Source organism: Streptomyces sp. NPDC015139 (assembly GCF_043079785.1).
Classification (GTDB): Bacteria; Actinomycetota; Actinomycetes; order Streptomycetales; family Streptomycetaceae; genus Streptomyces; species Streptomyces albidocamelliae.
Genome location: NZ_JBIBUW010000002.1, coordinates 458169 through 514678, shown reverse-complemented (window position 1 = coordinate 514678; position 56510 = coordinate 458169). Strand labels below are relative to the sequence as shown.

General features: G+C 72.3%; 50 protein-coding genes, 1 tRNA gene and 4 pseudogenes (1 of these 55 only partly in view). 33 read left to right on the top strand and 22 right to left on the bottom strand.

What is annotated here, in order from left to right; genetic code table 11:
• The 11 genes from ACF08B_RS06890 to ACF08B_RS06840 all read left to right on the top strand — a co-directional run.
• On the top strand, window positions 1-314 hold the 3' portion of the coding sequence (locus ACF08B_RS06890) for a DUF3151 domain-containing protein (RefSeq protein WP_392316413.1). It extends 100 nt beyond the left edge of the window; the window shows 314 of its 414 coding nt (coding positions 101-414); its start codon lies beyond the left edge, outside the window; it ends in the stop codon at window positions 312-314.
• A gap of 152 nt (window positions 315-466) precedes the next feature.
• A complete protein-coding gene (locus ACF08B_RS06885) occupies window positions 467-1315 on the top strand; it encodes a tryptophan 2,3-dioxygenase family protein (RefSeq protein WP_392316412.1) in 849 nt (282 codons plus the stop codon).
• Window positions 1308-2492 carry a kynureninase gene (kynU, locus tag ACF08B_RS06880; protein ID WP_392316411.1) on the top strand — a complete coding sequence of 395 codons (1185 nt, stop codon included), beginning with the start codon at window positions 1308-1310 and terminating at the stop codon, window positions 2490-2492. Before ACF08B_RS06885 ends, kynU begins: the two co-directional genes overlap by 8 nt.
• Before the next feature lie 188 nt (window positions 2493-2680).
• On the top strand, window positions 2681-3580 hold the full coding sequence (locus ACF08B_RS06875) for an alpha/beta hydrolase (protein WP_392316410.1): 900 nt from the start codon (window positions 2681-2683) through the stop codon (window positions 3578-3580).
• Window positions 3581-3897: 317 nt separating this feature from the next.
• Entirely contained in the window at window positions 3898-4833 is a 936-nt protein-coding gene (locus ACF08B_RS06870; protein WP_392316693.1) for an alpha/beta hydrolase, read from the top strand.
• On the top strand, window positions 4826-6046 hold the full coding sequence (locus ACF08B_RS06865) for an acyltransferase (protein ID WP_392316409.1): 1221 nt from the start codon (window positions 4826-4828) through the stop codon (window positions 6044-6046). The genes ACF08B_RS06870 and ACF08B_RS06865 overlap by 8 nt, the downstream gene beginning before the upstream one ends.
• A 10-nt stretch (window positions 6047-6056) precedes the next feature.
• Window positions 6057-7424, top strand: a complete 1368-nt coding sequence (locus ACF08B_RS06860; RefSeq protein ID WP_392316408.1) for a sensor histidine kinase — start codon at window positions 6057-6059, stop codon at window positions 7422-7424.
• Window positions 7421-8095 carry a response regulator transcription factor gene (locus ACF08B_RS06855; protein WP_093476051.1) on the top strand — a complete coding sequence of 225 codons (675 nt, stop codon included), beginning with the start codon at window positions 7421-7423 and terminating at the stop codon, window positions 8093-8095. Before ACF08B_RS06860 ends, ACF08B_RS06855 begins: the two co-directional genes overlap by 4 nt.
• 135 nt (window positions 8096-8230) lie before the next feature.
• Entirely contained in the window at window positions 8231-9580 is a 1350-nt protein-coding gene (locus ACF08B_RS06850) for a sensor histidine kinase (protein WP_392316407.1), read from the top strand.
• The gene (locus ACF08B_RS06845; RefSeq protein WP_392316406.1) at window positions 9577-10245 is read left to right on the top strand and encodes a response regulator; all 669 of its coding nucleotides are present in this window, start codon (window positions 9577-9579) and stop codon (window positions 10243-10245) included. The genes ACF08B_RS06850 and ACF08B_RS06845 overlap by 4 nt, the downstream gene beginning before the upstream one ends.
• A gap of 92 nt (window positions 10246-10337) precedes the next feature.
• Entirely contained in the window at window positions 10338-11558 is a 1221-nt protein-coding gene (locus ACF08B_RS06840; RefSeq protein ID WP_392316405.1) for a cytochrome P450, read from the top strand.
• Window positions 11559-11574: 16 nt separating this feature from the next.
• Here the strand turns inward: ACF08B_RS06840 and ACF08B_RS06835 are convergent, their stop codons facing one another.
• Complete coding sequence (locus tag ACF08B_RS06835) at window positions 11575-12426, bottom strand: diacylglycerol kinase (RefSeq protein ID WP_392316404.1); 852 nt, start codon at window positions 12424-12426, stop codon at window positions 11575-11577.
• A 197-nt stretch (window positions 12427-12623) separates the two neighbouring features.
• Here ACF08B_RS06835 and ACF08B_RS06830 point away from each other — a divergent pair, with 197 nt between their 5' ends.
• Both ACF08B_RS06830 and ACF08B_RS06825 read left to right on the top strand, forming a co-directional pair.
• Window positions 12624-13907 (top strand): adenylosuccinate synthase, encoded by a 1284-nt coding sequence (locus ACF08B_RS06830; RefSeq protein ID WP_392316403.1) that lies wholly within the window; start codon window positions 12624-12626, stop codon window positions 13905-13907.
• Between the two features lie 82 nt (window positions 13908-13989).
• Window positions 13990-14217 (top strand): hypothetical protein, encoded by a 228-nt coding sequence (locus ACF08B_RS06825; protein ID WP_093476042.1) that lies wholly within the window; start codon window positions 13990-13992, stop codon window positions 14215-14217.
• 32 nt (window positions 14218-14249) lie between these two features.
• On the opposite strand, the gene ACF08B_RS06820 is transcribed toward ACF08B_RS06825, so the two are convergent.
• The 3 genes from ACF08B_RS06820 to ACF08B_RS06810 form a co-directional block, all read right to left on the bottom strand.
• Window positions 14250-14900 carry a hypothetical protein gene (locus ACF08B_RS06820; RefSeq protein WP_073887713.1) on the bottom strand — a complete coding sequence of 217 codons (651 nt, stop codon included), beginning with the start codon at window positions 14898-14900 and terminating at the stop codon, window positions 14250-14252.
• 111 nt (window positions 14901-15011) lie between these two features.
• Complete coding sequence (locus tag ACF08B_RS06815; RefSeq protein ID WP_392316402.1) at window positions 15012-15707, bottom strand: GntR family transcriptional regulator; 696 nt, start codon at window positions 15705-15707, stop codon at window positions 15012-15014.
• 136 nt (window positions 15708-15843) lie between these two features.
• Window positions 15844-17199, bottom strand: a complete 1356-nt coding sequence (locus tag ACF08B_RS06810) for an aspartate aminotransferase family protein (RefSeq protein WP_392316401.1) — start codon at window positions 17197-17199, stop codon at window positions 15844-15846.
• A 201-nt stretch (window positions 17200-17400) separates the two neighbouring features.
• On the opposite strand from ACF08B_RS06810, the gene ACF08B_RS06805 reads away from it, so the two are divergent.
• Window positions 17401-19479: a protein kinase gene (locus ACF08B_RS06805; protein WP_392316400.1), complete on the top strand. Its 2079-nt coding sequence runs from the start codon at window positions 17401-17403 to the stop codon at window positions 19477-19479.
• A 24-nt stretch (window positions 19480-19503) separates the two neighbouring features.
• Here the strand turns inward: ACF08B_RS06805 and ACF08B_RS06800 are convergent, their stop codons facing one another.
• Complete coding sequence (locus tag ACF08B_RS06800; protein ID WP_093696998.1) at window positions 19504-20253, bottom strand: SLATT domain-containing protein; 750 nt, start codon at window positions 20251-20253, stop codon at window positions 19504-19506.
• A 256-nt stretch (window positions 20254-20509) separates the two neighbouring features.
• On the opposite strand from ACF08B_RS06800, the gene ACF08B_RS06795 reads away from it, so the two are divergent.
• The 7 genes from ACF08B_RS06795 to ACF08B_RS06765 all read left to right on the top strand — a co-directional run bounded on the left by ACF08B_RS06795 (window position 20510) and on the right by ACF08B_RS06765 (window position 27025).
• Window positions 20510-20854 (top strand): YbaB/EbfC family nucleoid-associated protein, encoded by a 345-nt coding sequence (locus ACF08B_RS06795; protein WP_093476033.1) that lies wholly within the window; start codon window positions 20510-20512, stop codon window positions 20852-20854.
• Window positions 20855-20972: 118 nt separating this feature from the next.
• Window positions 20973-21572: a recombination mediator RecR gene (gene recR / locus ACF08B_RS06790; RefSeq protein WP_093476032.1), complete on the top strand. Its 600-nt coding sequence runs from the start codon at window positions 20973-20975 to the stop codon at window positions 21570-21572.
• Window positions 21565-22227 (top strand): DUF5063 domain-containing protein, encoded by a 663-nt coding sequence (locus ACF08B_RS06785; protein ID WP_392316399.1) that lies wholly within the window; start codon window positions 21565-21567, stop codon window positions 22225-22227. The genes recR and ACF08B_RS06785 overlap by 8 nt, the downstream gene beginning before the upstream one ends.
• 189 nt (window positions 22228-22416) lie before the next feature.
• Window positions 22417-23688 carry an aspartate kinase gene (locus ACF08B_RS06780; RefSeq protein WP_073887725.1) on the top strand — a complete coding sequence of 424 codons (1272 nt, stop codon included), beginning with the start codon at window positions 22417-22419 and terminating at the stop codon, window positions 23686-23688.
• Window positions 23688-24746, top strand: coding sequence for an aspartate-semialdehyde dehydrogenase (locus ACF08B_RS06775; protein ID WP_392316398.1), 1059 nt, complete (start codon window positions 23688-23690; stop codon window positions 24744-24746). The genes ACF08B_RS06780 and ACF08B_RS06775 overlap by 1 nt, the downstream gene beginning before the upstream one ends.
• 382 nt (window positions 24747-25128) lie before the next feature.
• Entirely contained in the window at window positions 25129-25809 is a 681-nt protein-coding gene (locus ACF08B_RS06770) for a SigE family RNA polymerase sigma factor (RefSeq protein WP_392316397.1), read from the top strand.
• Window positions 25810-25936: 127 nt separating this feature from the next.
• Window positions 25937-27025, top strand: coding sequence for a hypothetical protein (locus tag ACF08B_RS06765; protein WP_392316396.1), 1089 nt, complete (start codon window positions 25937-25939; stop codon window positions 27023-27025).
• A 47-nt stretch (window positions 27026-27072) separates the two neighbouring features.
• On the opposite strand, the gene ACF08B_RS06760 is transcribed toward ACF08B_RS06765, so the two are convergent.
• The gene (locus ACF08B_RS06760; protein ID WP_392316395.1) at window positions 27073-27864 is read right to left on the bottom strand and encodes an SURF1 family protein; all 792 of its coding nucleotides are present in this window, start codon (window positions 27862-27864) and stop codon (window positions 27073-27075) included.
• Between the two features lie 43 nt (window positions 27865-27907).
• On the bottom strand, window positions 27908-28747 hold the full coding sequence (locus ACF08B_RS06755) for a class I SAM-dependent methyltransferase (RefSeq protein ID WP_392316394.1): 840 nt from the start codon (window positions 28745-28747) through the stop codon (window positions 27908-27910).
• Window positions 28748-28830: 83 nt separating this feature from the next.
• On the opposite strand from ACF08B_RS06755, the gene ACF08B_RS06750 reads away from it, so the two are divergent.
• On the top strand, window positions 28831-30636 hold the full coding sequence (locus ACF08B_RS06750; protein WP_392316393.1) for a S9 family peptidase: 1806 nt from the start codon (window positions 28831-28833) through the stop codon (window positions 30634-30636).
• A gap of 76 nt (window positions 30637-30712) precedes the next feature.
• Here the strand turns inward: ACF08B_RS06750 and ACF08B_RS06745 are convergent, their stop codons facing one another.
• The gene (locus ACF08B_RS06745) at window positions 30713-32560 is read right to left on the bottom strand and encodes an NAD-binding protein (RefSeq protein WP_392316692.1); all 1848 of its coding nucleotides are present in this window, start codon (window positions 32558-32560) and stop codon (window positions 30713-30715) included.
• Between the two features lie 159 nt (window positions 32561-32719).
• Between ACF08B_RS06745 and ACF08B_RS06740 the strand changes: the two genes are divergently transcribed.
• Entirely contained in the window at window positions 32720-33748 is a 1029-nt protein-coding gene (locus ACF08B_RS06740) for a permease (RefSeq protein WP_392316392.1), read from the top strand.
• Window positions 33745-34470: a TIGR03943 family putative permease subunit gene (locus tag ACF08B_RS06735; RefSeq protein ID WP_392316391.1), complete on the top strand. Its 726-nt coding sequence runs from the start codon at window positions 33745-33747 to the stop codon at window positions 34468-34470. Before ACF08B_RS06740 ends, ACF08B_RS06735 begins: the two co-directional genes overlap by 4 nt.
• Before the next feature lie 8 nt (window positions 34471-34478).
• Here the strand turns inward: ACF08B_RS06735 and ACF08B_RS06730 are convergent, their stop codons facing one another.
• Window positions 34479-36545, bottom strand: a complete 2067-nt coding sequence (locus ACF08B_RS06730; RefSeq protein ID WP_392316390.1) for an NAD(+) synthase — start codon at window positions 36543-36545, stop codon at window positions 34479-34481.
• Between the two features lie 119 nt (window positions 36546-36664).
• Between ACF08B_RS06730 and ACF08B_RS06725 the strand changes: the two genes are divergently transcribed.
• The gene (locus ACF08B_RS06725) at window positions 36665-37117 is read left to right on the top strand and encodes an Lrp/AsnC family transcriptional regulator (protein WP_392316389.1); all 453 of its coding nucleotides are present in this window, start codon (window positions 36665-36667) and stop codon (window positions 37115-37117) included.
• Window positions 37118-37187: 70 nt separating this feature from the next.
• The gene (locus ACF08B_RS06720; protein ID WP_392316388.1) at window positions 37188-37589 is read left to right on the top strand and encodes a hypothetical protein; all 402 of its coding nucleotides are present in this window, start codon (window positions 37188-37190) and stop codon (window positions 37587-37589) included.
• A gap of 133 nt (window positions 37590-37722) precedes the next feature.
• Here the strand turns inward: ACF08B_RS06720 and ACF08B_RS06715 are convergent, their stop codons facing one another.
• Both ACF08B_RS06715 and ACF08B_RS06710 read right to left on the bottom strand, forming a co-directional pair.
• Window positions 37723-39087: an alkaline phosphatase gene (locus ACF08B_RS06715; protein ID WP_392316387.1), complete on the bottom strand. Its 1365-nt coding sequence runs from the start codon at window positions 39085-39087 to the stop codon at window positions 37723-37725.
• A 203-nt stretch (window positions 39088-39290) separates the two neighbouring features.
• A pseudogene (locus tag ACF08B_RS06710) lies at window positions 39291-39416 on the bottom strand (XRE family transcriptional regulator); the annotation flags it as partial.
• Here ACF08B_RS06710 and ACF08B_RS06705 point away from each other — a divergent pair.
• Window positions 39411-39785: pseudogene (locus ACF08B_RS06705) on the top strand (B3/4 domain-containing protein); the annotation flags it as partial. The pseudogenes ACF08B_RS06710 and ACF08B_RS06705 sit on opposite strands and share 6 nt — an antisense overlap.
• Window positions 39786-39883: 98 nt before the next feature.
• Here the strand turns inward: ACF08B_RS06705 and ACF08B_RS06700 are convergent.
• The 3 genes from ACF08B_RS06700 to ACF08B_RS06690 all read right to left on the bottom strand — a co-directional run bounded on the left by ACF08B_RS06700 (window position 39884) and on the right by ACF08B_RS06690 (window position 43384).
• Complete coding sequence (locus tag ACF08B_RS06700) at window positions 39884-40744, bottom strand: hypothetical protein (RefSeq protein WP_392316386.1); 861 nt, start codon at window positions 40742-40744, stop codon at window positions 39884-39886.
• A gap of 260 nt (window positions 40745-41004) precedes the next feature.
• A complete protein-coding gene (locus ACF08B_RS06695; RefSeq protein ID WP_392316385.1) occupies window positions 41005-41454 on the bottom strand; it encodes a lamin tail domain-containing protein in 450 nt (149 codons plus the stop codon).
• A 469-nt stretch (window positions 41455-41923) separates the two neighbouring features.
• The gene (locus ACF08B_RS06690) at window positions 41924-43384 is read right to left on the bottom strand and encodes an FG-GAP-like repeat-containing protein (protein ID WP_392316384.1); all 1461 of its coding nucleotides are present in this window, start codon (window positions 43382-43384) and stop codon (window positions 41924-41926) included.
• A gap of 230 nt (window positions 43385-43614) precedes the next feature.
• Between ACF08B_RS06690 and ACF08B_RS06685 the strand changes: the two genes are divergently transcribed.
• From ACF08B_RS06685 to ACF08B_RS06675, 3 genes are all read left to right on the top strand, one after another.
• On the top strand, window positions 43615-43995 hold the full coding sequence (locus ACF08B_RS06685; protein WP_392316383.1) for a hypothetical protein: 381 nt from the start codon (window positions 43615-43617) through the stop codon (window positions 43993-43995).
• Between the two features lie 82 nt (window positions 43996-44077).
• Window positions 44078-44683, top strand: coding sequence for an RNA polymerase sigma factor (locus tag ACF08B_RS06680; RefSeq protein WP_392166313.1), 606 nt, complete (start codon window positions 44078-44080; stop codon window positions 44681-44683).
• 2 nt (window positions 44684-44685) lie between these two features.
• Window positions 44686-45648: a CU044_5270 family protein gene (locus tag ACF08B_RS06675; protein WP_392316382.1), complete on the top strand. Its 963-nt coding sequence runs from the start codon at window positions 44686-44688 to the stop codon at window positions 45646-45648.
• A 454-nt stretch (window positions 45649-46102) separates the two neighbouring features.
• Here ACF08B_RS06675 and ACF08B_RS06670 read toward each other — a convergent pair whose 3' ends face one another.
• The 5 genes from ACF08B_RS06670 to ACF08B_RS06650 all read right to left on the bottom strand — a co-directional run bounded on the left by ACF08B_RS06670 (window position 46103) and on the right by ACF08B_RS06650 (window position 52048).
• The gene (locus tag ACF08B_RS06670; RefSeq protein ID WP_392316381.1) at window positions 46103-46624 is read right to left on the bottom strand and encodes a hypothetical protein; all 522 of its coding nucleotides are present in this window, start codon (window positions 46622-46624) and stop codon (window positions 46103-46105) included.
• 633 nt (window positions 46625-47257) lie between these two features.
• Entirely contained in the window at window positions 47258-48676 is a 1419-nt protein-coding gene (locus ACF08B_RS06665) for an MFS transporter (RefSeq protein WP_392316380.1), read from the bottom strand.
• 626 nt (window positions 48677-49302) lie between these two features.
• Window positions 49303-50340 (bottom strand): hypothetical protein, encoded by a 1038-nt coding sequence (locus tag ACF08B_RS06660; protein WP_392316379.1) that lies wholly within the window; start codon window positions 50338-50340, stop codon window positions 49303-49305.
• A 36-nt stretch (window positions 50341-50376) separates the two neighbouring features.
• Window positions 50377-51129, bottom strand: a complete 753-nt coding sequence (locus ACF08B_RS06655; RefSeq protein WP_392316378.1) for a hypothetical protein — start codon at window positions 51127-51129, stop codon at window positions 50377-50379.
• A gap of 292 nt (window positions 51130-51421) precedes the next feature.
• On the bottom strand, window positions 51422-52048 hold the full coding sequence (locus ACF08B_RS06650; RefSeq protein ID WP_392316691.1) for a GNAT family N-acetyltransferase: 627 nt from the start codon (window positions 52046-52048) through the stop codon (window positions 51422-51424).
• A gap of 66 nt (window positions 52049-52114) precedes the next feature.
• On the opposite strand from ACF08B_RS06650, the gene ACF08B_RS06645 reads away from it, so the two are divergent.
• Together ACF08B_RS06645 and xerC are read left to right on the top strand one after the other, a co-directional pair.
• Window positions 52115-52327: a helix-turn-helix domain-containing protein gene (locus ACF08B_RS06645; protein ID WP_101418196.1), complete on the top strand. Its 213-nt coding sequence runs from the start codon at window positions 52115-52117 to the stop codon at window positions 52325-52327.
• 70 nt (window positions 52328-52397) lie between these two features.
• A pseudogene (gene xerC, locus ACF08B_RS06640) lies at window positions 52398-53473 on the top strand (tyrosine recombinase XerC).
• Between the two features lie 83 nt (window positions 53474-53556).
• Here the strand turns inward: xerC and ACF08B_RS06635 are convergent.
• The 3 genes from ACF08B_RS06635 to ACF08B_RS06625 all read right to left on the bottom strand — a co-directional run bounded on the left by ACF08B_RS06635 (window position 53557) and on the right by ACF08B_RS06625 (window position 55664).
• Window positions 53557-53630: transfer RNA gene (locus ACF08B_RS06635), tRNA-Pro, on the bottom strand.
• A 66-nt stretch (window positions 53631-53696) separates the two neighbouring features.
• On the bottom strand, window positions 53697-54455 hold the full coding sequence (locus tag ACF08B_RS06630; protein ID WP_392316377.1) for a Pr6Pr family membrane protein: 759 nt from the start codon (window positions 54453-54455) through the stop codon (window positions 53697-53699).
• A 282-nt stretch (window positions 54456-54737) separates the two neighbouring features.
• Entirely contained in the window at window positions 54738-55664 is a 927-nt protein-coding gene (locus ACF08B_RS06625; RefSeq protein ID WP_392165727.1) for a metallophosphoesterase, read from the bottom strand.
• A 95-nt stretch (window positions 55665-55759) separates the two neighbouring features.
• Between ACF08B_RS06625 and ACF08B_RS06620 the strand changes: the two are divergent.
• Window positions 55760-56228, top strand: a pseudogene (locus ACF08B_RS06620) (GatB/YqeY domain-containing protein).
• Window positions 56229-56510: the final 282 nt, after the last annotated feature.

Sequence of the window (56510 nt, the reverse complement as noted above, 5' to 3'; positions counted from 1 at the left end):
ACGTCGCCGCCAAGTACCCGACCTCCTCCCTCGCCTGGGCCCAGCTGGCCGACGAGGCGTTCGAGCGCGGCTCGGTCGTGGAGTCGTACGCCTACGCCCGTACGGGCTACCACCGCGGCCTGGACGCCCTGCGCCGCAACGGCTGGAAGGGCCACGGCCCCGTCCCGTGGGAGCACGAGCCGAACCGCGGCTTCCTGCGCGCCCTGCACGGGCTGGCCCGCGCCGCCCAGTCCATCGGCGAGCAGGAGGAGTACGAGCGCTGCTCGCAGTTCCTGAAGGACTCCTCCGCGACGGCGGCCCAGACCCTGGGCTGACCTGGACGGGAGTTACCGGTGTGGCCCGTCTGGCAGCGGACGGGCCTTGCCGTATCCGGGGGGATTGCGGAGGATTCCGTTTGGGGACCGGGGCCCCCGTGCCGGCATCGGCAGGGGCGGACCGCTACCCGGATCGACAACAGGAGACAGCGATGTCCCACATGGCTCACCCCCCTTCCGAGGCCGCTGAGCCCGAGACCCCGCATCTCGACTTCGCGGGCACGACGCCGTACGAGGACTACGTCAAGGCGGACGTGCTCACCCACCTCCAGCACACCCTCTCCGACGACCCCGGCGAGATGGTCTTCCTGGTGACCACCCAGGTCATGGAGCTGTGGTTCACGGTGATCGTGCACGAGTGGGAGACCGCCGCGCGGGCGCTCCGCTCGGACGACGTCCCGACCGCCGTCGCCGCGCTGAAGCGCTCGGTGCGCGAGCTGGAGGCGCTGAACGCCTCCTGGACGCCGCTCGGCCAGCTGACCCCGGCGCAGTTCAACTCCTACCGCAGCGCCCTCGGCGAGGGCTCCGGTTTCCAGTCGGCGATGTACCGGCGCCTGGAGTTCCTGCTCGGCGAGAAGTCCGCGTCCATGCTCGTACCGCACCGCGGCGCCCCCCGCGCCCACGCGGAACTGGAGAAGGCGCTGCACGAGCCGAGCGTGTACGACGAGGTGCTGCGGCTGCTGGCCCGCCGCGGCCACGCGATCCCCGAGGCGGTCCTCCAGCGGGACGTCTCCCGGCGCTACGAGCCCTCCGACGAGGTCGAGCGGGCCTGGGCGGCGATCTACTCCGGTGACCAGGACGCCGAGCTCGCCCGACTCGGCGAGGCGCTGACCGACGTCGCCGAACTGGTGTGGCGCTGGCGCAACGACCACCTGGTCGCCACCCGCCGCGCGATGGGCGCGAAGGCCGGCACGGGCGGCTCCGCCGGTGTGGCCTGGCTGGAGAAGCGCGCCCGCAAGAACGTTTTCCCCGAGCTGTGGACGGCGAGGTCCCATGTCTGAGCTCGCACTGCTGGCGGAGAAGGCCGACGCGGCGGACGAACTGGCACCGGTGCGCTCCCGGTTCGTCCTGGACGACGTCGTGTACCTGGACGGAAACTCCCTCGGCGCGCTGCCGGCCGTCGTCCCCGACCGGGTGGCGGACGTGGTCCGCCGCCAGTGGGGCGAGCTGCGCATCCGCTCCTGGGACGAGAGCGGCTGGTGGACCGCGCCCGAGCGGATCGGCGACCGCATCGCCCCGCTGGTCGGCGCGGCGCCGGGCCAGATCGTCGTGGGCGACTCCACAAGCGTCAACGTCTTCAAGGCGCTGGTGGCGGCGGTCCGCATGGCCGGTGAGGGGCGTGACGAGGTCCTGGTGGACGCGAGCACGTTCCCCACGGACGGGTACATCGCCGAGTCGGCCGCCCGCCTGACCGGCCGCACCCTGCGCGCGGTGACGCCGGCGGAGGTGCCCTCGGCGCTGTCCGGCCGTACCGCCGCGGTCCTCCTCAACCACGTCGACTACCGCACCGGCCGCCTGCACGACCTGCCCGCGCTGACGGCGGCGGTCCACGCGGCCGGCGCCCTCGCGGTCTGGGACCTGTGCCACAGCGCGGGCGCGCTGCCGGTCGGCCTGGACGAGCACGGGGTCGACCTGGCGGTCGGCTGCACCTACAAGTACCTGAACGGCGGCCCGGGTTCCCCCGCGTACCTGTACGTCCGCCGGGAGCTGCAGCCCCGCTTCGACTCCCCGCTGCCCGGCTGGAACTCGCACGCCGACCCGTTCGGCATGAGCCCGTCCTACACCCCGGCGCCGGGCGCGCTGCGGGGCCGGGTGGGCACGCCGGACATCCTCTCCATGCTGGCGCTGGAGGCGGCCCTGGAGGTCTGGGACGACGTGTCGGTCACCGCGGTGCGCGCCAAGTCCCTGGCCCTGACGGACTTCTTCCTGAAGTGCGTCGCCGCCTACACCGAGCCGGGCCGGGTCGAACCGGTGACGCCGGAGCGGCACGAGGAGCGGGGCAGCCAGATCGCCCTGCGGTGTCCGGACGCCGGTGAGGTGATGAAGCGGCTGATCGCCCGGGGCGTGGTGGGCGACTTCCGGCATCCCGACGTCCTGCGCTTCGGCTTCACCCCGCTGTACGTGAGCTTCGGCGACGTGGAGCGGGCGGCCCGGGTGCTGGGGGAGGTTCTGGCGTAGTCCGCCGGGGGCGGAGTCGCGCGTCCGGCGGCTCCGCCCCCTCGGAACCGTTCCGCCCCTCACCCTCCGTCACATCCCCGTGTCCCCGCACGTCACCCGCCTGATACCGTCCCCGTCCAACGGCCGGCGAACGATCCCCACCTGGTCCGTCACATCACGCACCCGTTCCCTCGCCGAGAGGTTGGAGCATGCCGGACGACTCCGCAGCAGCCCGCGCCGCCGCCGAGGAGGAGTCGGCCTTCTCGCACCCCCCGGTCGACCCCGACGCGACCGCCGCCTACGGCGACCACCCCGACCAGGTGATCGACTTCTACGCCCCCCGGGCCGACGCCGGCGCCCCCCTCGCCCCCCTGGTCGTCGTCCTGCACGGCGGCGCCTGGCGCGCCCCCTACGACCGCCGCCACATCACCCCCTTCGCCGGCCTCCTGGCCCGCAGGGGCTTCGCCGTGGCCAACGTCGAGTACCGGCGGGGCGGTGAGCCACAGATCCCGGCGCAGAACGCCGGGACCGGTTCCGCGGGCCCCCTCGCCGGCCGCTGGCCCGACACCTTCGACGACGTCGCGGCCGCCCTGGACGCGCTTCCCGCGCTGGTCCGCGCGTCGCTTCCGCAGGCCGACGCCCGTCGCACGGTCCTCACCGGGCACTCGGCGGGCGGCCACCTGGCGCTGTGGGCGGCGGCCCGCCATGTGCTGCCCCCGGACGCCCCGTGGCGCACCGACCGCCCCGCCCTTCTCCGCGGTGTCGTCGCCCTCGCCCCCATCGCGGACTTCGAGGTGGCCGGGAAGCTGGACGTCTGCGGCAACGCGTCCCTCCAACTCCTCGGCGGGCCGGACCACTTCGATGAGCGGCGGCCGTACGCGGACCCCGCCCTCCTCCTGCCGACGGGCATCGCGACGACCGTGGTGCAGGGCCGTGCCGACCTGGACGTACCGCAGGCGGTGGCCGAGGCCTACGCGGACGCCGCGGCGAAGGCCGGCGAGATGGTGGGCCTGACCCTGCTGGAGGACGTGGGCCACTTCCCGCTGATCGACCCGGCCGCGGACGCGTGCGCGGTCGCGGCGGAGGAGATCGCTCAACTGGCCTGGTGAACAAGCGGGTTCCGGACGGACCGGAGCCCGGCCGCGCCTGCGGTTCCCGGACCCCGGTGATACCCGTAGTACCTGAGAGCTACCCCGCGGGACAGCTCTCCGGCGGGACGCCGACGACCGGTGCCGATCCCTAACTTCCCTGGTGGACAAGCCCGATGGCCGGGCACTCCGAAGGGAAGCGCACCATGGGGCACGCCGCACCGCCCGCCAGGAACCCCCGCCCGCCGACTGCTCAGCCGCTCGCCGAGCGCCGCCCGCCGGCGCCGGAAGCCGGGCCGGTGACGCGGTGGGGACGACGGACCTCCTGGCTCCGGGCGATGCTCGCCGCCCTCCTCACCGCCGCCATCGTCGCCCCCCTCGCGGGCGCCGCCCGCCCCGGCATCCCCGCGCCGCCCCCCGCCGCCCTGGCCGCCCCCCTCACCCCGGCGGCCCTGCGCAGCGCCTACGGCGCCAACCGGGCCGACGCCGCCGAGGCGGCCCGCATGGCCGCCGGCCACGGCGACGCACACCGCGCCGCCGCGGACCGCGCCCTGGCCGCCCCCGCCCGGCACCTCCTCTCCTTCGACGGCCGGGGCACCGGCCTGGCCACCGAGGTCCTCGGCGACCTGCCCCGTGCCGACCACGTGGCGGTGCTCGTCCCCGGCTCCGACACCACGCTGGACACCTACGCCCGCTTCCACCGGGCCGCCGCCGCCCTGCACACGGAGCTCCTGCGCCGCGCCCCCGCCGGCCACCACGTCGCCGTGGTCGCCTGGCTCGGCTACGAGACCCCGGCGACGGTCAGCGCCACCGTGGCCACCCCGGCCCGCGCCGATCACGCGGCCCCCCGACTGCGCGCTCTCGTGCGGCAGTTGCACGCTCTCACCGCGGCCGGGGCGCGGATCTCGCTCCTGTGCCACTCCTACGGTTCGGTCGTCTGCGGCCGGGCCGCCCCCGGCCTCGACGTGGCCGACATCGCCCTGGTCGGCAGCCCCGGCACCGGCGCCGGCTCGGCCGCGGACCTGCACGCCCGCGCCCGGATCTGGGCGGCCCGCGGCAGCGAGGACTGGGTCGGGAACGTCCCGCACGTCCGTGCCCGACTCTTCGGCACCACCGTCGGCTTCGGCACCGACCCGGTCTCCGGCGCCTTCGGCGCCCGGGTCTTCGACGCGGCCCGCGCCGGGCACAGCGGCTACTTCACCCCGGGCTCGGCCTCCCTCGCCAACCTGGCCCGGATCACCCTCGGCGCGACCTCGGAGGTCACCCGTGCCTGAGCGGACCGAGACCGCCCTGCGCCGGCGCGCCCGGCACCTGGACACCCTCACCCCCGCGTCCCGGGACCGCGCCGTCGACGCCCTGCGCGCCCTCGCCATCCTCGGGGTCGTCCTCGGCCACTGGCTGGTCACCGCCCTGGTGGCGGAGGACGGCACGCTGCGCACGGCGAGCCCCTTGCAGCATCTGCCGTGGCTCGCCCCGATCTCCTGGGTCTTCCAGACCCTCGCCGTGTTCTTCCTGGTCGGCGGCCAGGTGGCGGCCCGCGGTCACGCCTCGGCCGTGGCGCGCGGGGTGCCGTACCGCGCCTGGCTGCGCGGCCGGCTGGACCGGCTGCTCCGCCCGGTCGGCGCCCTCCTCGCCCTGTGGACGGTGGCGGCGACGGCCCTGCTGCTGACCGGCACCCCCCTGGACACCCTGCACACGCTGCTCAAACTGGCCCTGTCCCCGCTGTGGTTCCTGCTGGTCTTCGCCGCGGTCACGGCGGCCACCCCGCTCGTCGCCCGCCTCAACCCGCTCTGGCCGCTGGCCGTCGTCCTGCACGTGGACGTCCTCCGCTACGGCCTGCACACAGGCCCCGACTGGCTGGGCTGGGTGAACCTGCCGGCCGGCTGGCTGGTGCCGTACACCCTGGGCGCGGCCTGGGCCCGCGGAGAGCTCCACACCCGCCGCGCGGCCCGGACGCTCTTCTACGGCGGGACGGCGTCCACGGTCGCGCTCGTGCTGTGGGCGGGCTACCCCGCCTCCATGGTCGGCGTCCCGGGCGCCGCGATCTCCAACCTCAACCCGCCGACCCTGGCGGCGGCGACCTTCGGCCTGGCCCAGTGCGGTCTGGCCCTCCTGCTGCGCGACCGGCTGCGCGCGGCGATGCGCCGCCCCCTCGCCTGGGCGGCCGTGGCACTGGTCAACCTCTCCGCGATGACGATCTTCCTGTGGCACCAGACGGCGCTGATGGTGACGACGGCCGCCGCCCTCCCGGCCGGCCGGCTCCCCGGTCTGCACACGCTCCCCGACGGCCTCGGCTGGGTCGCGGCCCGGCTCGCCTGGCTCCCGGTGTTCGCCCTGGTCCTCGCCGTGTGCTGGACGGCGTTCCGCTTCCGCGAACAGGGGACGCGCCGCCGCGACCCCGGCTCCGGCGGGGGACGGTCCCGGGTGGTCCGGGTGCACCGCACCGCGGGCCCGGAGGCCGGGCAGGGGGTCCGCCGTGTTGTCTAGGGTGGTCCGTGTGACGGAAACGGGGGGCCGCCGGGTGTTCGCGCCGATCGCGTACCTGGTCCGGCGCTGGCTACGGGTGCTGCGCGCGGACCTGTGGACCCTCCGCGCGGACCCCCTGCCCCCCTCGCTGTGGCTGCGCTGGTTCCCGCACGGCCTGCTGTGCCTGGTGGCGTTCGGGGTGTCCTTCGGCGCGGTCGCACAACTCGGCTCCGACGGAGGCGTGGGCGCACAGCTCTCCCTGCTGATCGGACTCGCGCAGGGCGGTGCCGTGCTGCTCGCGCTGTGGCGGCCGGTCCCGGCGTGGTGGCTGTCCATGGCGGCCATGCTGGTGGGGGCCGTGGAGGTACGGCGCCAGCTGCTGGCGGGCGGCGCCCACGCCTTCACCTGGCCCTGGTCGTCGGCCGGGATCGTCGGTCTCCTGGCCGTACTGCTGCTGCTCGCCCTGCGGGTGCGCACCCGGGCGTCCGCCGAGGCCCTGGCCCTGACCGCGCTGCTCACCTACGCCGTCCAGGGGCTGTGGGGCGCGTGGGACTACACGCCCACCGGGGTGCTCACGCTCATCCTCTCCACGGTCGTCGTGATCCTCGGCACCGCGCTGCGCGGCCGCCGGGAGGCCCGCGCCGAGCTCGTCGAGCAGACCACCCTGACGGCCGAGGAGCGGGCCCGCCGCACCCTGCTGGAGGAGCGCAGCCGTATCGCCCGGGAACTGCACGACGTCGTCGCGCACCACATGTCGGTCATCTCCATCCAGGCCCAGGTGGCCCCGCACCTCGTCGAGCGGCCGTCGCCGGAGCTGGTCGAGAACCTGGAGGGCATCCGGCACAACGCGCTGGAGGCGCTGACCGAGCTGCGCCGGGTCCTCGGCGTGCTGCGCTCGGAGAACCCCGAGGACCCCTACGGCCTCGGGAACCCCGGCACCGGAGCGGCACCGGACGCCCCGCAGCCCACCCTCGACCGGCTGGACGCGCTGATCGAGAACACCCGGGCGGCGGGCCTGGACGTGACCGCCGGCGTCAAGGGACGGGCGCGCCCCTACCCGCCGGGCGTGGAACTGTCGGCGTACCGGATCGTGCAGGAGGCGCTGAGCAACGCGCTGCGGCACGCGCCGGGTTCCGAGGTGCGCGTCGAGGTCGCGCACCTGCCGGCCGGGCTCCGCCTGGCGGTCACCAACTCCCGCCCCGACCGGCCCGTCCCGCCGTCAGCGGGCGCCGGACACGGCCTGCTCGGCATGCGGGAACGCGCGGCGATGCTCGGCGGCACCGTCACCGCGGCCCGTACCCCGGCCGGCGGCTTCACCGTCTCGGCCTTCCTCCCCCGCGACGGCACCCCGCCCGCGCTCCCGCCCGACCCGGCCCCGACAGGAGAACCGACCCCATGACGAGCGGCACCATCCGCGTACTCATCGCCGACGACCAGCAGATGGTCCGGCAGGGCTTCACCGTGCTGCTCAACACCAAGCCGGACATCGACGTGATCGGCCAGGCCGTGGACGGCCGGGACGCGATCACCAAGGTCGGCGAACTGGTTCCGGACGTGGTGCTGATGGACATCCGGATGCCCGAGCTCGGCGGCATCGAGGCGACCCGCCGCATCACCCTCGACCACCCGGGCGTCCGGGTGCTGGTGCTGACCACCTTCGACCTCGACGAGTACGTCTACGAGGCGCTGCGGGCCGGAGCCGCCGGGTTCCTGCTGAAGGACGCCTCCGCCGACCAGCTCGCCGAGGCGGTCCGCGTCGTGGCGGCCGGCGACGCGCTCCTCGCCCCCGGCATCACCCGCCGGCTCATCGCCGAGTTCTCCCGGCTGGACGGCACCCCGCGCGCCCCGCTCAAGCAGCGCGTCGGCGACCTGACGGAACGCGAGACGGAGGTGCTGGCGCTGATCGCGCAGGGCCTGTCGAACGCGGAGATAGCCGGACGGCTGGTCGTCGCCGAGCAGACCGTGAAGACGCACGTGGGCCGGATCCTGGTGAAACTCGGGCTGCGGGACCGTACCCAGGCGGCGGTCTTCGCGTACGAGTCGGGGCTGGTGCGGCCGTCCGGATACTGACGTCCGCAGGCGCGGGAATGCGGTCCCGGACCCCGCACCCGGCCTCGGATCCCGCCCGTAGTACTTGAGGGGGACGCCCGAGGACCCGTCTGCGAGGTGACGACCGCGGCCCGCGCTCGGCCTACCGTTTCCTCCGTGACCGACACGACGCACACGCAGACGACACCGGCGGGCGGGGCCGAGCGACCGCGCAGCCCCGAGTTCCGGCTCGCCGCGGACGCCCTGCGCGGCCTGCGGCAGGACCTGTTCCACGACGCGTTCGCCTACCGCCCGCTGCCCCGGGTCCAGCCCCGCGGCGGACTCGCCCGCCGTTCCGGGCGCGTCCGGGAGTACGCGGCCTGGACACCGCACGTGCTCGTGACCGGTCTCGGCGCGCTGGCGATGCTGGTGGCGCTGGCGGCCGTGAGCGACTCCGGGCTGCCGTCCCTGCTGTGCGGGCTGCTGGCGCTGGGCCCGGTGCTGCTGACCCTGGCGCGTCCCGTGGGCGCGTTCTGGTTCTCGCTGGCCGCGACCATGGTCACCTCCGTCATGAGCGGGGCGACCGGCTTCGACTGGCCGTGGTCGCCGGGCAGCTTCGTCTCGCACCTGGTGGTCCTCACGGTCGTGGCGATACGCACCCGGCCGCGCACGGCGGCCTGGATGTGGGTGCTGACCGCGGTCTACGGCTTCGTCGCCGAGACCGGCTTCGGCTGGGGCCACTTCGACACCGACGTCGGCCCGATGCTGATCCTCTCCGCGATGATCCTGCTGGCCGTCACCGTCCGGCACATCCGCCGGGAGGCCCAGCAGGAGGTCAGCGCGCAGCAGACGGTGACCGCGGCGGAGCGTTCGCGCCGCACGCTGCTGGAGGAGCGCACCACGATCGCCCGCGAGCTGCACGACGTCGTCGCCCACCACATGTCGGTGGTCGCCATCCAGGCGGAGGCCGCGCCCTACCGGGTGGAGAACCCGCCGCCGGAGCTGGAGAAGGCGTTCGCGACCATCCGGGAGAACGCGGTGGCGGCCCTCGCCGAGCTGCGGCGGGTCCTCGGGGTCGTCCGTGCGGAGGACTACGAGGCCCCGGACGCACCCCAGCCCACCCTGGCCGACCTCGACGGACTGATCGCCAACGTGCGGGAGGCCGGGCTGGCGGCGGAGAAGGCGGTGACCGGCGCGGTGCGCGAGCTGCCGCAGGGCGTGGAGCTGTCGGCGTACCGGATCGTGCAGGAGGCGCTGAGCAACACCCTGCGCCACGCTCCCGGCGCGGGCGCCCGGGTGGAGATCGGCTACGTGCTCGGCGGTCTGGGGCTGCGGGTGGTCAACGGTCCGCCGCCCGCGTCGGCCCTGCTGGGGCCCTCGCCGGGGGCCGGGCACGGCATCACGGGCATGCGGGAGCGTGTCACGATGCTGAACGGGGAGATGACGGCGGGTCCGACCGCCGACGGAGGCTACGAGGTGACGGTGTTCCTGCCGGTGGCGGCCACCGCGATCGAGGACGAGGCATGACGATCCGCGTACTGATCGCGGACGACCAGATGATGGTCCGCGAGGGATTCTCGGTCCTGCTGAACGCGATGCCGGACATCGAGGTCGTCGGCGAGGCCGTCAACGGCCGGGAGGCGGTGGACCGGGTCCGTGAACTGGCCCCGGACGTGGTGCTGATGGACATCCGCATGCCCGAGCTGAACGGCATCGAGGCGACCCGGGAGATCGTCGCGGCGGACGCGGCGGCGAAGGTGCTCGTGCTGACCACGTTCGACCTGGACGAGTACGTGTACCAGGCGCTGCGGGCGGGCGCCTCCGGCTTCCTGCTGAAGGACGCCTCCGCCCGGCAACTCGCCGACGGAGTAAGGGTGGTGGCGTCGGGGGAGGCCCTCCTCGCGCCCTCGGTCACCAAACGGCTGATCTCCGAGTTCTCGCGGCTGTCCGAGGCGCCGCGCCTGCTTCCGGCGGGGGCGCAGGCGGCCTACGGCGAACTGACCGAACGCGAGACGGAGGTGCTGGTGCTGATCGCCCAGGGCCTGTCCAACGCGGAGATCGCCGAGCGGCTGGTGGTGGCGGAGTCGACGATCAAGACCCATGTCAGCCGCATCCTGGTCAAGCTCGGCCTCCGCGACCGCACCCAGGCGGCGGTCTTCGCCTACGAGGCCCGACTGGTGACTCCGGGCTGACGGCACCGCCGCAGCCGGTCCCGCCGTGTGCGGACCGAAGGCGGCCGAGGGCACCCCTGGTCAGACGCGGGCGCACGCGTTAGCGTCCCCGCATGGCAGGCCCCCTCGACCTCGCTTTCGACCCCTGGGACCCCGCGTTCCTCGCCGACCCGTACCCGGCCTACGCCGAGCTGCGGGCGCACGGCCGGGTGGTCCGCTACGAGCCGACGGACCAGTGGCTGGTCCCGCACCACGCGGACGTCTCGGCCCTGTTGCGGGACCGGCGGCTCGGGCGGACGTACCAGCACCGCTTCTCGCACGAGGACTTCGGCCGGACCGCGCCCCCGCCGGCGCACGAGCCGTTCCACACCCTCAACGACCACGGGATGCTCGACCTGGAGCCGCCGGACCACACCCGGATCCGGCGCCTGGTGTCGAAGGCGTTCACCCCGCGCACGGTGGACCGGCTGCGGCCCTACGTGCACGGGCTGGCGCACGACCTGGTCGCCGCCCTCGTCGAAGACGGCGGCGGTGACCTGCTGACGGACGTGGCGGAGCCGCTGCCGGTGGCCGTGATCGCCGAGATGCTGGGGATCCCGGAGGCGGACCGGGCACAGCTGCGCCCCTGGTCGGCGGCCATCTGCGGGATGTACGAGCTGAACCCGCCGGAGGACACCGCGGCCCGGGCGGTGCGGGCGTCGGCGGAGTTCTCGGACTACCTGCGGGAGCTGATCGCGGCCCGCCGCGAGGAGCCGGGGGAGGACCTGATCTCGGGCCTGATCGCGGCCCACGACGACGGCGACCGCCTCACCGAGCAGGAGATGATCTCCACGGCGGTGCTGCTCCTGAACGCCGGCCACGAGGCGACGGTCAACGCCACGGTGAACGGCTGGTGGGCGCTGTTCCGCAACCCCGGCCAACTGGCGGCCCTGCGCGCCGACCACTCCCTGGTCCCGTCCGCGATCGAGGAGCTGATGCGCTACGACACCCCGCTCCAGCTCTTCGAGCGCTGGGTGCTGGACGACATCGAGATCGACGGCACGGTGGTCCCCCGCGGCGCGGAGATCGCCATGCTCTTCGGCTCCGCCAACCACGACCCGGCCGTCTTCGCCGACCCCGGCCGCCTGGACCTCGCCCGCGCGGACAACCCGCACATCTCCTTCAGCGCGGGCATCCACTACTGCATCGGCGCCCCCCTCGCCCGCATCGAACTGGCCGCGTCGATGACGGCCCTCCTGGAGCGGGCCCCGACCCTGACCCTGGCCGCGGAACCCCGACGCAAGCCGAACTTCGTGATCCGGGGGCTGGAGGGACTGCACGTGGAGGTGGGCTGAGCGCCCCCTCGGCCGCTCAGCGGCCGGCGGGCAGGGTGAGCGACCAGGCGGCCTCCCGTACGGTCCAGGTCCGCCGTCGTACGGGGCCGGAGACCGCCGCGTCCGCCCGGTAGCGGAAGTCGGCGCCCACGACCGTCACCGTGCGCCCGGAGGCCAGCACGGGGGTCGCCGCCGCGCCCAGCGACAGGGGGCGTACCTCCACCGAGGCCACCCCGCCCGTGCGCGGCGTCACCGACACCGCCTCGACCGGCTGGTCCAGGTCCACGACCGTCTCGCCGTCGACCTCGACCCGCAGCCGGGCCGGCCCGGGCGAGGGCACGGCCGACAGCCGGGTGGGGCGGGGGGCCAGGGTGCGGACCAGGGAGCGGTACGTCGTCCGCAGCCAGGGGCGGCCCACGGGGACGGCCACCGGTTCGGCGGCGGCCTCCCGCACCGGCGTGGGCGGAATGCCCAGCGCGCCCAGCACCACCCCGTCGCTGTCGTCGACCAGCAGGTCCAGGCGCCGCTCGGCCCCGTCCAGCACGGCACGCGCCGCCGCCACGGTCCCGCCGGGCACCCCGAGGGACTCCGCGAGGGCGGTGTCACCCACCGGGACCATCGCCAGCGCGCATCCGGCCAGCTCCCGCCGGCGGTGCAACAGGGTCACCGCACGCACCAGGGCGCGGTCGTCGCCCACCACGACCGGCCGCCGGGCCCCCCTGCGGCCGAGTGCGCGGGCGAATTCCTCGGGGCCCTCCGGCAGGCACACCTTGGCCGTCGCACCCGCGCTGAGCACGTCTTTCGCGATCCGTACGGACTCCCCGTCCGCCTGCCGTGCCGCCGGATCGATGATCACCAGCAGCTGATCGGACGTCGCGAAGGTCGCCACCTCGGTCCTGCCTCGCTTCCTCGGGTAGCATCTTTGTGCAAGAGCCCCTTGCGCTATTGCGCCAGGGGCTTCGTCTATTCCGGGGCATCCGGTCCGACGGTTGTGCGACCAACGGCGGTCGCTGTGGCACGCGGCGGTGAACCTTACGCCCACGCCCCCGACCTTGGACATGCCCCGCCCGGAAGGGGTGTACGCGCGTGCCCGCACTTGTGCTGCTCGGTGCTCAGTGGGGTGACGAAGGCAAGGGAAAGGCGACCGACCTGCTCGGTGGCTCGGTGGACTATGTAGTGCGATACCAGGGCGGCAACAACGCCGGCCACACGGTCGTCGTGGGCGACCAGAAGTATGCACTCCACCTGCTCCCTTCCGGAATCCTCTCGCCCGGTTGTACGCCGGTCATCGGCAACGGAGTCGTCGTCGACCCGTCGGTCCTGCTCTCCGAGCTGAGCGGTCTGAACGAGCGTGGCGTCGACACGTCCAAGCTCATGATCAGCGGTAACGCGCACATCATCACGCCGTACAACGTGACCGTCGACAAGGTGACGGAACGCTTCCTCGGCAAGCGCAAGATCGGTACGACCGGCCGCGGCATCGGCCCGACCTACGCGGACAAGATCAACCGCGTCGGCATCCGGGTCCAGGACCTGTACGACGAGTCGATCCTGCACCAGAAGGTGGAGGCGGCCCTCGACGTCAAGAACCAGGTCCTCACCAAGCTCTACAACCGGCGGGCCATCACCGCCGACCAGGTGGTCGAGGAGCTGCTGGGCTACGCCGAGCAGATCAAGCCGTACGTCGCCGACACCGTGCTGATCCTCAACCAGGCCCTGGAGAACGACAAGGTCGTCCTGTTCGAGGGCGGGCAGGGCACCCTGCTCGACATCGACCACGGCACGTATCCCTTCGTCACCTCCTCGAACCCGACCGCCGGCGGTGCCTGCACCGGCGCCGGCGTGGGCCCGACGAAGATCAGCCGCGTCATCGGCATCCTCAAGGCCTACACGACCCGTGTCGGCGCCGGCCCGTTCCCGACGGAGCTGTTCGACGCGGACGGCGAGGCGCTGCGGCGGATCGGCGGCGAGCGGGGCGTGACCACCGGCCGCGACCGCCGCTGCGGCTGGTTCGACGCGGTCATCGCCCGGTACGCGACCCGCGTGAACGGCCTGACCGACTTCTTCCTCACCAAGCTGGACGTGCTGACCGGCTGGGAGGAGATCCCGGTCTGCGTGGCGTACGAGATCGACGGCAAGCGGGTCGAGGAGCTGCCGTACTCGCAGACGGACTTCCACCACGCGAAGCCGGTCTACGAGACGCTGCCGGGCTGGTCGGAGGACATCACCAAGGCGAAGTCCTTCTCCGACCTGCCGAAGAACGCCCAGAACTACGTCAAGGCGCTGGAGGAGATGTCCGGCGCCCCGATCTCCGCGATCGGCGTGGGCCCGGGCCGGGACGAGACGATCGAGATCAACTCGTTCCTGTAGGCACCTCGCGGGAGCACCCGCCGTTCCGCCCCCGGGCGGCCCGGCGGGTGCTCCCGTTCCGGGTGCGCTGCACAATCGGGGTATGGGCGTCCACCGGAGCGCACGATGCCGGGGACCGTACGGCGGTGAGGGCCACCAGGCGGACGGCACGGACTGCTCCGACCCCGCCGTCTTCGAGGTCGCCCGGCACAACCGCCCGCCCCTGCCGGTCTGCCCGGTGCACCTGGGACCGTCCCTCCTGCTGGCCTCCGGCATCCTCTGGCCCCCGCAGATCCACCTCATCGCCCGCGCACCGGGCCTGCGTCCCTAGGGCCCGAAAAGCCCGCGGACGCGGCCACGCGGTCAGCTGAAGACGATCATGGAGCCCTGGGCCAGGGAGCGGGTGGCCGCCGCGTGCAGGCCCAGCCACACGTGGCGTTCGCGGGCGAAGGGGCTGGGGTCGTACGGCGCCGGGACGGCCGGTTCCTCCAGCTCCGTCGGGGCGGCGGGGGGCTCGGGCGCGGCCGGGGGGTTGGCCGGGTCGATGCCGATCGTCGGGGCGACGTACTGGAGTTCCCGCAGCAGGGTCTGGGCGGATCCCAAGGGGCCGCCGCCCGCGAGGAGTTCCTCGTTCGACAGCGGATGCGGGAACTCGACGGGGACGTACGCGCCCGCGTGGTCGTAGTGCCAGACCAGGTGGGACTGCTGGGCCGTGGACTCGAACATCTCCAGCAACTGCTCGTAGTCGCCGCCCAGTTCGTCGACCGGGGTCACCGGCAGACCGCAGACCTGGAGCAGATAGGCCCGGCGCAGGAAGTGCAGGGCGTCGTAGTCGAAGCCGGCCACCGGGGCCACGTCACCCGACAGGCCCGGCATGTACTGGTACACCGGCACCGCCGGCAGCCCGGCCTCGGCCAGCGCCTTGTTGTATTGCGCGAGTTCCTCGGCGAACGGGTTGTCCGGTGTGTGGCACAACACGTCGACGAGCGGTACCAGCCACAGGTCACAGGCCAAAGAGGGCTCCTCGCATCGGCAGGCGCCCGGTCCCGCACGGCGCCACTCGGTCAGGGAAGGGTAGTCGCTGCGGCCCCGGAGCGGCTCCCCCGTGCGGGCCGTACCGGTCACTTACCCGTTGGCCAGGTGTTCCAGCAGCGCCAGCGAGTGCGCGTTCGCGGCGGCGACGACCGCCCGGGCGGCGTCGGCCTCGCGGCGGGCCAGCGCGTCGACCAGTTCCGTGTGCCCGGACCACAGGCGGCCCCGCAGATCGGGCAGCCGCAGCAGGTGCTGCACGGCGCAGACCCAGGACTGCACGCGCAGCCGGTCCAGGAAGTCGGCCAGATAGGGATTGCCGAACAGGGAGCTCAACTCGCGCCAGAAGCGCAGGTCGTAGCCGACGAGGATGGTCAGGTCGCCGGCCGCGGCGGCGCGCTGCGCCTCCTCGCCGCGGCGGCGCACGGTGGCCAGCGCGGCGGCCGTGCGCGGATCGTCCGGCGGGGTCCGGAAAGCGGGGTGCCCCGAGACGAGGGCCTGGAACATGCCGTCGGTGACCAGGCTGCGGGCCTCGATCATGTTCCGGTAGTCGGTCAGGGAGTACTCGGGCACGCGGAAACCGCGATGCTGGTCGGCCTCCAGGATGCCCTGCGCGGACAGGTCGACCAGCGCCTCGCGGACGGGGGTGGCCGAGACGCCGTACTGGTCGGCGATCTCCTTGACGGTGAACGCCCGGCCCGGTCGCAGCCGCCCGGCCAGCACCTCGTCACGCAGCGCGTCCGCGATCTGCTGGCGCAGGGTGCTGCGCGTCACGGCGCCGTTGCCGGGCATGGTCCGGGCCTCTCCTCACGCGGGGGTGACGTACTCATCCGGTACGTACGAGCACGTCACCTTACGCGTTCGGATCGGCCCGGCGGCAGCCTCGGCCCGGTCACGGCCGGCGACTCGCGCGACCGTGTCCCGGTGGTTACACCGTGTACTCGTCGGCCACGGTCAGCGCGGCGTCGAGCGCGGCCAGACCCTCCTTCAGCTCGGCCTCGGAGACGTTGCACGGCGGGACGACGTGGGTGCGGTTCATGTTCACGAAGGGCCACAGACCGTGCTGCTTGGCGGCGGCGGCGAAGGCGGCCATCGGCGCGTTCGCCTCGCCGGCCGCGTTGTACGGCACCAGCGGCTCGCGGGTCTCGCGGTCCTTCACCAGCTCCAGCGCCCAGAACATGCCGACGCCACGCACCTCGCCGACGCTCGGGTGCCGCTCGGCCAGTTCGGCGAGGGCGGGTGCGACGACCGTCTCGCCGAGCCGCTTGGCGTTCTCGACCACACCCTCCTGCGCCATCACCTCGATCGTGGCGACGGCGGCGGCGCAGGCCAGCGGGTGACCGGAGTAGGTGAGACCGCCGGGGTACGGGCGCTTGCCGAAGGTCTCCGCGATCTCCTGCGAGATGGCGACACCGCCGAGGGGCACGTAGCCGGAGTTCACGCCCTTGGCGAAGGTCATCAGGTCGGGCACCACGCCGGACAGGTCGGCCGCGAACCACTCGCCGGTCCGGCCGAACCCGGCCATGACCTCGTCCAGGACGAAGACGATGCCGTGCCGGTCGCACAGCTCGCGCACCCCGGCCAGGTAGCCGGGCGGCGGGACCATGATCCCGGCGGTGCCGGGGATGGTCTCCAGGATGATCGCGGCTATCGTCCCCGGGCCCTCGAAGGCGATCGTCGTCTCCAGGTGCTCCAGCGCCCGCGCGGTCTCCTGCTCCTCGGTCTCGGCGTAGAAGCGCGAGCGGTAGAGGAACGGCGCCCAGAAGTGGACGACACCGGCGCTGCCGCTGTCGGAGGCCCAGCGGCGCGGGTCGCCGGTGAGGTTCACGGCCTGCTGGGTGCCGCCGTGGTACGAGCGGTACGCCGAGAGCACCTTCGGGCGGCCCGTGTGCAGCCGGGCCATGCGCACCGCGTGCTCGACGGCGTCCGCGCCGCCGTTGGTGAAGAAGATCTTGTCCAGGTCGCCGGGGGTCCGCTCGGCGATCAGCCGGGCCGCCTCCGAGCGGGCCTCGACGGCGAAGGCGGGCGCGAAGGTCGTCATCTTCGCGGCCTGCTCCTGGATGGCCGCGACGACCTTGGGGTGCTGGTAGCCGATGTTGGTGTAGACGAGCCCGCTGGTGAAGTCCAGGTACCGCTTGCCGTCGTAGTCCCAGAAGTAGGACCCCTCGGCGCCTGCGACGGCGAGCGGGTCGATGAGGTCCTGGGCGGACCAGGAGTGGAAGACGTGCGCGCGGTCCGCGGCCTTCACTGCGGCGCCGGCGGAGGGGTTGGGCTGAGGGGTCATGCCCGCGAGCGTAAATGTCCGCGATGCGGAAGCGACATCGGCGTCCTGTTCCCTGCGCGGGCGATTTCCGCGACAGGTTGTCGACGCGCGCGCTGTTACGGAACCGTAGACGCAGGCCCGCGCCCCGCCCTGGGCGACCGCACTATTCTCGGTCTGTTGCACACGCAGGGGCCGTGTGCACGGGGGGAAGGCGGGGCAGCCATGGAGAAGCTCGGACCGGGGGATCCGCAGCGCATCGGGGCCTACCGGCTGCTGGCGCGGCTGGGCGCGGGCGGCATGGGGAACGTGTACCTGGCCCGCTCGGACCGGGGACGCACCGTCGCGGTGAAGCTGGTCCGGCAGGAGCTGGCCGAGCAGGAGGAGTTCCGCGCGCGGTTCCGGCAGGAGGTGCAGGCCGCCCGGCGGGTCGGCGGGTACTGGACCGCGCCCGTGCTGGACGCGGACACCGAGGCGGCCGTGCCGTGGGTGGCGACGGGCTACGTCGCCGGGCCCAGCCTGCAGCAGGTGGTGGGGCACGACCACGGGGCGCTGCCCGAGCGGTCGGTACGGATCCTCGCCGCCGGACTCGCGCACGCGCTCAAGGACATCCACGCGGCGGGGATCGTGCACCGCGACCTCAAGCCGTCCAACGTGCTGGTCACCATCGACGGACCGCGCGTGATCGACTTCGGCATCGCGCGGGCGCTGGAGACGACCACGGTCGGCGGGGAAGGACTGACCCGGACCGGCTCCCTGGTCGGGTCGCCCGGGTTCATGGCGCCCGAGCAGGTGCGGGGGGAGCGGATCACCCCGGCGTGCGACGTGTTCTGCCTCGGATCCGTGCTCGCCTACGCGGCCACCGGGACGCTGCCCTTCGGAGCCGCCAACAGCAGTGTGCACGCGCTGATGTTCCGGATCGCCCAGGAGGAGCCGGACCTCGACGGTGTGCCGGAGGGGGTCGCCGACCTGGTGCGGGACTGCCTGCGCAAGGACCCCGGGGCCCGGCCCACGCTGGACGCGATCCTGGAGCGGACGGGCGCGGAGGACACGGTCGCCGGCGGTCGGTCCCGTGACCCCTGGCTGCCGGGGTCGCTGGTGGCCCAGCTGGGGCGGCACGCGGTGCGGCTGCTGGAGGCCGAGGACCCCGAGGGCGACGGGGCCGGGCCGGGCGAGGAGGCGGCTGCCGGCGTCGCGGGCGCGCCGCCGGGTGCGGCCGGGTCCGCGCTCCCGCCCGTACCGCCCGTGCGGCCGGGCCCCGGTGAGGGGCAGGCGCCGCCGGCGTCCGCGGGAGCGGGGAGCGGCGCTGCGGGGGCAGCTCCTTCCGGCGCAGCCGGTGCCGGTGGGGCCTTCGGGGCGTCGCCCGCGGCCGCGGGAGGGGGTGAGCACGCCGCCGTCTCCGACGGGGGCGTGGTGCCGCCCGCCCCGGGCGCCGCGCCCGCCGGCGCCGTGAACCACCTTCCGACCGTCGTCGCCGGGCAGACCCCGCCGCCCGGCGCGCCGCCGGCGGCACCCGGGTTCGGGGCGGCGCCCGGGGCCTACGGCTATCCGCAGCAGCACCCGCAGCCCGCCACTCCCTACGGCTACCCGCAGCAGCCCGGCCCCGGGGCCTGGGGCGGGGCGCAGCCGCAGTACAACCCCTACGCCGGCGGGCTCGGCGCCACCCCGCCGTACGGGCCGCCGCCCGTCGGACCGGCGCCGGAGCCGGAGCGGCCGGGCCGGCGCTCCACCGCGCTGCTCGTCGTGATCGCCCTGGTCGTGGCGCTCGGCGCGGGCGGCACGGTGTACGCGCTGATGCGCAACGGCAACGGCACCGACGACAAGGGCGGCGACACGGTCAGCCCCGCGCCGATCGGCAGCTCCGCGCCGGCGACGACCGGCGGCAGCTCCGGGACCCCCGGTCCGACCGGCCCTACGCCCTCCGACTCCGCGTCCGCGTCCGCGGACGGCACGATCCCGGCCGGGTACCTGGGCAGCTGGGAGACCACGATCGACAACGCCAACGGCACCAACACCCGCGAGCTGACCATCCGGCAGGGCGAGGTCGGCGACACCGTGCTGACGCTGGTCGCGGACGGCCCCTCCGAGGGCGGCGGCACCTACCACTGCGTCTTCGAGGCCTCGCTGTCCGAAGCGCCCGGCAGCGGCGGGCCGTTGGAGATCGGGCCGTCCACCGTCACCACCGGCGAACCGGCCTCCTCCTGCTCCCCGGGCGAGGCCACCGAGGTCACCCTGCTGCCGGACGGGAAACTGAAGCGGACGAAGCGGAGCGGCGGGGAGAGCCTGACCTACACCCGGCAGTGAGCGGGAGCGGCCGCGCCCCGGCGGCTAGCGCGGCTCCGGCGGCCGCTGCCGGGGCATGTTCGGGCGGGAGCCGTTCGCCGGGGGCAGCGGGAACCGGCCCCCGGGCACCCCGTGGTCCTGCCGGGGCACGGACGCCACCGCCGTCTGGATGCCCAGCGGCGCCGACCCGGTCCGGAACTCCACCATCCAGTCGGTCGTCTCGGTGCGCACCAGCTCCGTGACGTCCTCCGAGAACCGCCGCAGGACGCCCAGGCACCGCTCGGCCGCCTCGCTCGCCGTGCCCTCCGCCGGGCCCAGCACCTCCCGCACGCTCTCCGAGGCCCAGTCGAACTGCAGCGCCTGGAGCCTGCGCTGCACCGCCTGCGCGGTGGCCACGTCCCGCATCCACCCGGACGTGACGCCGAAGAACCGGTCGATGCCGACACAGGCGACCCCGAGCAGCAGCGCCAGACAGCCCCAGGGGGCCACTCCGCCGGCCACGCCCGTGAGGTCCAGCAGAGGCAGCGCCGCGCCCGCCACCGCGCCCGCCGCGGCACCGGCCCGCAGCACTCGCGCGCCGCGCCGCTTCCACACCCGGTCCCGCAGGTACCAGTCCGTCGTCCGCAACGCCCCGCGCTCCACCCACCGGTACAGCTCGTCCAGCCGTTCGGCGGGCTCCCCCCAGTCCCCGAGCGGGAAGGCCCGCCCGGTCAGGTCGCCCGGCCGCAGCTCGGCCGCGCCCTCGCCCCGCCCGTCCTGAGGCGGTCCCTCGGGCTGCATCTCCGGCTGACCCACCCGGCACTCCCTACTGATCCCGACCAGTCACTTTGCGTGACATTTCATGACGACGCGCGGCACCCTTCCTACCGCCCAATGGGTGGCGAAGAGGGAGCTTTCCCGGCTTTTCCGCTCGGAAGAGGGCCTTGATCAGGTATAGGGCGCCCGACTTTCTCACTCGAAAGAGTGGCGGGGCGATGGTCGCGTGGACCACGTAGGCTCGTGGAAAGCGGAGAAGCAACGGTGAGACAGCGAAGACAGCGAGGAGCCGATCGTGATCCCCGGTGGCGGCCAGCCCAACATGCAGCAATTGCTCCAGCAGGCCCAGAAGATGCAGGAGGACCTGCAGCGGGCGCAGGAGGAACTGGCGAACACGGAGGTCGAGGGTCAGGCGGGCGGCGGCCTGGTGAGGGCCACCGTGACCGGCGCCGGTGAGCTGCGCGCGCTGGCGATCGACCCGAAGGCGGTGGACCCGGAGGACACCGAGACCCTCGCCGACCTGGTCGTGGCGGCCGTCCAGGCGGCCAACGAGAACGCGCAGGCCCTCCAGCAGCAGAAGCTGGGCCCGCTCGCCCAGGGCCTCGGCGGCGGCAGCGGCATCCCCGGCCTGCCCTTCTGAGTCCCGACGCGTCGATCGTTCTGGTGTTCGCCACCGGTGCGACACCCCCACCGCCTTCCAAGGACAGGCGGCAGCCAACTACCGTACGTACCGAAAGGTCTTCAGGAAGGGCAGTCCGTTGTACGAAGGCGTGGTTCAGGACCTCATCGACGAGCTGGGGCGGCTGCCCGGCGTCGGTCCCAAGAGCGCGCAGCGGATCGCCTTCCACATCCTGCAGGCCGAGCCGACGGACGTGAAGCGGCTCGCGCAGGCCCTCCTGGAGGTGAAGGCGAAGGTCCGCTTCTGCGCGACCTGCGGCAACGTGGCACAGGAGGAGCTGTGCAACATCTGCCGTGACGCCCGGCGCGACCACTCGGTCATCTGCGTGGTCGAGGAGCCCAAGGACGTCGTCGCCATCGAGCGCACCCGCGAGTTCCGCGGCCGCTACCACGTCCTCGGGGGCGCGATCAGCCCGATCGAGGGTGTCGGCCCCGACGACCTGCGGATAAGGGAACTCCTCGCGAGGCTGGCGGACGGGACGGTCACGGAGCTGATCCTGGCCACGGACCCCAACCTCGAGGGCGAGGCGACGGCGACGTACCTCGCCCGCATGATCAAGCCCATGGGCCTGAAGGTCACCCGCCTGGCCAGCGGCCTCCCGGTGGGTGGCGACCTGGAATACGCGGACGAGGTCACCCTCGGCCGCGCCTTCGAGGGGAGACGACTCCTAGATGTCTGACGCCACGCTGCACGACACGACGCAGAACCCGGACGACTTCGTGGTCCAGATCGCGGACCAGGTGGAGAGCTTCCTGGTGGCCGTCACGGAGGTGTCGAAGGGCGACGAGCCCGAATCGGCCGTCCCCTTCCTGCTCCTGGAGGTCTCCCAGCTCCTGCTGGCCGGCGGCCGCCTCGGCGCGCACGAGGACATCGTCCCGGACGAGCGCTACGAGCCCGACATGGGCCCGGAGCCCGACGTCGACGAACTCCGCGAGAACTTCGCGCGCCTGCTGGACCCGATCGACGTCTACTCCGAGGTCTTCGACCCCTACGAGCCCCGCAAGGCGCCGGTGCCGGCCCGGCTCTCCGACGACCTCGCCGACATCATCACCGACCTCCGCCACGGCATGGCCCACTACCGTGCGGGCCGCACCACGGAGGCCCTGTGGTGGTGGCAGTTCTCCTACTTCTCCAACTGGGGTCCCACGGCCTCCGCGATGCTGCGCGCCCTGCAGTCGGTCCTCATCCACGTCCGCCTCAACCAGCCGCTGGAAGAGCTCGACGGCCTCGACACCGACCAGGCGAGCGTCGGCGACGAGACCCTGGAGTTCGAGGCGGGCCGGGTCATGGCGGAGGAGATCGGCGCCCCCCTGGGGATCCGGCCCGGGAAGTAGCGCCCGCACCGGTCACTGTGAGCCGGGGCACGTTCCGCGTGGAGCGGCCCGGGCTGGGCAGGTTCCGCAATCGAGCGGGCGTCGCACATGGCGGCGCTTTACCGATGTCTCACCATGCGGGAGCAGGGTGGTGGAATTCGGACGCTCGATAGACTGAGCCGACACAAACGAACCGAGCGAGGAGCGCACGTGGGCCTTGTCGTGCAGAAGTACGGAGGCTCCTCCGTAGCCGATGCCGAGGGCATCAAGCGCGTCGCCAAGCGGATCGTGGAAGCGAAGAAGAACGGCAACCAGGTTGTCGTCGTCGTTTCCGCGATGGGCGACACGACGGACGAGTTGATCGATCTCGCCGAGCAGGTTTCTCCGATGCCTGCCGGGCGCGAATTCGACATGCTGCTGACCGCCGGAGAGCGTATCTCCATGGCCCTGCTGGCCATGGCGATCAAAAACCTGGGCCACGAGGCCCAGTCCTTCACCGGCAGCCAGGCCGGCGTCATCACCGACTCGGTCCACAACAAGGCCCGGATCATCGACGTCACGCCGGGCCGGATCCGCGAGTCCCTGGACCGGGGCAACATCGCGATCGTCGCCGGGTTCCAGGGCGTCAGCCAGGACAAGAAGGACATCACCACGCTGGGGCGCGGTGGTTCCGACACCACGGCCGTGGCGCTCGCCGCCGCCCTCGACGCCGAGGTCTGCGAGATCTACACCGACGTCGACGGCGTGTTCACCGCCGACCCGCGCGTGGTGAAGAAGGCGAAGAAGATCGACTGGATCTCCTTCGAGGACATGCTGGAGCTCGCGGCCTCCGGCTCCAAGGTGCTGCTCCACCGCTGTGTGGAGTACGCCCGCCGCTACAACATCCCGATCCACGTCCGGTCCAGCTTCAGCGGACTTCAGGGCACGTGGGTCAGCAGTGAGCCGATTGGGGACCAGAAGGTGGAGCAGGCCATCATCTCCGGTGTCGCGCACGACACCTCCGAGGCCAAGATCACGGTCGTCGGCGTGCCGGACAAGCCGGGTGAGGCGGCCGCGATCTTCCGCACCATCGCCGATGCCGAGATCAACATCGACATGGTCGTGCAGAACGTGTCGGCCGCGTCCACCGGTCTGACGGACATCTCCTTCACGCTGCCCAAGACCGAGGGCCGCAAGGCCATCGACGCGCTGGAGAAGAACCGGTCCGGCATCGGCTTCGACTCGCTGCGCTACGACGACCAGATCGGCAAGATCTCGCTGGTCGGCGCCGGTATGAAGACCAACCCGGGCGTCACGGCCGCGTTCTTCGAGGCGCTCAGCGACGCCGGGGTCAACATCGAGCTGATCTCCACCTCCGAGATCCGCATCTCGGTCGTCACGCGTGCCGACGACGTGCCGGAGGCCGTGCGCGCCGTGCACAGCGCCTTCGGTCTCGACTCCGACACCGACGAGGCCGTCGTGTACGGAGGCACGGGCCGCTGATGGCGCCGACCGGGAAGCCGACGCTCGCGGTCGTGGGAGCGACCGGGGCCGTCGGCGCGGTCATGCTCCAGATCCTGTCCCAGCGGGCGGACATCTGGGGCGAGATCCGTCTGATCGCCTCCCCGCGCTCGGCCGGCCGCAAGCTGGCCGTGCGCGGCGAGGAGGTCGAGGTGGTGGCCCTCACGGAGGACGCCTTCGCCGGGGTCGACATCGCGCTGTTCGACGTCCCCGACGAGGTCGCCGCCGAGTGGGTGCCGGTCGCCGCCGCGCGCGGTGCGGTCGTGGTCGACAACTCGGCCGCGTTCCGGATGGACCCCGACGTGCCCCTGGTGGTGCCCGAGGTCAACCCGCACGCGGTGCGGACCCGCCCGCGCGGGATCGTCGCGAACCCCAACTGCACGACCCTGACGATGATCGTCGCCCTGGGCGCGCTGCACGCCGAGTTCGGGCTGCGCGAGCTGGTGGTGTCGTCGTACCAGGCGGTGAGCGGGGCCGGGCGGGCCGGCGTGGAGACGCTCAGGTCCCAGCTGTCCCTGGTGGCCGGCACCGAGCTGGGCACCAAGCCCGGGGACGTACGGCGGGCCGTCGGGGACGACACCGGGCCGTTCCCGGAGCCGGTCGTGCTGAACGTCGTCCCGTGGGCCGGGTCGCTGAGGGAGGACGGCTGGTCGTCGGAGGAGATGAAGGTGCGGGACGAGTCCCGCAAGATCCTCGGGCTGCCGAAGCTGCCGGTCGCGGTGACCTGTGTACGGGTGCCGGTGATCACCACGCACTCCCTGACCGTGCACGCCCGCTTCCAGGGCGAGGTCACCGTCGACGGCGCCCGCGAGATCATCGCCACGGCGCCCGGGGTGGTGCTGTGCGACGACCCCGCCGCCGGCGAGTTCCCCACGCCCGCCGACGTGGTGGGCACCGACCCCACCTGGGTGGGACGGGTGCGGCGGGCGCTCGACGACCCGACCGCGCTCGAACTCTTCGTGTGCGGCGACAACCTGCGCAAGGGCGCCGCCCTGAACACCGCGCAGATCGCGGAGCTGGTGGCGTCGGAGCTCTCCTGAGAACGCCGTGGTGCCCGCCGAACGCGCCCGGGGCCGTAAAGAAGTCGGCTGGGAGCGGGTCCATTTATAGGATCTCCGTAAGAGGTGTGTTGAGGAGTATGGTCCGGACCACTTGAACCGGGCCGTGCGACGACAGAGGATTTCCTCCCCGCCCCACGCAACCGCGTGCAGGGCGGGGAGCGTCTTTCCGGTCACCCTTGCGGGACCTGAGGACGGTGACGATCCAGGCGTGGGGACGCTGCGATCGGGGCGTGGGGACGCCCGTTCAACATGGACACAGCGGGAGAGCGGGACGCATGACGGCACTTGAGGCATCGCCGGTTGTCGCACATGTGACGTCCGGCACGTACAACCCTCGCGGGGGGAAACGTGTCCAACTGGCGTGGCAGAGGTACTCGAACTCCCAGCGGCCCGCGGCACGGCACTGCGGCCGCCCCGTGCGGCGCTCCGGCCCCGCACGCCCGGCGGCATGCCGGTGATCGCGCCCATGCCCGCAGCGCGGCCCGCCCGCATACCCAGTCAGCGTGACGGCGTCGAGGACTCCCCGACGACCGAGGCGGCCGAGGCCGCCGGCACGACCGTCGACCATCTCACGGAGACGTACCGGGCCCACTACCGCTCGCTGCTCGGCCTCGCCGCGCTCCTCCTCGACGACACCGCCTCCTGCGAGGACGTCGTCCAGGAGGCCTTCATCCGGGTGCACTCGGCGCGCAAGCGCGTCCGTGACCCCGAGAAGACCCTCGCCTACCTGCGGCAGACGGTCGTCAACCTCTCCCGGTCGACGCTGCGCCGCCGCATACTCGGCCTCAAGCTCCTCTCCAAGCCGATGCCCGACATGGCGAGCGCCGAGGAGGGGGCCTACGACCAGCTGGAGCGGCGGGACCTCATCAAGGCGATGAAGGGGCTCCAGCGCCGCCAGCGCGAGGTCCTCGTGCTGCGCTACTTCGCGGACATGACCGAGGCCCAGGTCGCCGAGAGCCTCGGCATCTCGCTGGGGTCGGTGAAGGCGTACGGGTCGCGGGGCATCGCCGCGCTGCGGGTGGCCATGGAGACACCGGCATGAGCGGGGGCGCCCACGGGGCGATGCCGAGGCCCATCACCCGCACGAACGTCATGAGCCCCGCGCCCGGCACGAGCCGGCGGAACAGCATGAGCACGGGCACAAGCAATCGCACGCTGGGAACGGAACTGTGAACCACGGCCCCGACGCGAAGGGCCCCGAGGGGCCCGGACCGGACCTCGACGGGCTCGACCCGGATCTCGACGGGCTCGATCGGGACGAGCTGGCCCTGCGCCGGATGCTGCACTCCGCGGTCGGTGACATCGAGCCGGGCAACGGCACCCTGGAGCATCTGCGCCGGGCGGTGCCGGCGCGGCGTGCCCGCAAGCGGCAGGCCGCCGTCGGCATGGCCGCGGCCGCCCTGTTCTTCGGCACCGCGATCCCCGCGCTCGTGCACGTCTCCCACTCCGGTGGCTCCGACCCCAACACCGCCATGGCCGGGCAGAGCTCCCAGGCCCAGGGCGGCACCGGGCAGGGCAGGACCAAGGGCGGTCACACGCCCGGGAAGCACGACGCGGGCAGCGCCACCGTCAAGCCCGAGGAGAGCGGCAAGCCCGACAAGAAGGACGACAAGGGCGGCGGTCCCGGCGGTTCCACCGGCGACGTCAACCCCTCCGCGACCCTCTCCACGGGCACCCCGCTGTGCACGCCGTCCCAACTGGGCTCCGCCACCGGGGCTGCCGACGCGCCGGACTCCGCGGGCGTCGTCTACGGCACCTTCCGGGTCACCAACGTCTCCGCCACGGCCTGCACCGTCGGCGGCGCGGGCAGCATCACCCCGTCGGCCCAGAACGCAGCGGACCCGGCCAAGATCAGCGCGGCCCGGCATGTGGCCGGGGACGCGGCGACCAGCCTGCCCGACCCCTCGCTCGAGGTCCCGGCACTGGTGCTCCAGCCGGGTTCGGCGTACGAGGAGAAGTTCGCCTTCGTGCCGTCGGAGACCTGCCCCACCACCGGCGGCGGCACCGGCGGCTCGGACAGCGGCGGCCCCTCGCCCGACCCGACGCCCACCGGCGAGACGAGCGCCTCCGGCGGCACGGACACCGGCAGCACGTCGTCCGGTACGACCACCCAGCTGTTCACCGAGGACGGCGGCACGGCCGACGGCAGCATCCTGCTCACGCACACGGCCCAGGGCGGCTCCCCCGCGGCGTCCACGGTCATCCCCAACGCGTGTGCCGGCACGGTGATCTACACGGGGGTGCTGGCAGGGGCGTAGGGCTCCGCCGGGACGGCGGTGGATCCCCGACCGCGGGCGGGCACCGCTCAGCCGCCGACGACGGCAGCCCGCTCCGGCTCCTCCGGTACCAGGCCCAGCGCGGCGTCCCGCTGGAACTCGATCTCCCGCCGCAGCAGGCGGAACCACATGAACACCACGAAGCCGGCGAAGACGAACCACTCCCCGGTGTAGCCGAGGTTCTGGAACGCCTTCAGGTCCAGCCCGGTCCCGGCGGGCGCGCTCGCGGGCACGGCCTTCATCCCCGAGTCGCCCCGCTCCAGCGTGACCCAGGCGTCGTACAGCCGGTAGGGCACCAGGTTCACCAGTGACGCGGAGCTGATCGCCGCCGTCTGCCCGGCGGGCAGCCCGCCCTCGGCGCTGACCCCGTTGTCCCCCGGGGTCTCGGAGGCCTGCAGCGACCCGGTGACCGTGACCTCGCCCGAGGGCGGGGCGGGGGCCTTCGCCGCGTCCGCCGTGCCGGGCAGCCAGCCCCGCACCACCGGCAGCGCCCTGCCCGAGTCGGTGCGCAGCAGGGTGAGGACGTAGAAGCCGCGCTTGCCGTCCAGCTCCCGCCCGGGCACGAGGAGCTGCTTGCCGTACCGGCCGCTCGCGGTGACCCGCTGCCCCGAGGTGCTCTGGTCGACGGGCAGCAGCCGCGTCAGCGGCCGTGCGGCCGTGTGCCGGCCTGCGGTGGCCTGCTCGGTCGCCGTGCGGTGGTCCTGCACCCGTCCCTCGAACCGGCTCAGCTGCCAGGACCCCATGAACACGCAGAACGGGATGGCGAGCAGCACGAAGACGTTGATGCCCCACCAGCGGGGTGTCAGCAGAAACCGGTACACGCCCTCCACGGTACGGCGCCCGCGCCGGTGCCCCGCCCGCGGGTCAGCCCTTGGTGGCCTTCAGCGAATAGATGAGCGGGACGCGCGGGTGGTCCGCCGGGAAGCGGTGGTAGCCGTCGCGGATCTCGAAGTTCCCGAAGCGCGGGAAGAGCGAGACCTCGTGCTCGTGGAGGAACTCGATGCGCAGCCCGGTCGCGGCGAGCGCGGAGACGACGTCGCCGAGGGTGTGCTGCCACTCGACGCTGCGGTTGTGGACGGTGACGGCGTCCGGGTCGGCGTAGGTGCCGGGCAGGTCGTACACCTGGGCGTCCCGGGAGAAGTAGTCGCGCACGATCCGGGTGCCGGTCGTGTCGTCCAGCATCTCGGTGACCGGGTGGAACTCGGCGAGGTAGAGGAAGCCGCCGGGTGCCACGAGCGCGGCCGCGGTCTCGGCCCAGCGCCTCAGGTCGGGCAGCCAGCACAGCGCGCCGAGCCCGGTGTAGACGATGTCGTACGACGGCTCGGGGACCGCGGCGGCGGCCTCGTACACGTCGCCGGTGACGAAGGCGGCGCGCTCCGGGCCGTGGCCGAGGCCGGCGGCGAGGGCGCGGGCCGCCTCGACGGCCGGGACGGAGAAGTCGAGGCCGACGACGCGGGCGGCGCCGCGGTGCGCCCAGGAGAGGGTGTCGGTGCCGATGTGGCACTGCAGGTGCAGGAGGGTCTTTCCGGTGACGTCCCCGACCTCGGCGGTCTCGAAGTCCCGCAGCACGTCCGGGCGGGCCCGGAAGCCGGCGAGGTCGTAGTACTTCCCGGCGACGTGGACGGGCACCCGCTCGTCCCACATGGCCCGGTTGTCCTCGCGCCAGCCCTCGGGGAGGGACGCGGAGGCGGTCTGTGCGCTCATGGTCGGAAAGTTATCCACAGGCTGCGCACACCCACCACCCAATTGTCGGCGCAACCAGGCACTATGGGCGCATGACTGGGGCCATGAGTGAGAGCAGGACGCCGGACACACCGGACATGCCGGACTGGGAGAGGCGCTTCCGCGCGCCGCGGGTCTCGCTGCCCGACTGGGCGGAGGACGCGCCCGACCGCTCCCTGTTCGTGTCGAACGCGACGGGGACGTACGAGCTGTACGCCTGGGACCGCGCCACGGGCGAGCAACGGCAGGCGACGGACCGGCCGAACGGCACGACGGACGGCGTGCTCTCCCCGGACGGCGCCTGGATCTGGTGGTTCGACGACAAGGACGGCGACGAGTTCGGTGTCTGGCGCCGCCAGCCCTTCGCCGGCGGGCCGGACGAGCCCGGCGTCCCCGGCCTCGACGCCTCCTACCCGGCCGGTCTGGCCCTGGCCCGCGACGGCCGCACGGCGGTCGTCGGCCGTTCCACGGACGAGGAGGGGACGACCGTCCACCTCGCCCGGGAGGGCGAGGACACGGTCGAGATCTACCGGCACCGGGAGTCCGCGGGCGTCGGCGACCTCTCCCACGACGGCTCCCTGATCGCCATCGAGCACACCGAGCACGGCGACGCCATGCACGCGGCGCTGCGCGTACTGCGCCCGGACGGCTCGGCGGTCGCCGAGCTCGACGACACCAAGGGCGGCACCGAGGAGCTGGGCCTTGAGGTGCTGGGCTTCGCCCCCGTCGACGGCGACACCCGGCTGCTCATCGGCCATCAGCGCCGCGGCCGCTGGGAGCCGCTGGTGTGGGACGTGGCGACGGGTCTGGAGACGGACCTCGCTCTGGACCTGCCCGGTGACGTGAGCGCCGAATGGTGTCCGGACGGCTCCGCCCTCCTCATCGCGCACAGCTTCGAGGCGCGCAGCGAGCTCTTCCGGTACGACCTCGCGGCCGGAGAGCTCACCGGTGTCCCCACCCCGCCCGGCACGGTCTCCGGTGCGACGGCCCGCCCCGACGGCAGCGTGGAGTACCTGTGGTCGTCGGCCGCCGAGCCGCCGGCGGTGCGCTCGACGACCGGCCGCGTCGTGCTGGACCCGCCCGGCATGACCTGCCCGCCGTCGGTGCCGGTGGAGGACGCGTGGGTGGAGGGTCCGGGCGGCCGTATCCACGCCCTGGTGCAGAAGCCGGCCGGTGCCACCGGCCCGCTGCCCACGGTGTTCGACCTGCACGGCGGCCCCACCTGGCACGACAGCGACTCCTTCGCCGCGGGCCCGGCCGCCTGGGTCGACCAGGGCTACGCGGTGATCCGCATCAACTACCGCGGTTCCACGGGCTACGGCCGCGCCTGGACGGACGCCCTCAAGCACCGGGTGGGCCTGATCGAGCTGGAGGACGTGGCCGCGGTGCGCGAGTGGGCGGTCTCCTCCGGACTCGCCGACCCCGAGCGCCTCGTCCTCACCGGCGCCTCCTGGGGCGGCTACCTCACCCTGCTCGGCCTCGGCACCCAGCCGGAGGCGTGGTCGGTGGGCATCGCGGTCGTTCCGGTCGCGGACTACGTCACGGCGTACCACGACGAGATGGAGTCCCTGAAGGCCATGGACCGCACCCTGCTGGGCGGCACCCCGGAGGAGGTCCCCGGGCGGTTCGCGGCCTCGTCCCCGCTGACCTACGTCGACCAGGTCAAGGCCCCGGTCTACATCTCGGCCGGGGTGAACGACCCCCGCTGCCCGATCCGCCAGATCGACAACTACGTCAAGCGCCTGGAGTCGCGCGGCGCCCCGCACGAGGTGTACCGCTACGACGCGGGGCACGGCTCGCTGGTGGTGGAGGAGCGGATCAAGCAGGTGAGACTGGAGATGGAGTACGCGGCGAGACACCTGCCGGCGTAGAGCGCTTTTCCGGCCGTCGGTCGCGGGCTGCCGGGCGGGGGCCGGTGGTCCGGGGGGTCTTCCCCCCCCCGGACGGTCACCGCAGTTCCGCCAGACCGCGGCGCGTGGCGGCGACGACCACCCGGTCGCCCTTCACCAGCACGTGATCGGGCGCCGTGTCGGTCCGGCCCGACAGGGCGAGCACCCGCCAGGACCCGGCGTGGAAGGCGTCCCGCACGGTACGCCCCTCCAGCCGTGGGTGCCCGTCCACGTCGACGGCGGCGAACAGCAGCACCCGCCGCTCGACGGGGATCGCCCCCAGCACCTGCCGCCCGAGCATCGCACCGGCGAACGCGGGCGCGGCGAGATGGGTGACGCTCCGGCTCCGGGTCAGCGCCTGCGGATAGGCGGCGCGCAGGGTCCGGTACACGGCGGTGGCGAAGTCGTCGTCGTACAGCCGCAGCACCACCCGCAGATCGGGCCGGACGGTCCGGGCGGCGAGGACGGCCTCCAGGTTGGTGGTGTCGGCGCTGGTCACCGCGAGCAGGGCGTGCGCCCGGTGGATCTTCGCGGCCTCCAGGACCCCCTCCTGGGTGACGTCCCCGAAGACCACCGGCACCCGCAGCCGGCGGGCGGTGGCGAGGCCGCGCGCGTCCGGGTCGGCCTCCACGCAGACCACGGGGACGCCGAGTTCGCGCAGCCGGGTCAGCACCCGGGTGCCGATCTTCCCCAGCCCGAGCAGCACCACGTGCCCGCCCATGCCGCGGGGAGGCCGGCGCAGCGCGGAGGCGGTGCGGAAGGTGCCCAGCGCCTCCAGGACGGCCGCCAGCAGCACCGGCAGCAGCAGCAACCCGACCAGTCCGGAGAGGAGTTGGAGGATCTGCCGGCCGAGGGACTGCCCGAGGGCCGGGTCGTCGATCGCGAACATGTCGAGCAGCGTCAGGTAGAACGCCCGCAGCGGGTGGATCCCCGTCACCAGGGAGAGGGCGACGGCGAGCGCCACCACGCACGCCACCATCCCGGCCAGTGACCAGCGCAGCCGGCGGGAGAACAACGAGGCGAGCGGGAGTACGCCGCCCGCACCGCGGCCGGGTGCGGCCGTCTCCTGTCCACCCGCGGAGGACAGTTGCTCCAGCACCACGGCGGGCCGCCCGGCGGCCCGCCGTACCTCCTCGTCGTCGGGCAGCAGCCTCGGCTCCTGTTCGCCGTTACCCCGGGGGCCGCTGCCCGCGGGGCCGTCCGCGGCCGGGTCCGTGCCGGGCGTGGAGAGCAGCGCGAGGGTGCACAGCCCGGCTTCGGCGACCGTCCCGCCGTCGGGCGGCAGCCGTTCCACGGCCCGCAGCAGCAGTCCCTCGGTCTGCACGACCTTGCTGGTGCCGACGACGGCGGTGGCGGCCAGCGCGGGCGCGGCGGTGTCGGCGTCGGACAGCACGGTCGTGGCGGCGTCCGCGCTCGCCTCCGGGTCGCCGTCGCAGGCCAACGTGGCGGCCTGGTCCAGGAGTTCCTCGATGTGCTGGCCGAGCCGCCGGTTGTACAGCCGCAGGACCAGCCGGAGCCGGGGATTGAGCCGGCGGGCGGTCAGCGCGGCCCGGATGTTGGTCTCGTCGTCGTCGTACACGAGGGCCAGGGCGGCCGCGCGTTCCACTCCGGCCTCGGCGAGCACCGCCTCGTCGGCCTCGAACGCCTCCAGGACCCGGTCGCCGTCCGGGCGCCCGCCCGAAGGGCCGCCCGCGGCCGCGGTGTTCCCGATGCCGCCGCGGCCGACGGAGCCGACCGCCGCGCTGACCATCCGGTCGAGCAGCGTCGCGGAAGCGGCCCGGCCGACGACGGGGGGTCTGACCGTCCGCTCGTTCGGTGGGACCACGAGGGTGACCCGCTCGCCGTAGACTCCGCGCAACTCGGCCGCCAGCCGGTGCGCGAGCCCGTCGTCGCCGCACACCACCATGTGCGCCGGCGGGGCCCCCGGCCCCCCTTGATACGGAACGCTCGCCACAACGGAAAAGAGTGCCCCAAGGACAAGCGTGGTTCCAGCAACGGTCTGAACGCCCGTGCCGGAGCCCGCGTACCGAGGGGGAGGGAGAGCACCAGCCGGAGGTATCCGCCCGTGGCCATCACCGAAGACGCCCCGCCCGGCGCCGACACACGGCACCCGGCGCACCCTGCCGGCGACCGGCCGGCCGAGGGGCGGCGGCTCGACTCGCCGCTGGTGCTGACCCTGACGCTGGTCCTCGCGGTGCTCGCGCAGTCCCCGATCCGCGGCTTCCTCGGCACCCCGCTGATGCAGAGCTGGATGACGGTGTTCGTGGCGGTCACCGTCCAGGCGCTGCCCTTCCTGGTCCTCGGCGTCCTGCTCTCGGCGGCGATCGCGGTGTTCGTCCCCCCGTCCTTCTTCGCGCGTGCCCTTCCGCGCCGGCCCGCCCTGGCGGTTCCGGTCGCCGGGGTCGCCGGGGCGGTGCTGCCGGGCTGCGAGTGCGCGTCGGTGCCGGTGGCGGGGGCCCTGGTGCGCCGGGGCGTGACCCCCGCCGCCGCCCTCGCCTTCCTGCTGTCGGCGCCCGCGATCAACCCGATCGTGCTGACCGCCACGGCCATCGCCTTCCCCCAGAACCCGGAGATGGTGCTCGCACGGTTCCTGGCGAGCCTGCTGGTGGCGTGCGCGATGGGCTGGCTGTGGCAGCGCCTGGGCCGCACGGACTGGCTGCGTCCCCCGGCCCACGGCGCGCACGAGGGCGCGACCAGGGGGGAGACGTTCTGGAACTCGGTCCGGCACGACATCATGCACGCCGGCGGTTTCCTGGTGCTGGGCGCGATGGCCGCCGCCACGCTGAAGGCGGTGGTCCCGGCGACCTGGCTGCGGACGGCGGCCGGCGATCCACTGGTCTCCGTGCTGGCCCTGGCCGTCCTGGCCGTACTGCTCTCCATCTGCTCGGAGGCGGACGCGTTCGTCGCCGCCTCGCTCACCCAGTTCTCCCCGACGGCCAAGCTGGTGTTCCTGGTGGTGGGCCCGATGATCGACCTGAAGCTGTTCGCGATGCAGGCCGGCACCTTCGGCCGGGGTTTCGCGCTGCGCTTCGCGCCCGCCACGTTCGCGCTGGCCGTCGTGGGCGCCGTGGTGACCGGGGTGGTGCTGCTGTGAACCGTCAGTCCCAGGCGGCCGTGCTGTTCCTGCTCGGCGCCGCACTGCTGCACGCCGGCACCACCGACCTGTACCTGCGCTACGTGAAGGCCGGCCTGCGCCCGATGCTGCTGGCCTCGGGCGCGGTCCTGATCGCGGCGGCGCTGGCGACGGCCCTGTACGAGCGCCGACGCGGCAGGCCTGCCGGTGCGCGGTCGTCCGCCGCGCACGCCCACCCCGAACCGCGTGTCTCCTGGCTGCTGCTGCTGCCCCTGCTCGCGCTGATCCTGGTCGCCCCGCCGGCCCTCGGCTCCTACAGCGCCCTGCGCTCCGGGACGGCGCTGCAGAAGCCGTACGCCTACGGCCGGCTGCCCGCCGCCGACCCGGCCCCGCTGTCCGTGGTCGACTACGCCTCCCGGGCGGCCTACGACCACGGCCGTTCCCTGCACGGCCGTCCGGTCCGGGTCACCGGCTTCCTCGCCCTGGACCGCTCGGGCGCGCCCTATCTGGTCCGCATGGCCCTCAACTGCTGTGCGGCGGACGCCCAGCCGGTGAAGATCGCCCTGACCGGCGCCCTGCCACCGGTGCTCCGCCCGGACGCCTGGCTGGAGGTCACGGGCACCTACACCCCCCGGCTGGCCCGGGACCCCGTCAACAACGGTCCCGTCCCGTATCTGAAGGTCACGTCGGCGAAGCCGGTCCCGGTGCCGCCCGACCCGTACGACGAGACCTGGAACAACTGAGCCCGCGGCTAGCGCTCGGCTGCCGCGCTCTCGAAGTCGAAGCGTTCGAGGTCGCGCAGCCAGGCCCGGGCGTTGCCGTCGGACGGGGCCCGCCAGTCGCCGCGCGGCGAGAGGGAACCGCCCGCCGAGACCTTCGGCCCGTTCGGCATGGCCGAGCGCTTGAACTGGGCGAACGCGAAGAAGCGGCGGCAGAAGACCTCCAGCCAGTGCCGGATGTCCGCCAGGTCGTACGCGACGCGCTTGGCCTCGGGGAAGCCGGGCGGCCAGGCGCCGCTCGCCGGGTCGTGCCAGGCGTGCCAGGCCAGGAAGGCGATCTTCGAGGGCCGGAAGCCGTAGCGGAGCACCTGGAAGAGGGTGAAGTCGTGCAGCGCGTAGGGGCCGATCTTCGACTCGGTGGACTGCATCTCCTCGCCGGGCACCAGCTCGGGGCTGATCTCCGTGTCCAGGATCGCGGCGAGGACCGCGCCGGTCTCCTCGTCGAACTGGCCGCTGCTGATGACCCAGCGGATCAGGTGCTGGATGAGCGTCTTCGGCACACCGGAGTTGACGTTGTAGTGACTCATCTGGTCGCCGACGCCGTACGTCGACCAGCCGAGCGCCAGCTCCGACAGGTCGCCGGTGCCGAGCACGATGCCGCCGCGCTGGTTGGCCAGCCGGAACAGATAGTCGGTGCGCAGGCCGGCCTGCACGTTCTCGAACGTGACGTCGTACACCGGCTCGCCGGAGGCGAACGGGTGGCCCATCTCCTCCAGCATCAGCCGTGCGGTCGGCGTGATGTCCAGTTCGGCCGCGGTGACACCGAGCGCCCGCATCAGCCGGTGCGCGTTGTCCTTGGTGTGGTCGCTGGTGGCGAAGCCGGGCAGGGTGAAGGCGAGGATGTCGCTGCGGGGGCGGCCCGCGCGGTCCATCGCCCGGGCGGCGACGATCAGCGCGTGCGTGGAGTCGAGGCCGCCGGACACCCCGATGACCACCTTCGGGCCGCCGATCGCGGCCAGCCGTTGCTGGAGTCCGGCGACCTGGATGTTGTACGCCTCGTAGCAGTCGAGGGCGAGCCGGTCGGGGTCGGCGGGCACGAACGGGAACCGCTCGACGCGGCGGCGCAGGCCCAGATCGGTGGTGGGCGGGGCGAGTTCGAACGACACCCGGCGGAAGTCCCCGGTCCGCGCGCCGTGGGTACGGCGGTTGTCGTCGAAGGTGCCCATCCGCATCCGCTCCTGCCGCAGCAGGTCGAGGTCCACGTCGGCCACCGCGTACTGGTCGCCGACCGCGAAGCGGTCCGACTCGGCCAGCAGCATCCCGTTCTCGTAGATCAGGGTCTGCCCGTCCCACGACAGGTCGGTGGTCGACTCGCCCAGTCCGGCCGCCGCGTACACGTACGCGGCCAGGCAGCGCGAGGACGCCGAACGGCACAGCAGCTTGCGGTCCTCGGCCCGGCCGACGGTGATCGGGCTGCCGGAGAGGTTGGCGAGGACGGTCGCCCCCGCCAGGGCGGCCTCGGCGCTCGGCGGCACCGGGACCCACATGTCCTCGCAGACCTCGGCGTGCAGCACCAGACCGGGGACGTCCGCGGCCTCGAAGAGCAGGTCCACGCCGAACGGGACAGTCTCGCCGGCGATCCGGATCGTCCCGCCGCGCTCGTCGTCGCCCCCGGCGATCTGCCGACGCTCGTAGAACTCGCGGTAGTTGGGCGGGTAGGACTTCGGTACGACGCCGAGGACCCGGCCGCGGTGCACGACGAGCGCGCAGTTGTAGATCCGGTTGCGGTGGCGCAGCGGGGCGCCGACGACCAGGACCGGCAGCAGCTCCGCCGACCCCTCGACCACGGCTTTGACCGCCTGCTCGACCTCGTCCAGCAGCGCGTCCTGGAGCAGCAGGTCCTCGATGGAGTAGCCGCACAGGCCGAGCTCGGGGAAGACGGCGATCGCGACGCCGTCCCGCGCGCACTCGCGCGCCTGGCGCAGGACCGCCTCGGCGTTGGCGTGCGGGTCGGCGATGACGGTGTGGCCCGTGCACGCGGCGACGCGCGCGAAGCCGTGCTGATAGATCGACCAGAAGTTCAACGGGACTTCGCTCATGACTCCACCATGACTCAGCGATTCCACCAACCGCGCAGGCGAATCGAATCACCTACAGGTGAAAGCCTAGATCCCTAGACTGGGTACGGTTATCGCAGGATTCTGCCGAATGGGGTGCGATGGATCACATCGACCGCGCTCTGCTGGCCCGCCTCCAGCAGGACGCCACCCAGTCCTACGCGGCCCTGGGACAGGCCGTCGGCCTCTCCGCCGGCGCCGCCCACGAGCGGGTGCGCAAACTGCGGGAACGCGGAGCGATCCGGCGTACGGCGGCCGAGGTGGACCCGGCGGCGGTCGGGGCCGGGGTCCTGGCCTACGTCACGGTCGACTCGACGGCCTGGCTGGGCGACTGCGGTGAGAGCTTCGCCGCGCTCCCCGAGATCCTGGAGGCGCACGTCGTCGCGGGCAGCGCGGCCGTGCTGCTCAAGGTGCGGGCGGCGAGCACCGGCCACCTCCAGGACGTCCTGCGCCGCGTCTACGCCATCGACGGCGTCGGCGCGACCCGGGCGACCGTGGTCCTGGACACCTTCTTCGAACGCCCGGTGTCCCCGACGGCCACACCACCGGCGTAGTGCGGGTACTCGGGTCGAGCTGAGTACGCGCACTCTGCCCGCCGACCGCTTCCGCCGGGAGCCTGGTGCCATGACCCAAGGACTCCGCAAGCCCCTGTTCCCCCTGCTGTCGTTCCTCGTGCCGGCCGTCGCCGCGGTCGCGATGTGGGCGGCCTGGCTGGGCTGGGACCAGCACCGCGATGTACGGCCCGACGGCACGGAGAGCGGTCCGTACGCGGCGTGGCAGGTGATCGGGCTGCTGCTGACCCTGCTGCCGGCGGTGTACTGGGCGGCTTCCCGGCACGGCGCCGCAGGCGCCGTGCTCGGCACCACGGCCGGACTGACCGGCGCCGCGTACTACGACTGGTCGGACGACTCCAGCGGCCTCTACGTGATCGGCGTGGGACTGGTGATGCTGGGCAGCCTGGCCGCGACCGCGGTCGTCTGCGCCCTGGTCGGGGCCGCCGGGCGCGGTAGGGGCAGGAGGCAGTGAGAGCACCGGCGGGACGGGCGCGCGAAGGAGCGTGCCGCCGCCGGGCGACACGCTCTTTCACGATGTGCGACGTGCGATGTGCGAGGGAGCGGGTGGGGAACGGTGGCGGCCGTCCCGCCGCCCGCTCGCGGGATCAGCGCAGGCGCAGCGCCTCGCGGATCGTGGCGAAGAGGTCGGTCTGGTTGGTGACACCGAGGACGCGGTACGCCTGCGGGCCCTGGGCGGCGATGCGGACCTGGGTTCCGGTGTGCTCCTGGGACTGACCCGGGGTGTTGGTCGAGTAGTTGACCTTCAGCGGCTGCCCCTCGTCGGTGACGAGCGTGGAGGACAGGCCGGGCGGGGTGGCCTCCAGCGGGACGATCTGGCTGGTGTGGGCGTGGTCGGCGGTGGTGACGACCAGGGTGTCGGGGTGCTTGGCCGCGTAGGCGCGGGCGACCTTCACCGCGCGGTCGAAGGCCGCGGTCTCGCCGATCTGGCCGCAGGGGTCGGCGGCGTGGTCCTGCTTGTCGATCGAGGCGCCCTCGATCTGCAGGAAGAAGCCCTGCTTGGAGTGGGTCCGCTGCTGCTTGGCCGCCAGCAGCTGGATCGCCTTGGTGGCGGAGTCCGCGAGGCTCGGCGTCGTCGAGGGGCGGTTCGGGTTGGAGGTCACGCACCGCTGCGGGTCCGTGCCGCCGACGGACGCGGCCTTGCCGGTCCACTCCACCGGGACGTTGCCGGAGGCGAGCAGGCCGAGCACCGGCTTGCCGTTCTTCACGCCCTTCAGGCCCGCCTTGTCGGTGACGACCTGGTAGCCGAGCTTCTTCGCCTGCTCGGTGACCGTGAGGCCCTTGTACTTGCCGTCGGTGACCTTCTGGTCGAAGCGCTGCTTGCCGCCGCCGATGAGGACGTCGACCTTGTGCTTGACGGACTGCTCGGCGATGGAGCCGGGGCCGCCGGCCGCGATCGTGTCGGTGGGGCACTTGGCCATGTCGGCCGGGCCCTGGCAGGAGCGGTCGGTGGCGTGGGAGGCGAGCACGGCCGGGGTGGCGTCGGTGAGTTCGGCGGTGGTGACGCTGCCGGTGGCGTAGCCCTTCTTCTGGGCGAGCTCCAGCAGGGTCGGGACGGCCTTGTCGGTGCCGGGCGTCTTGGAGATGCGGCCGTTGACCGTCTTCACGCCGGTGGCCCAGCCGGTGCCGCTGGCGGCGGAGTCGGTGACGTAGTCCGGGGTGCCGTCGGCGTGCACCGCGTAGGTGGTGTAGGCGCCGGTGAGCGGGAACTTGTCCATGTTCAGGCGGCCGTTGGCGCCGACCGTGTAGTCGCGGGCGAGGGTGATCTCCGAGTCGCCCATGCCGTCACCGATGAGCAGGATGACGTTCTTCGCCTTGCCGTCCTTGATCGCGGCCTTCGCCTGCTGTGCGTTGTCGAACGCACCGGCGGCGGACGTGACGGCCACGGCGGCCGTGGTCGCGGCGACGAGGGCGGTGGCGACCGTGAGGTGACGGCGGGTGGGTCTGGGCATGGATACGTCTCCTTGAGGCGTCCGACGTGCGGATGCGGCGTTCAACGTCCGTCAGATCACCATGCGTTGACAAAGGAGAGGTAAACGGCTGGTCGTCCTGATCTAGCCGGAACATGACACGAGGGAGGCCGTGCGCTCCGGCGGCCCCGGCCGGGGGGCGTGGCGCCCCCCGGACCCGCGGCTCGACTGTGCGGCGTCGCGGCTCAGTTCGCGGACGCGGGACCGGGCGGGAGGTGGACGGTCATGATCAGCTGACAGGACTCGGTGCCCTCGCCCCGGTAGGTGTGCGGGGCGTCGCCGTCGAAGGTGGCGGTCTGCCCGGCCGCCACGGCCTGCCCGCCGGCGCCTTCGACCTCGACCGGGTCACCGGTGACGTCGAGATCCGGTACGCGGACGGGACCGAGTCCTTCACCCCGCTCGGCGAGTCCGGCACCGTGGAGACCCCCAGGCCCGGCGAGGTCGTCTACGCCGACACCACCGGCGTCCTCACCCGCCACTGGAACCATCGCGACGCCCACCGCACCCGCGTCACGGAGGACTCCGCGCACGTCACCTTCGTCCTCGAAACCCTCCACGCCGGCCGGGACGGCGACCTCCTCGAGGTCGCGGCGGACGAACTCCGGAGCCTCCTCGCCCCGCACGCCGGCCGGACCACCGTGCACCACCTGAACGGGGCCCGGCCGGAGGCCACCGTCTGAGACGCGGCGACCGGACGAACGGGCCCACGGCTCCGACCGGTTCGGAAGCCGTGGGCCCGTGTCGCCCGGAGCGGCGTGGGACGGACGTGCGCAGGTGGTCAGTTGCGGCAGCCGACGACCACGGTCGGGGCGCAGTTGGTGGGCGTGTTGCCGTTCACCCGGCTGTTGATCAGAGTGACGCTCAGGCTCCCGCCCTCGTTGTCGATGCCGCCGGGAGCGTTGGTGGCGCGGTTGTCGTTGACGTTGGTGTCGGTCAGGGTCGCGGTGCCCGGGCCGATGTTGGCGAATCCGCCGCCCACACCGGCGCTGTTGGCGTTGATGTTGCTGTCGTTCACCGTGACGTGGCCGTCGCTGGCGATGCCACCGCCCTTGCCGTCGGCGCTGTTGTTCACCACGCGGCTGCGCTCCAGCTTGAGCGTGCCGTCGGTGACCAGCCCACCACCGTTGTTGAAGGCGTGGTTGTCGCTGACCATGGTCTGCGTGATGTCGATCGTCGTGCCGCTGAGGCCGCCGATGCCACCGGAGAAGTTGCCCTGGTTGTCGCGGATGGTGCTGCGGTCCAGAGTGAGGGTGCCGCTCTCGACGCCGATCCCGCCGCCGAAGTCAGGGCCCGACGCGGTCGCGTCGCCGTTGGTGATCGTGATCCGGTCCAGGTTCAGGTTGGCGTGGACCTTCACGATGCCGAACGGCCCCGAGCTGTTGTCCCGCGTGAGCCGCGCGTTGTTGCCGTGGATGGTCAGAGGCTGGTTGACCTGGAGCGACGAGGTCAGGACGTACCGGCACCCCGGTGTCAGCTCCAGGACGGGACCGGCGCCGGGATTGGCGACGGCGGCGACCAGCGCCGTGGTACTGCACGGCACCGTGGTCTGCGCGGATGCGGGCGACGCGGTGGCCAGCGCGGTGCCGGCGACGACGACGGATATGGCGGGGGAGAGGTACAACAGGACGCGACGCTGCATCGTGTGCTCCTTCGGACGGTGCGGGACGGTCCCCGCACAGCCAGTCCGATTCCCGCGGGCGCAAGGTCTTTCGCCGTTTCATGCCCCATGTCATCCGAATGCGCCGACATGGTTCACCGCAATGGGCCACGCCTCTCTCCCCGAGGGCGGCTCCCCGGCACACGCGTGCGGCGGGGCGTGGCACTCGCCCGGGAGAGTGCCACGCCCCGCCGGTCACCGGGAACGCGTCTCAGCGTTCACCGGTGCGGGGACAGGGACGGTCAGTGGTGACCCCGGTGGTGGCGGCCCCAGGAGGCGTCGTCGACGAAGCGGCCGTGGTCGTTGCGCAGGGTCGCCGTGTCGGAGCGGTCCCAGACGGACTTGCGGCGGTCCTGGAACACGTCGGTGCGGCTGTCGCGGCCGAAGCCGGTGTGGACGCGGACGGTGGAGCGGCCGGCCAGCCGGTAGTGGTGGAAGGTGTAGGTGTGCCCGTCCTCGTCCGCCAGGGTCCAGCCGTCGAGGTTGACCGCGCGGCGCGAGCTGTTGCTGATGTCCACCCACTCCTTGTTCAGGTTGCGGTTGAAGCGGGCGTCGCGTCCCGGCGCGTCGTACTGCACGCCGCTGATGTAGACCTCGCTGTGGTGCGGGCGGCCCGGGTGGTGGTCGGCGGCCGAGGCCGGCAGGGCCACGGCACCGACGGCCGCGGCCGCCACGGCTGCGACAGCGGTCATACGACGCACGGATGCGGAAACGGTCACGAGGATCCCCCTACAGGAGTCCATGGCACCCCCCTTGCCAACCCACGGGCGTAGAAACGCCGCAGGTCGGCGGTGGTGCGTAGTGCGATCGGCGGCCGGCTGGCCGCGCACTCACACTCTGCAAGGCGGGCGCCCGGCTTGTGGGGGAGATGTGCGCGCCATTACGGGTTCAACATATTTCTGTGACTCTCCGCTGCAACGTCCATGTATGAGTGCAACAAGAGAAAATGAACCTTTGTCAGGAAAATTTCCGCGCCGTCACTGGCCCCCGCGGCGTGCGGCACCCGTCGGCCGCTCCGCTTCTCCGGCAGGCGTCACCTGAAAGTGAGTAACAGCGGCCCACGCGCCGGAACGGACTAGTCCGTTCCGGCGTCCGGCCTGCGCGGACACGGCGAAGGGCCCGGTGCGACGTGCGCACCGGGCCCTTCGAGCGGTGTGGCCGTTACCGGCCGCCGAGGTGTCTGCCGTACGCGAGCGCGCTCTTCGGGGAGGGCAGGCGCAGCTTGGCGGGCGTGAAGGCGGAGGCTCTGTCGGCGCTCGCCCGGGGCAGCAGCCACACGCCGCCGGAACCGGCGTTCTCGCCGGGGGAGCCGACCGCCAGGTCCGGCCTGCCGTCGTGGTTGTAGTCGCCGGTGGCGAGGGCCGTACCGAAGGCGTCGCCGGCCTCCGCGATCCCCGGCACGTGCGGGGTGTCCTGCTGGAGACCGACGGAGCGTGCCCCGCCCGAGGCGTCGAGGAGGCCGGTCGGGCCGCCGAACAGGAGGGTCGCGGCGCCCGCGCCCGCACGGGTGCGGATCGCCTCGCCGGGCGCGCCGGCGATCAGGTCGTCGCGGCCGTCGTGGTCGACGTCGGCGACGGCGAGGGCGGCACCGAAGTGGTCACCGGTCTCGGCGATGCCCGCCACGCCGGTCGTGTCCTGGTTGAGGGTCTGCCGGCGGTGTCCGAAGTTGCCGGGCACGGCGTCGCCGTAGTGGACGTGGACGCCGCCGCCCTTGGCCAGTTCCTCCGGGCCGCACGGGTCGTCGATGTTCTCGTCGGCGATCTCCCGGCACTCGCCGAGGGCCAGATCGTCGTGACCGTCGCCGTCGAAGTCGCCCGCGGCGAGGGCGGAGACGCCGGCGTTGTCGGTGTTCCAGGTGTTCGCCATGGCCTGCTCGGCCGCGTCCCAGGCCCACAGGCGTACGTGCGACTGGGTGAACGGGGTCTTCGTCCAGTATCCGACCGCGAGGTCCGCTGCGCCGTCCCCGGTGAAGTCGCCGGTGGCGAGTACAGGGGCGTGACCGCCCATGGGGGCGGCGACGACGGTGGTGACCATGCTGTCCTCGCCCTGGGCGACCCGGGCGACGACCTTGTCCTTGCCGCCGATCACGATCTCCTTGTGGCCGTCACCGGTGAAGTCGGCCGCGGCGACCGACAGCCCGTACGCCGCCGACGCCGACCGACCGTCGAGGACGACGGACCCCGAGCCCGGGGCGCTCCTGCCACCGCCCACCGCGAGGACCATGCCCACGTCCTTGCCGAGGCCGGTGATGTCCTCACCCGGGACGCCGACCAGGAGCTCCGCGCTGCCGTCGCCGTTCAGGTCCACCAGGGCGACGGAGGCGCCGAAGCGGTCGCCCGCCTCCGGGGTGCCGGGCACCTCGGGAGTGGACTGGCTGACACGGATGCTGCCGTGGGCGCCGATCCCCTTCGGCCCGCCCCAGACGATGTTGACGTAACCGGCCTTCGCCCTGCCGCCGACGGCACCGTCGGGCACCCCGACGGCGAGGTCCGCGTACCCGTCACCGTTGAAGTCCCCTGCGGTCGGCGTGGGAACGGCGGCCGAGGCCGGGAGGGCCGTCCCCCCGATGACCACGGCGACGACGCCGGCGGCTGTGGCGTACGTCCGTATCCGTCTGCGCACGGGGGCTCCAAGGTGTTCGAGATGTCCAAGCCGACGAGTTCACCTGTGGGACATCCGGAGGCCATGGAGGGTTGTGCGGCCCTCTCGGTCCACGTCGGCGCATGACCCGTACAAGCGCCGATCCACTGGGCCTCGTTGCCGGGCGCGAAGTCGGGCTGTACAGCAGCCAGGGCTGGTTCAATGAGCCCGGCATCAAGGCTGCGCCCGCCTCTCGCCGCGGAAGGTTGCACATGAAGTACGTCACGGCGGTCCGGGACGAGGGCGGGTTCGACGTGGACCCGAGTGCCCATCTGGCCGAACTGCCCCGTCTGCGCGCCGGCCTGCCTCCCGGCGCGGCGTCCTTCGCCACCGACAAGAGCGGCGGGCTGGTCCTGGACTTCGCGCCCAACCGGTTCAAGCACGATGCCGGTCTGCGCATCAGCTACTCGGGCGTGACGCACTTTTCCGTCGACTACGAGCACTCGATCGACTGGATGAGCGTCGACACCGTGCTCCTCGACGAGATCCTTCCTGCCGAGAACGGCGGCTGCCGGCACGAGATCGCACTCACCGACGCGACGGTCACCGTCCAGTGCGAGGACCTGCGTGCCGTGTGGGGGGACGCGAGCTGACCTTCGCGAAACCGTGAACTCTCCGGGGCTCATCGGGGAACAGCAGGCGACACACACACGCCGAGGAGTCAGGGGAAGCATGGTGAGCGGACCACCGCCGTCCGGGGCACGGACGGAGGACGACGCGGAGACGGTCGCGCAGTCGTTGGAGCAGCCGGAGCTGTTCGCCCTGCTCTACGACCGCTACGCCCCCGACATCCACCGCTACGCGGCCCGCCGCCTCGGCGACGGTGCCGCCGACGACATCACCGCCGACACCTTCCTGGTCGCCTTCCGCATCCGGTCCCGCTACGACCGCACGCGCGCCAACGCGCGCCCCTGGCTGTACGGCATCGCCGGGAACCTCATCGGCAAGCAGCGCCGCGCCGAGGTGCGGGCACTCAGGGCGATCGCCCGCACCGGCCGCGACCCGCTCGCCGCGTCCGGGGACGAGTTCTGGCTCGAGGACACCGACAGCCGGATCGCGGCGCAAGGCCCCCTGGCCGGCGCCCTCGCGGGGCTGTCGGCGCCGGACCGGCACGTCCTGCTGCTCGTCGCCTGGGCCGAACTCACCTACCAGGAGGTCGCGGAGGCACTGGACATACCGATCGGCACGGTTCGTTCGCGGCTCAACCGGGCGCGACGCAAGGTACGTACGGCGCTGGGCGCCGATCCTGCATTCGTGATCGACGCGGTGGAGGCGGCGTAGCCATGGACGAGATGACCGAACTGCGCGAGCTGCGCGCCCATGTGTCCGCGCCCGACCGGGGCAGGCTCGCGCCGGGCCGGGCCCGGCTCACCGAGGCCGCGCGGGCCGGGCAGTGGCGCCGCGCGTTGTGGCGACGACGGGAGTTCGCGATCGTCGCGGTCGTGGCCGCGGTGACCGCCGTCGCCGTCACCGCCTCCCTGCTGGTGGGCGGGAAGGGCACGGGAGGCACGGTGCAGCCCGCGGCCACGCCGGGTGTGCGCTACAAGGGGGTGAGCGCGGCCGAGTTCCTGCGGCAGGCTGCCGACGCGGTCCAGACACAGCCGGACGGCGCCGTTCCGACGCCGAAGCAGTGGATCTACACCAAGTCGGCGCAGGAGCCTTTGGACAAGGACCACCCGGAGACGGGTGGTCTGGAGAACTGGATCCGCTACGACGGCTCCGCCAGCGCCTTTCGGCTGGGGGACAGGCCGCTCGAGGTCACCAAGATGAACCTGGAAAACGGCGGCGCGGGTGATGACCGCTCGCCGCGCGAGATGTACCGGGTCCTCACCGCCCTGCCGGCCGACGGCAGGGCGACGCTGAAGGCGCTGCGCGCGCAGAACGCCATCGCCGACTCCGAGGAGGACTCACAGGCGCGCAGCGACTACATCGAGATCAGCGTCCTGATGTCGGCCGACGTGATGCCGGCCAAGGGCCTGGCCTCCCTCTACCGCGCCCTCGCACTCGTACCGGGCGGAAAGGTCACCGGCCACCTGGTCGACACAACCGCCGGACGCCGGGTGATCGCCCTGGACTACGGCCACAAGAGGGACCCCCTGACCGGTAAACCGATGTACGACCAGTGGCTGATCGACCCGCAGACCTACCTGCTCGTCGGCAGGCGGACCATCGTGGGCGGCAAGACCGTCAACGGCAGCTCGCTCATCAGGACGGCCGTGGTGGACAAGGCGGGCGAGACCCGCTGACCGACCACGGTCCCGGGCGGCCCGCACCACGGGGGCGGGCCGCCCGGGCGCTCCGCGAGCCCGGCGAGGAGCCGGGTGACGGCACTAGAAGGGACCCGTCGGCCGAGGACGGTCGGCAAGAGTCATGGCGGTTGCTGTAATCCGCCGCTGTACACACGACAAAGGCCCAATCTGTCGTTTGGGCGGGCGGCATGCCGGCGCAACTCACGGTGTGGCGATCTTGCGATGCGCGGGTTGGCCCGCGCACGGCCCGACGAGTACGGCACAACCCGTCAGGCGCTGGGGCGCCCAAAGGGTGACGTCGACATGAGAGTCAAGGTTCAGCGGACCGGTCGCGTCGTCGGTCATGAGCCGGCCTCAGGGCCGGGGCGGCAAGTCGTGACTTCGCCCCGGCTCCCCCACGACCAGCCTGCCGCCCGGCACCCAGCCTTCTCATCGGGCGGGGGCAGAGCAGTCAGCGGTCGAGGTCGATCGTGAAGCGCCTCTTGCCCGTACCGATCGTGTCGGCGTGGACCTGGCCGCGAGCCTGGTCGAATTCCCCGGTGCCGCCGGTGATCGCGTTGTCGAACGACGGGGGAGGGAGCGTCGGACGGCCGTTGGTGAGGATGCCGAAGACCATCCCCTGTACGGAGAGCTGGCCGCCCGGGAGGTTGTAGGTCACGACGCACTCCTCCGCTCCACCGTTTTCGACCGTGGTGGTGGTGCAGGTGCCGTCGGTTTCGCCGACCTGGTTCTTGTCGTCCTTGTCGAAGAGGAGCGAGCGGAAGACGGTCCGGTCGCCCTGGGCGGGGCTGCCGTCGGAGTTGACGGGGAAGCGCGTCTGCTGCACGAGGTGGCCGATGAGTGTGATGACCCGGTCTCCGCCCTTGGCGTGGCCGGAATCGGTGTCCGTCGCGGCGGACGCGACAGGGGCGCAGGCGAGAAGGGTGACCAGCGCAGTGGCCGTGCCGAGGCGGGCTGCTCTGATGGGGCGCATCGTGTGGCTCCTGAGGTGGATGCTCATGGATGGTCCGGTGAAGCATTCATAACCGCGGCTCTGCCGCCGCCCGGAGCGTCCCGGCGTGACCCACCGGAAGATCCGACCAGTCGGACCAACTCGGCACGAGAGACGGCCCGCCCGACCGCGTACTACGAAGAGCGCGATCTCCAGCTGGAGTACTAGGGGAAGGCGTGAGGCGCCCGAGGGGCGCACAGAGGAGCACTGCCGATCACTCTGGAGGCTCCGGTAGTTCGCCACCTTCCGTGCCGTCTTGCGGAGGGGGCTGGACCCGGTAGACAGTCCCGTAGAAACAGGTCAGGCCCGGCACTGATTTCTCAGCACCGGGCCTGACCTGGTGTTTCACTGTCGGGGTGGCGGGATTTGAACCCACGACCTCTTCGTCCCGAAGTAGGCCCTGGAAGATCGCCGAGCTGCGGCTCGCAGCAAATGCGCAGGTCAGGGTGTTGGGGTGTGTCGGTCTACGTCGGTGCTCCGGGCCCCCGATCTCAAGATCATCTCCAGGATTTCTCCATGGACGTTGAGCAGGCCCCGATCTTCCGGATCGAGATCGAGTGCCTGCGCGACAGCTGACTGCCGGCCGTGCCCCGGCGACCGGCAGGGACCGCCGGGTCACCTGCCGCCCTTCTCCCTCCTGGCCGGCACGCTCAGCCGCGCGAGGGCCGCGGCGGTCAGGTAGGCGAGGGCTCCGATGGCCATGCTGGTGCGCACTCCGGCGCCGTAGCCGGTGCTGGTGGCCAGCAAGCTGCCGCCGAGTGCCACCCCGGTGGCGCTGCCGATCTGGCGGGTCGTGTTGAACAGCGCGGACGCGGCCCCCGCGTACGCTGGGGGCGCGGAGCCCATCACGGTGGCGGTCGAGCCGGTGAGGGCGAAGGACGTACCGAACCCGGTGGCCATCATCGGCGCCACCAGCAACGGGTAGGCGGGGTCAGGTCCGGCCGCGGCCCACCCGCCCAGGCCGAGGGCGCCCAGGAGCATGCCGGAGACCACCAGGGGACGGTCACCGGTGCGGCGGCTCAGTCGCCCGGAAATGACGGAGGCGAACATGGTCATCGCCACCGCAGGGAACAACGCAGCCCCGGTCTCCAGGGCACTGAATCCGCGGCGGCGCTGGAAGTCCAGGCTGGCGGTGAACACCATGCCGTAGAAGGCGAAGTTGAACAGCAGGCCGACGACGGCCGCGCCGCTCATGGTGCGTGAGCGCAGCAGCCGCAGCGGGAGGGCGGGAGCCCGGGCCAGCCGCTCCCGCAGCAAGAACGCGGCCACGGCGAGCGCGGCCAGGCCCAGTCCGGCGAGCACGGCGAGGTCGGACCAGCCGCGCCGCCCGGCCTCGTTCAGCGCAGTGGTCAGCAGGGCGACCGCCGCCACCACGGCGCACTGCGCCGGCCAGTCCAGGGCCCGGCCGGCGTTCCGCGGTGAGGGCGCCACGTACCGCAGTGTCAGCGCCAGGCAGACCACACCGACGGGCAGGTTGATCAGGAAGACCCACCGCCAGCCCGCCGTGGACACCAGCAGCCCGCCCAGCAGCGGCCCGGCGGAGGCCGCGATGCCCGCCATCGCCCCCCAGAGTCCGAAGGCGCGCGAGCGTGCCGCCGGCGCCGGGTAGGCCTCCTGAAGCAGGGCGAGGGAGCCGGGGACGATCAGTGCCGCGCCGAGTCCCTCCACCAGCCGGGCGGCGACGAGGGAGGCGGCGTTCGGCGCGAAGGCGCAAGCGGCCGAGGACACCGTGAACACCACGACGCCAAAACAGAAGACACGCCGGTTGCCCAGCCGGTCGCCCAGCGCGCCTCCGGTCATCAGCAACCCGGCGAAGACCAGGGTGTATCCGTCCGTGATCCACTGGATGCCGGTGAGCGAGGCCGACAGGTCCCGGCCCACCACGGGCACGGCGACGTTGATGATCGTGACGTCCAGGATGACCATGAAGTACCCGGCGCACACGGCCAGCAGCGGAGCTGTGGAGCGCCGCCCGGCGTCCGGGTCCGGCCCCGGGCGTTCCGGCTCACCGCCTGCCGGCTCCGCGAAGAGCACGTCGCCAACTCCGTCCTGTCCGCGGACCCCCTGAGCACTCAGCATGCCAAGCGACGCGAAGCACCGCATCGGCGACATGCGTCCCGGAGAGCACACGGGACACCTGGAGCGACCTCATACGATCGCCATGCCAGAGGCAAACGCGCTGGTCGGGGCTTTACAGGGCCCTGCCACGCAGACTTCTTCCGGCCGCTGTACACGGGCACGGCGATCCCGATCGACTCATGGCGGTCGCGGATGCGGATGGACACCTGGATCTAGCTGGTCGCGGTGTGCCTCCGCAGTCCGCATTCCACATCACGGCAGGCATGCGAAAGACGCTCATGAACACACTCACCAAGACGTGCCGGGGCTGTGCCGTTTGGCCCTCCGTTTGGCCCCCCCTGAACGCCGCCAACTCGTGTCGTCGTCTGTGCCCCGACGGCAGGTCGGAACCACGCATTACGAGTTGTCGGGTCCTGGTCTACGGGCATCCAGTAACGTCCGGCCTGACATAGTCACCCCTGCTCAAATGGGGGCAGGACCGTGCTGGACGGCAGGGGACGGGACCGGAATCGTCGCCGATGGAGACCAGGACTGAGACCACACCCCGACACCTGCCGTCGCCACTGTTGGCCACAGCGGGCCTAGTCCAGGTTTGAGGCGGACAGCCCGACCCTTCCTCCTGCCGCCACGAACGCCTGCATCTGGGACGTCAGGTCGTAGGCCATGCCGCGGAAGTAAGCGGGGTACCGGGGAAGTCCTGGTGGCTGGCCGTCGGGCATTTTGGAGTCCGACGTCCCCGCGAAGTTCAGCCCGACGGCGAAGTCGTCGCTCTGGCGGATCGTGACCGAGCCGGAGTCGCCGCGCGCGTTCCACACGTCGCCCGCGCCCTTCTCGCTGCTGATCAGAATGACCTCCTGGTACGGGGGGTCCTGCGGCGGGGTGTAGTTGACGAAGACGACCCGTCCCTTGGTGAACTTGGTCGTGGCACCGTACTTGTAGACGTCGTCCCCCGGAACGGCCAGGCCCACGCCCCTGATGTTCCGGTATCCGGGATACCACGGGTAGTTGGGCACCTTGTTGGCCAGCCTGCGGTCGGTCACCGTGGTGATCGCGCAGTCCCGCGTCGGCGTCAGGTAGCCGGCCACGTAGTTGCCGCACCAGTACTTCTCGGGCGGGGGATCGTCCTTCACCGTCGGCTGGATCACCACCGTGCTCCATTCCGGCGGTGTCGCGTACGCGAGGACGTGCTGGTTGGTGAGCAGGTAGTCACCTGGAGGCACGTTGTTCGCCGGATCACCGGTGGTGTTGATGAAGCAGCCGATGGAACCCCACCCCTGTGGGGCCTCCCAGGTGGAGAGCGAGAGGCCGCCGAAGACGGGGTCGTGCACGGCGAACGGGTCGGTGGCGCAGAGTTCCGGCAGCAGCACCTCCTGCTCCAACACGTCCGTGGGAAAGCCGTCCAGCTCGGTCGGCACCCGTTCCCCCTCCGGCACGTCAGTCCGCTTCCGTTCCACGAACACGGTGATGGCCAGTGTGTCCGTCTCCTGGTCGGGACCGCCCACTCTCTTACGCCCGATGGCCACGCCCGTGCATCCCGGCCGGTCGAGCAGTGCCTGTTGATGGCGTCTCAGCACGGCCGCCATACGCTGGACCTTTTCTTCGTCCTGTGCATTGGTCATGTCGGTTCACAGGCCTCCCTGCGCCGCGGGTGCAGGTCAGATCTCGATGTCCGCGACGAACTGCTTGGCCTTGTCACCCAGCTTCTTGATGACGTCAGCCCGTATCACGGAGTAGAGCTGCTCGTTCAGGACGACGGTCTGCCCGCCCTGGTACAGCTTTGTTTGGGTGGCGTTGAAGTCGGTCCACAGGATCTTGGTGATCCGGCTCGTCGTGGAGAAGTGGAACGCTGCGAGTGCCATGCCAACGTTGTCGCCGTTCGGGGAGGCGCAACCCATCTGGAACGAGCCGTTCGACAGTCCGTGGCTCTGCGTTTCGAACAGTTTCCCGGCGCGGCTGTCGCTGCTCTTCTTCAGGGCCTCCAGTGTGGCTATCGCCAGTGCCAGCTCGTTCCCGGTCGCGATGGCCACGAGGATCTGGAGGATCACCGTGTCGATGTGGAAACTTGCCGTCGACGCCTCGTACTTCGAGAAACGCCACTCCGATGTGACCCAACCGACGTTCTCCAGGACGTGCTTGTAGTACCCGTACCACTCCTCGGTCTCGGTTTCCCTGTCGTACTTGTTGCTCGCCGCGAGCTGGGCCAGCAGGGTGGAGTTGAGCACGTCCTGCTTGTGCACGATGTCCAGCCCGTCGGCGAAACAGACGATACTTCCGTCGTCGACCGCTGCTGACTTCTCCGTCGTGAGCGTGATCGGGGTGTGCGACAGTTCCGCGAGGGCGCGCGGAGTCTCGGCGAGCTCCAGTTCCGCGACGAAGCGCTGCGCCGTCGTCACATCGATGGTCGTCATGATGGTTTTCCTCTCAACGGTTCTCGTGGAGGTTCCTGGCGGAGGGCGGGACGATCGAAGCGTCAACCGACTTCATGCGATGCGTCGATGGCGGCCGGGCGGCAGCATGTCAGCGGCCTTCCTGTCGGCGCCCCTGCTGGGCAGCCGTGGTCCACCGGGCTAAAGCCGGATGAGAAGTCCCAGGTGAATGCCCAACTCATCCAGGACGCCACGGTTTCCCCCGGCCCGCAAATTGGAAGAGCTCGCCGCGCAACGTCGTTCGTTCGGCGTGGGTCCCATGGGTCCGGGACCGTCACCGCCACGGCGTCCGGCGTTCTCCGTCGACCGGTGCGACCCCTAGCTGGGCGGGGTCTCGCTTCGGACGCGCGCTGTCGTCCATGAACCCGTGCCCTTCTGGGCGCGTTATTCGCTGCGCAAGCCACCCGGACACTCGCGGGCCGCCGTTGACGGCGACACCCTGCCGCACGGTACGCACGTGTTCGAATCCATGGCGTAGGTAATACGCCTGCAAGGCGGTGTTGGTTGTCCAGGCGTCCAACCTGAGCCACGTCGCGCCCGTGCGGAAAGCGCGGTCACTCGCCCAGTCGAGCAGCCGACCACCGACGTTTTGGCCGGCGTGTGTACCAGCCACAGTCAGCTTGTTGATGAAAAGGCTGGGCTCGCGAAGTTCGTCCTCGGTCCAGAGCCCCTCTTCTGCCTCCGGAGTCAGCGTGATTGTGGCCGCCGTGGCATTGCCCTCGCGCACCATGAACACCACCCCAGCGTCAATCGTGGCGAGGAGCTTGTCCGCCGGGTATGGGCGCTGCCACTGATCGGTCCCGACACGGGACAGCCAAGTTGCTGCCACCTCTCGGAAGGCAAGCAGCGGGGCCAGGTCCGCGGGCAAGTCCACCGGCGGCCGGATGCTGGTGCGGATCATCCAGATGCGGGCCAAGGTCCCGAGCCCCCCCGAAGACAAAGACGAACTGCCCAGGAGGCACACCGGATGAGCATCACGCTTGCCTCTCCCGCTGAGCGGGTGTTGTACCGACCGGAAGAAGCAGCAGCGGCCTTGGGCATCGGTCGTTCGCTGGTTTACGAGGAGATCCGCCTAGGGCGTCTCCAGACGGTTCGCATCGGCCGTAGGCGGCTCGTCCCGCCCGAATACATCGCGCAGTACGTCGAATTGCTCAAGCGCGAGGCAGAAGCCGCCGCCTGACGCACCTCCGTTCGTTCGCATCAACCGGGCCGCGCCATCGGGCGCGGCCCGCTCGTTTGGAGAACACCACATGTCCGAGACGCCAAAGGTCCGAAGGGCTGGCCACGGTGAGGACACGATCTACTGGGACGCGGCGAAGAATCGCTACGTAGGATCCGTATCCCTTGGGTACGCCCCGAACGGCAAGTGCCGCCGCCCGAAGGTCTACGGCAAGACCAAGACCGAGGTCCGTCAGAAGATCCGGGAGGTGCTTGTTGGCCATCGAACGGTTCTTGCCGATGGTGCCTTTTTCGTCGCGTCCCTTCAGGCCGCGTTCCAGCCAGTCGTTCACCGCATCGGCCACGGTGTAGTTGGCCGGCGTCTTGACGCCCGACTGCAGTTCCTTCTTCAGGTCACCTGCTCGCCGTCCTACGTCGCTCCGTCGAGCATGCTCAGCGCAGGGACAAGACCGCACGGAACGTCGCCCTGCTCGTCACCGCTCCGGAAGGCCGGCCGGGGCGCCCGAGCAAGGCACTGAACCTCAAGCAGACGGAAGCTGTGCTTGCCGCGGCTCGCCCCTCGCGGCTGTACGCCTACCTCGTGCTATCCCTCCTCAGCGGCGTACGCACGGAGGAGGCGCGGCCCCTCACCTGGGATCACGTTTTCCTGGACACGGAGGACGGCACCCCGCCTCACGTCGCCGTGTGGCGATCGGTGCGCAAGCACGGTGAGACCAAGACCAGGAAGAGCCGGCGGACCATCGCTCTGCCGAAGCAGGTGGTGGGTGTCCTCGAAGAACACAAGCGGTGGCAGAAGCAGGAAAGGGCGTCCCGAGGGACGGAGTGGAGCCCGGCCGGCCGCGTCTTCACGACGCGGTCCGGTGAACCGCTGGACGCGGCCAACGTGCGGAGGGACTTCAAGGCCGTCGTGAGGAAGGCGGGGCTTGCTCCTGAGTGGACGCCGCGCGAGCTGCGGCACAGCTTCGTCTCGCTGCTCTCGGACCACGGCATCCCGCTGGAGCGCATCGCGCAGCTTGTCGGGCACACCAGTCAGGCGACGACGGAGGCCGTGTATAGGAAGCAGCTTCGGCCGGTCATCACCGAGGGGGCGGAAGCCATGGACCTGATCTTCGCCCAGCGCGGTGAGGCGACCGCCATCGAGGCTTGATCAAAAGCCGTTGGCCCCCTGTTCGGCCCCCTGAGCACGACAGAGGCCCATTCACGATCACGTGAATGGGCCTCTGACCTGTGTCGGGGTGGCGGGATTTGAACCCACGACCTCTTCGTCCCGAACGAAGCGCGCTGCCAAGCTGCGCTACACCCCGATGTCGCTGCTTCTCGCGGCGACGACGTTTACTTTAGCCCACCGGTGGCCGTAGACGAAATCCGGTTTAGCACCGGTGGCGTACCGGGGTCGGGCGGGTGTGGTCCAGGGCCACCAGGAGGACTGCCAGGGCGTACATCGCGAGGCCCAGGAGGAGGGCGTTGGCCAGGGTGCTGCGGTAGCCGTGGGCGGTGACGTCCAGGAACGGGTAGAGGTAGCGGGCCGGGTCGCCCGGCGGGAGGAAGGCGGCCCTGATGAAGGAGAAGGCCAGGTAGGCCAGGGGGTAGAGGAGCCAGGTCGCGGTCTGGCGCAGGTGCAGGCGGCCGGCGGGGGTGAGGAACAGCCAGTCGCACACCGCCGCCGCCGGCACCAGCACGTGGAGGAACTGGAGGACCGCCCACTGGGCGTGCCAGCGCTCCGGCACCGCCGTGCCGCCGGTCATGGAGAACGGGGGCGTCGTGCGGGCCAGCAGCAGGTGGTAGACCAGCGCGCCGATCACGACGTAGAGGAGCGTGGCCCCCGTCACGCCGGACGGGAGTGGGCGCCGGGCCCGGGAGGCTCTGGCCGCCGACAGGAGCATGACCAGGGCCAGCAGGATATTGGCCTGGACGCTGAAGTAGCTCAGGGTGCGTGCCGGGGTGCCGATGAGGAGTTCCAGGGCGACACCGGCGGCCGCCGCCACGGCGATCAGCAGGCGGCACAGCGCTGCCATCGGGCGGCGGACCGGGGCCACCACCGCCGTGGCCGGTACCGGGGCGGGCACCAGCAGGGGCGGGCCCGGGATCGCGGGCAGGTCCGGGATGTCCCTGGGTATCGGGGCGGTCATGCCCTCACGCTAGGAGCGGGGGAGGGGGCCGGCCATGCGGGTTGGGCCGAGTGGGTTACCTCCCCCCCCGGACTGTCCTCTCCGGCCGCCCCCTCGGTTCCCGGCCCCGGTGGACCCCGATGGACCCCGGTCACGGCTCCGGTGAACCCCGGTCCACGGCCCCGGTGAACCCGGGCGCCGGCCGTGCCCAACCCCGGTTCCCGGCCCCAGTGAACCCGGGCGCCGGCCGTGCCCAGGTGAACCCCGGTTCCCCGCTCCGGTGGACGCGGGCGCCCGCCGTGCCTACTCCCGGCCCACCAGCGTCAGCAGCGTCGCCTCCGGTGGGCAGGCGAAGCGGACCGGGGTGTAGCGGTTGGTGCCGCAGCCCGCCGAGACGTGGAGGTAGGACGTGTGGCCCTCGGCCGTGTGCCGGGACAGGCCCTTCACCCGGTCCGTGTCCAGGTCGCAGTTGGTGACCAGGGCGCCGTAGAAGGGGATGCACAGCTGGCCGCCGTGGGTGTGGCCGGCCAGGATCAGCGGATAGCCGTCCGCAGTGAAGGCGTCCAGGGTGCGCAGGTACGGCGCGTGGGCCACGCCGAGGGAGAAGTCGTACGTCCCCGACGGGCCGCCCGCCACCTGGGCGTAGCGGTCACGCTTGATGTGCGGGTCGTCCACGCCGGTCAGCTCGATCGACACGCCCTCGACCTTGAGCACGCCCCGCGTGTTCGTCAGGTTCAGCCAGCCCGCCGCGTCGAATCCGTCCCGCAGTTCCTCCCACGGGTTGTGGATCACGCCCACGGCCGGCGGGTTGCCGTTCAGGCCGTGCCGGCCGCTGGCCTTCTCCAGCAGGTAGCGGGCGGGGTTGCGGAGCCGGGGGCCGTAGTAGTCGTTCGAGCCGAAGACGTACGCGCCGGGGAAGTCCATCAGGGGACCGAGCGCGTCCAGCACCTCCGGCACGCCCTCGGGGTCCGACAGGTTGTCACCGGTGTTGATCACGAAGTCGGGGCGCAGGCCCGCCAGCGACTGGAGCCAGCGCTGCTTCTTGTGCTGGCCGCTCACCATGTGGATGTCGGAGACCTGAAGCATGCGCAGCGGACGCATGCCGGGCGGGAGGACCGGGACCGTCACCCGCCGGAGGCGGAAGGAGCGGGCCTCGAAGCCCGCCGCGTACGCCAGTCCGGCGGCGCCTGCCGCCATGATTCCCAGGGGTACTCCGTATCGCGCGCGCATACGTCCATCGTGTCAGACACCGGCGGGCCGCCAAGACCGGCGGCCCCTTTAAATGGGCGGGCGTTGGCGGTGGTGCACCTGCGACAATCGACCGTATGACCACCACGCTCAAGTCGAAGCTGCACGACGACCTCAACGCCGCGATCAAGGAGCGCGACGAGCTCCGCTCCTCCACGCTCCGGCTGACCCTCGCCGCGATCACCAAGGAGGAGGTCGCGGGCAAGGAGAAGCGGGAGCTCTCCGACGACGAGGTCCTCAAGGTGATTCACCCGCGAGGCGAAGAAGCGCCGGGAGGCCGCGGACGCCTTCGCGCAGGGTGGCCGTGCCGAGTCGGCCGAGCGGGAGAAGGCGGAGGGCGAACTGCTCGCCGAGTACCTGCCCAAGCAGATGTCCGACGACGAGCTGGACGCGATCGTCGCCCAGGCCGTGGAAGAGGCGAAGGCGGGCGGCGCCGAGGGGCCGCGGGCCATGGGCGCCGTCATGAAGATCGTGAACCCGAAGGTGGCCGGGCAGGCCGAGGGCGGCCGCGTCGCCGCCGCGGTGAAGAAGCTCCTTCAGGGCTGACCGACGGTCGGCCGAGGCCGGCGTCCGGGACCATCACGGCGTCGAAGCCGCGCCCCGGCCGGGAGCGGGTGGCGGAGTCCGGCCTCCCACCGGCGGAAACGTCAACGGGCCCCGGTCCGAGACGGCCACGAAAACCGAACCCGAGGTCCGACGAAAACGGCGGCGGGGGGGCCCCCCCCGGGGCCAGGGGGGGGGCCCCCCCCCGGGAGCCCCGGTGAACCCCCCGGGCCCCCGCGGCGGCGCCCCCCCCGCCCCGCGGGGGCGAACCCCCCCCCCCCCCCC

Excerpts from the sequence above, each read along its gene's own strand:
- ACF08B_RS06885 (WP_392316412.1), top strand. The coding sequence starts at position 467 with ATGTCCCACATGGCTCACCCCCCTTCCGAGGCCGCTGAGCCCGAGACC.
- kynU (WP_392316411.1), top strand. The coding sequence starts at position 1,308 with ATGTCTGAGCTCGCACTGCTGGCGGAGAAGGCCGACGCGGCGGACGAA.
- ACF08B_RS06875 (WP_392316410.1), top strand. The coding sequence starts at position 2,681 with ATGCCGGACGACTCCGCAGCAGCCCGCGCCGCCGCCGAGGAGGAGTCG.
- ACF08B_RS06870 (WP_392316693.1), top strand. The coding sequence starts at position 3,898 with ATGCTCGCCGCCCTCCTCACCGCCGCCATCGTCGCCCCCCTCGCGGGC.
- ACF08B_RS06855 (WP_093476051.1), top strand. The coding sequence starts at position 7,421 with ATGACGAGCGGCACCATCCGCGTACTCATCGCCGACGACCAGCAGATG.
- ACF08B_RS06845 (WP_392316406.1), top strand. The coding sequence starts at position 9,577 with ATGACGATCCGCGTACTGATCGCGGACGACCAGATGATGGTCCGCGAG.
- ACF08B_RS06840 (WP_392316405.1), top strand. The coding sequence starts at position 10,338 with ATGGCAGGCCCCCTCGACCTCGCTTTCGACCCCTGGGACCCCGCGTTC.
- ACF08B_RS06825 (WP_093476042.1), top strand. The coding sequence starts at position 13,990 with ATGGGCGTCCACCGGAGCGCACGATGCCGGGGACCGTACGGCGGTGAG.
- ACF08B_RS06815 (WP_392316402.1), bottom strand. The coding sequence starts at position 15,707 with ATGCCCGGCAACGGCGCCGTGACGCGCAGCACCCTGCGCCAGCAGATC.
- ACF08B_RS06810 (WP_392316401.1), bottom strand. The coding sequence starts at position 17,199 with ATGACCCCTCAGCCCAACCCCTCCGCCGGCGCCGCAGTGAAGGCCGCG.
- ACF08B_RS06805 (WP_392316400.1), top strand. The coding sequence starts at position 17,401 with ATGGAGAAGCTCGGACCGGGGGATCCGCAGCGCATCGGGGCCTACCGG.
- ACF08B_RS06785 (WP_392316399.1), top strand. The coding sequence starts at position 21,565 with ATGTCTGACGCCACGCTGCACGACACGACGCAGAACCCGGACGACTTC.
- ACF08B_RS06775 (WP_392316398.1), top strand. The coding sequence starts at position 23,688 with ATGGCGCCGACCGGGAAGCCGACGCTCGCGGTCGTGGGAGCGACCGGG.
- ACF08B_RS06755 (WP_392316394.1), bottom strand. The coding sequence starts at position 28,747 with ATGAGCGCACAGACCGCCTCCGCGTCCCTCCCCGAGGGCTGGCGCGAG.
- ACF08B_RS06750 (WP_392316393.1), top strand. The coding sequence starts at position 28,831 with ATGAGTGAGAGCAGGACGCCGGACACACCGGACATGCCGGACTGGGAG.
- ACF08B_RS06745 (WP_392316692.1), bottom strand. The coding sequence starts at position 32,560 with ATGGTGGTGTGCGGCGACGACGGGCTCGCGCACCGGCTGGCGGCCGAG.
- ACF08B_RS06730 (WP_392316390.1), bottom strand. The coding sequence starts at position 36,545 with ATGAGCGAAGTCCCGTTGAACTTCTGGTCGATCTATCAGCACGGCTTC.
- ACF08B_RS06725 (WP_392316389.1), top strand. The coding sequence starts at position 36,665 with ATGGATCACATCGACCGCGCTCTGCTGGCCCGCCTCCAGCAGGACGCC.
- ACF08B_RS06720 (WP_392316388.1), top strand. The coding sequence starts at position 37,188 with ATGACCCAAGGACTCCGCAAGCCCCTGTTCCCCCTGCTGTCGTTCCTC.
- ACF08B_RS06715 (WP_392316387.1), bottom strand. The coding sequence starts at position 39,087 with ATGCCCAGACCCACCCGCCGTCACCTCACGGTCGCCACCGCCCTCGTC.
- ACF08B_RS06700 (WP_392316386.1), bottom strand. The coding sequence starts at position 40,744 with ATGCAGCGTCGCGTCCTGTTGTACCTCTCCCCCGCCATATCCGTCGTC.
- ACF08B_RS06695 (WP_392316385.1), bottom strand. The coding sequence starts at position 41,454 with ATGACCGCTGTCGCAGCCGTGGCGGCCGCGGCCGTCGGTGCCGTGGCC.
- ACF08B_RS06685 (WP_392316383.1), top strand. The coding sequence starts at position 43,615 with ATGAAGTACGTCACGGCGGTCCGGGACGAGGGCGGGTTCGACGTGGAC.
- ACF08B_RS06675 (WP_392316382.1), top strand. The coding sequence starts at position 44,686 with ATGGACGAGATGACCGAACTGCGCGAGCTGCGCGCCCATGTGTCCGCG.
- ACF08B_RS06670 (WP_392316381.1), bottom strand. The coding sequence starts at position 46,624 with ATGCGCCCCATCAGAGCAGCCCGCCTCGGCACGGCCACTGCGCTGGTC.
- ACF08B_RS06660 (WP_392316379.1), bottom strand. The coding sequence starts at position 50,340 with ATGACCAATGCACAGGACGAAGAAAAGGTCCAGCGTATGGCGGCCGTG.
- ACF08B_RS06655 (WP_392316378.1), bottom strand. The coding sequence starts at position 51,129 with ATGACGACCATCGATGTGACGACGGCGCAGCGCTTCGTCGCGGAACTG.
- ACF08B_RS06650 (WP_392316691.1), bottom strand. The coding sequence starts at position 52,048 with ATGATCCGCACCAGCATCCGGCCGCCGGTGGACTTGCCCGCGGACCTG.
- ACF08B_RS06645 (WP_101418196.1), top strand. The coding sequence starts at position 52,115 with ATGAGCATCACGCTTGCCTCTCCCGCTGAGCGGGTGTTGTACCGACCG.
- ACF08B_RS06630 (WP_392316377.1), bottom strand. The coding sequence starts at position 54,455 with ATGACCGCCCCGATACCCAGGGACATCCCGGACCTGCCCGCGATCCCG.
- ACF08B_RS06625 (WP_392165727.1), bottom strand. The coding sequence starts at position 55,664 with ATGCGCGCGCGATACGGAGTACCCCTGGGAATCATGGCGGCAGGCGCC.